Origin of the sequence: Geothrix fermentans DSM 14018, from assembly GCF_000428885.1 — a bacterium.
Lineage (GTDB): Bacteria > Acidobacteriota > Holophagae > Holophagales > Holophagaceae > Geothrix > Geothrix fermentans.
Genome location: NZ_KE386811.1, coordinates 67,413 through 113,036, shown reverse-complemented (window position 1 = coordinate 113,036; position 45,624 = coordinate 67,413). Strand labels below are relative to the sequence as shown.

The 45,624-nt window shown below is 70.5% G+C and carries 40 protein-coding genes, 1 tRNA gene and 1 pseudogene; 23 read left to right on the top strand and 19 right to left on the bottom strand.

Annotated elements, in window-relative coordinates:
- Positions 1-402 precede the first annotated feature (402 nt).
- Entirely contained in the window at positions 403-1,353 is a 951-nt protein-coding gene (locus tag G398_RS0114650; protein WP_026854153.1) for an aldo/keto reductase, read from the top strand.
- A gap of 16 nt (positions 1,354-1,369) precedes the next feature.
- On the opposite strand, the gene G398_RS20015 is transcribed toward G398_RS0114650, so the two are convergent.
- Complete coding sequence (locus G398_RS20015) at positions 1,370-2,002, bottom strand: DUF5655 domain-containing protein (RefSeq protein WP_052572069.1); 633 nt, start codon at positions 2,000-2,002, stop codon at positions 1,370-1,372.
- 123 nt (positions 2,003-2,125) lie between these two features.
- On the opposite strand from G398_RS20015, the gene acs reads away from it, so the two are divergent.
- From acs to G398_RS18825, 5 genes are all read left to right on the top strand, one after another.
- Entirely contained in the window at positions 2,126-4,057 is a 1,932-nt protein-coding gene (gene acs / locus G398_RS0114640) for an acetate--CoA ligase (protein WP_026854152.1), read from the top strand.
- Between the two features lie 68 nt (positions 4,058-4,125).
- Complete coding sequence (locus G398_RS0114635; RefSeq protein ID WP_026854151.1) at positions 4,126-5,055, top strand: chromate resistance protein ChrB domain-containing protein; 930 nt, start codon at positions 4,126-4,128, stop codon at positions 5,053-5,055.
- Positions 5,052-6,188: a chromate transporter gene (locus G398_RS0114630; protein WP_026854150.1), complete on the top strand. Its 1,137-nt coding sequence runs from the start codon at positions 5,052-5,054 to the stop codon at positions 6,186-6,188. The genes G398_RS0114635 and G398_RS0114630 overlap by 4 nt, the downstream gene beginning before the upstream one ends.
- Entirely contained in the window at positions 6,181-8,340 is a 2,160-nt protein-coding gene (locus tag G398_RS0114625; protein WP_026854149.1) for a carbohydrate binding family 9 domain-containing protein, read from the top strand. The genes G398_RS0114630 and G398_RS0114625 overlap by 8 nt, the downstream gene beginning before the upstream one ends.
- A gap of 23 nt (positions 8,341-8,363) precedes the next feature.
- Positions 8,364-9,398 carry a YncE family protein gene (locus G398_RS18825; protein WP_043485522.1) on the top strand — a complete coding sequence of 345 codons (1,035 nt, stop codon included), beginning with the start codon at positions 8,364-8,366 and terminating at the stop codon, positions 9,396-9,398.
- Here the strand turns inward: G398_RS18825 and G398_RS0114615 are convergent.
- Both G398_RS0114615 and G398_RS20010 read right to left on the bottom strand, forming a co-directional pair.
- A complete protein-coding gene (locus G398_RS0114615; RefSeq protein ID WP_026854148.1) occupies positions 9,395-10,198 on the bottom strand; it encodes a DUF5777 family beta-barrel protein in 804 nt (267 codons plus the stop codon). The two genes, G398_RS18825 and G398_RS0114615, sit on opposite strands and share 4 nt — an antisense overlap.
- Before the next feature lie 13 nt (positions 10,199-10,211).
- Entirely contained in the window at positions 10,212-10,808 is a 597-nt protein-coding gene (locus tag G398_RS20010; RefSeq protein WP_026854147.1) for a QcrA and Rieske domain-containing protein, read from the bottom strand.
- Between the two features lie 166 nt (positions 10,809-10,974).
- Here G398_RS20010 and G398_RS20005 point away from each other — a divergent pair, with 166 nt between their 5' ends.
- Entirely contained in the window at positions 10,975-11,448 is a 474-nt protein-coding gene (locus tag G398_RS20005) for a DUF2231 domain-containing protein (RefSeq protein WP_026854146.1), read from the top strand.
- A gap of 23 nt (positions 11,449-11,471) precedes the next feature.
- Positions 11,472-12,686 (top strand): AmpG family muropeptide MFS transporter, encoded by a 1,215-nt coding sequence (locus tag G398_RS0114600; protein WP_026854145.1) that lies wholly within the window; start codon positions 11,472-11,474, stop codon positions 12,684-12,686.
- On the opposite strand, the gene G398_RS20000 is transcribed toward G398_RS0114600, so the two are convergent.
- From G398_RS20000 to G398_RS18810, 3 genes are read right to left on the bottom strand one after another with little or no spacing between them, the layout of a single operon-like run.
- On the bottom strand, positions 12,687-13,151 hold the full coding sequence (locus G398_RS20000; protein WP_052572068.1) for a rhodanese-like domain-containing protein: 465 nt from the start codon (positions 13,149-13,151) through the stop codon (positions 12,687-12,689).
- A 33-nt stretch (positions 13,152-13,184) separates the two neighbouring features.
- Positions 13,185-14,168 carry an RluA family pseudouridine synthase gene (locus G398_RS0114590; protein WP_026854144.1) on the bottom strand — a complete coding sequence of 328 codons (984 nt, stop codon included), beginning with the start codon at positions 14,166-14,168 and terminating at the stop codon, positions 13,185-13,187.
- Positions 14,165-14,977: a prolipoprotein diacylglyceryl transferase gene (locus G398_RS18810; RefSeq protein WP_043485520.1), complete on the bottom strand. Its 813-nt coding sequence runs from the start codon at positions 14,975-14,977 to the stop codon at positions 14,165-14,167. The genes G398_RS0114590 and G398_RS18810 overlap by 4 nt, the downstream gene beginning before the upstream one ends.
- Positions 14,978-15,049: 72 nt before the next feature.
- On the opposite strand from G398_RS18810, the gene lpxD reads away from it, so the two are divergent.
- On the top strand, positions 15,050-16,039 hold the full coding sequence (gene lpxD / locus G398_RS0114580; RefSeq protein ID WP_026854143.1) for a UDP-3-O-(3-hydroxymyristoyl)glucosamine N-acyltransferase: 990 nt from the start codon (positions 15,050-15,052) through the stop codon (positions 16,037-16,039).
- A 244-nt stretch (positions 16,040-16,283) separates the two neighbouring features.
- Here lpxD and G398_RS0114575 read toward each other — a convergent pair whose 3' ends face one another.
- On the bottom strand, positions 16,284-16,652 hold the full coding sequence (locus G398_RS0114575; RefSeq protein WP_026854142.1) for a holo-ACP synthase: 369 nt from the start codon (positions 16,650-16,652) through the stop codon (positions 16,284-16,286).
- A gap of 103 nt (positions 16,653-16,755) precedes the next feature.
- Positions 16,756-17,241, bottom strand: a complete 486-nt coding sequence (locus G398_RS0114570) for a GNAT family N-acetyltransferase (protein WP_043485518.1) — start codon at positions 17,239-17,241, stop codon at positions 16,756-16,758.
- 68 nt (positions 17,242-17,309) lie between these two features.
- Here G398_RS0114570 and G398_RS0114565 point away from each other — a divergent pair, with 68 nt between their 5' ends.
- Complete coding sequence (locus G398_RS0114565; protein WP_026854140.1) at positions 17,310-17,978, top strand: HpcH/HpaI aldolase family protein; 669 nt, start codon at positions 17,310-17,312, stop codon at positions 17,976-17,978.
- A 3-nt stretch (positions 17,979-17,981) separates the two neighbouring features.
- Here G398_RS0114565 and hrpB read toward each other — a convergent pair whose 3' ends face one another.
- On the bottom strand, positions 17,982-20,450 hold the full coding sequence (hrpB, locus tag G398_RS18805) for an ATP-dependent helicase HrpB (RefSeq protein WP_043485515.1): 2,469 nt from the start codon (positions 20,448-20,450) through the stop codon (positions 17,982-17,984).
- Positions 20,451-20,558: 108 nt separating this feature from the next.
- On the opposite strand from hrpB, the gene G398_RS0114555 reads away from it, so the two are divergent.
- Positions 20,559-21,551 carry a transketolase family protein gene (locus tag G398_RS0114555; RefSeq protein ID WP_211229102.1) on the top strand — a complete coding sequence of 331 codons (993 nt, stop codon included), beginning with the start codon at positions 20,559-20,561 and terminating at the stop codon, positions 21,549-21,551.
- Entirely contained in the window at positions 21,548-21,853 is a 306-nt protein-coding gene (locus G398_RS0114550) for a PH domain-containing protein (RefSeq protein ID WP_026854138.1), read from the top strand. Before G398_RS0114555 ends, G398_RS0114550 begins: the two co-directional genes overlap by 4 nt.
- 126 nt (positions 21,854-21,979) lie before the next feature.
- On the opposite strand, the gene G398_RS0114545 is transcribed toward G398_RS0114550, so the two are convergent.
- Together G398_RS0114545 and G398_RS18800 are read right to left on the bottom strand one after the other, a co-directional pair.
- On the bottom strand, positions 21,980-22,768 hold the full coding sequence (locus tag G398_RS0114545) for an enoyl-CoA hydratase/isomerase family protein (RefSeq protein WP_043485513.1): 789 nt from the start codon (positions 22,766-22,768) through the stop codon (positions 21,980-21,982).
- A 480-nt stretch (positions 22,769-23,248) separates the two neighbouring features.
- On the bottom strand, positions 23,249-23,995 hold the full coding sequence (locus G398_RS18800) for a gamma-glutamyl-gamma-aminobutyrate hydrolase family protein (protein WP_052572067.1): 747 nt from the start codon (positions 23,993-23,995) through the stop codon (positions 23,249-23,251).
- 98 nt (positions 23,996-24,093) lie between these two features.
- Here G398_RS18800 and G398_RS0114535 point away from each other — a divergent pair, with 98 nt between their 5' ends.
- The 4 genes from G398_RS0114535 (at position 24,094) to G398_RS0114520 (ending at position 28,468) form a co-directional block, all read left to right on the top strand.
- Positions 24,094-24,549 (top strand): single-stranded DNA-binding protein, encoded by a 456-nt coding sequence (locus tag G398_RS0114535; protein ID WP_026854136.1) that lies wholly within the window; start codon positions 24,094-24,096, stop codon positions 24,547-24,549.
- 138 nt (positions 24,550-24,687) lie between these two features.
- Entirely contained in the window at positions 24,688-25,077 is a 390-nt protein-coding gene (locus tag G398_RS0114530) for a BlaI/MecI/CopY family transcriptional regulator (RefSeq protein ID WP_026854135.1), read from the top strand.
- Positions 25,074-26,777 carry a M56 family metallopeptidase gene (locus tag G398_RS19995; protein ID WP_052572066.1) on the top strand — a complete coding sequence of 568 codons (1,704 nt, stop codon included), beginning with the start codon at positions 25,074-25,076 and terminating at the stop codon, positions 26,775-26,777. Before G398_RS0114530 ends, G398_RS19995 begins: the two co-directional genes overlap by 4 nt.
- 65 nt (positions 26,778-26,842) lie before the next feature.
- Complete coding sequence (locus G398_RS0114520; RefSeq protein ID WP_026854134.1) at positions 26,843-28,468, top strand: ATP-binding cassette domain-containing protein; 1,626 nt, start codon at positions 26,843-26,845, stop codon at positions 28,466-28,468.
- A gap of 13 nt (positions 28,469-28,481) precedes the next feature.
- Here the strand turns inward: G398_RS0114520 and G398_RS0114515 are convergent, their stop codons facing one another.
- Entirely contained in the window at positions 28,482-29,360 is an 879-nt protein-coding gene (locus G398_RS0114515) for a DUF817 domain-containing protein (protein ID WP_084512791.1), read from the bottom strand.
- Between the two features lie 188 nt (positions 29,361-29,548).
- On the opposite strand from G398_RS0114515, the gene G398_RS18790 reads away from it, so the two are divergent.
- Positions 29,549-31,165, top strand: a complete 1,617-nt coding sequence (locus tag G398_RS18790) for a hybrid sensor histidine kinase/response regulator (protein ID WP_052572065.1) — start codon at positions 29,549-29,551, stop codon at positions 31,163-31,165.
- Here the strand turns inward: G398_RS18790 and G398_RS0114505 are convergent.
- Both G398_RS0114505 and G398_RS19990 read right to left on the bottom strand, forming a co-directional pair.
- Entirely contained in the window at positions 31,156-31,890 is a 735-nt protein-coding gene (locus G398_RS0114505) for a tRNA threonylcarbamoyladenosine dehydratase (RefSeq protein ID WP_026854132.1), read from the bottom strand. The genes G398_RS18790 and G398_RS0114505 overlap by 10 nt on opposite strands.
- Positions 31,887-32,600 (bottom strand): TatD family hydrolase, encoded by a 714-nt coding sequence (locus tag G398_RS19990; protein ID WP_052572064.1) that lies wholly within the window; start codon positions 32,598-32,600, stop codon positions 31,887-31,889. The genes G398_RS0114505 and G398_RS19990 overlap by 4 nt, the downstream gene beginning before the upstream one ends.
- Before the next feature lie 209 nt (positions 32,601-32,809).
- On the opposite strand from G398_RS19990, the gene G398_RS0114495 reads away from it, so the two are divergent.
- Positions 32,810-32,886: transfer RNA gene (locus tag G398_RS0114495), tRNA-Arg, on the top strand.
- A 99-nt stretch (positions 32,887-32,985) separates the two neighbouring features.
- On the opposite strand, the gene G398_RS0114490 is transcribed toward G398_RS0114495, so the two are convergent.
- On the bottom strand, positions 32,986-34,071 hold the full coding sequence (locus G398_RS0114490) for a hypothetical protein (RefSeq protein ID WP_026854131.1): 1,086 nt from the start codon (positions 34,069-34,071) through the stop codon (positions 32,986-32,988).
- 168 nt (positions 34,072-34,239) lie between these two features.
- Between G398_RS0114490 and G398_RS0114485 the strand changes: the two genes are divergently transcribed.
- Genes G398_RS0114485 through G398_RS18780 form a run of 3 tightly spaced genes read left to right on the top strand, consistent with a single transcriptional unit; the run spans position 34,240 to position 38,061 of the window.
- Positions 34,240-34,671 (top strand): deoxycytidylate deaminase, encoded by a 432-nt coding sequence (locus G398_RS0114485; protein ID WP_026854130.1) that lies wholly within the window; start codon positions 34,240-34,242, stop codon positions 34,669-34,671.
- 56 nt (positions 34,672-34,727) lie between these two features.
- On the top strand, positions 34,728-37,400 hold the full coding sequence (gene fdhF / locus G398_RS0114480) for a formate dehydrogenase subunit alpha (protein WP_043485504.1): 2,673 nt from the start codon (positions 34,728-34,730) through the stop codon (positions 37,398-37,400).
- A gap of 10 nt (positions 37,401-37,410) precedes the next feature.
- Positions 37,411-38,061, top strand: a complete 651-nt coding sequence (locus tag G398_RS18780) for a DUF2238 domain-containing protein (RefSeq protein WP_052572063.1) — start codon at positions 37,411-37,413, stop codon at positions 38,059-38,061.
- 2 nt (positions 38,062-38,063) lie between these two features.
- Here the strand turns inward: G398_RS18780 and G398_RS0114470 are convergent, their stop codons facing one another.
- The 4 genes and pseudogenes from G398_RS0114470 to G398_RS0114455 all read right to left on the bottom strand — a co-directional run bounded on the left by G398_RS0114470 (position 38,064) and on the right by G398_RS0114455 (position 43,132).
- Positions 38,064-39,020, bottom strand: coding sequence for a hypothetical protein (locus G398_RS0114470; RefSeq protein ID WP_157492441.1), 957 nt, complete (start codon positions 39,018-39,020; stop codon positions 38,064-38,066).
- A gap of 77 nt (positions 39,021-39,097) precedes the next feature.
- Entirely contained in the window at positions 39,098-41,206 is a 2,109-nt protein-coding gene (locus tag G398_RS22070) for a SpoIID/LytB domain-containing protein (protein WP_052572062.1), read from the bottom strand.
- A 142-nt stretch (positions 41,207-41,348) separates the two neighbouring features.
- A pseudogene (locus tag G398_RS21730) lies at positions 41,349-42,128 on the bottom strand (serine hydrolase domain-containing protein); the annotation flags it as partial.
- Between the two features lie 38 nt (positions 42,129-42,166).
- On the bottom strand, positions 42,167-43,132 hold the full coding sequence (locus G398_RS0114455; protein ID WP_026854126.1) for a Gfo/Idh/MocA family protein: 966 nt from the start codon (positions 43,130-43,132) through the stop codon (positions 42,167-42,169).
- Between the two features lie 245 nt (positions 43,133-43,377).
- Here G398_RS0114455 and G398_RS0114445 point away from each other — a divergent pair, with 245 nt between their 5' ends.
- Both G398_RS0114445 and G398_RS0114440 read left to right on the top strand, forming a co-directional pair.
- Positions 43,378-43,848, top strand: a complete 471-nt coding sequence (locus G398_RS0114445) for a hypothetical protein (protein WP_026854124.1) — start codon at positions 43,378-43,380, stop codon at positions 43,846-43,848.
- Positions 43,849-43,851: 3 nt separating this feature from the next.
- Positions 43,852-45,501: a M14 family zinc carboxypeptidase gene (locus tag G398_RS0114440; RefSeq protein ID WP_026854123.1), complete on the top strand. Its 1,650-nt coding sequence runs from the start codon at positions 43,852-43,854 to the stop codon at positions 45,499-45,501.
- Positions 45,502-45,624: the final 123 nt, after the last annotated feature.

Here is a 45,624-nt window from a genome sequence, read left to right as displayed (position 1 = left end):
TGGAGGGCAGCCCTGGGGGCCGTGATGCGCAAGCTGCTTGTCCTCATGCGAGCTGTGCTCAAGGCCGAGCACGACTGGGTTCCCAAGATCCAGGCCGCGTGAAGGAGGAGCCCACCTTCTGCTTTTCCCTTCACAGCGGAGCCAACGGTCGCAGCCGGGAGGGGCGCAAAGCCTGCGGGCCGCGAAAGGCGTGCCAGAAGCCGTCCCTGGCGTCCCTTTCGCGGCCTTGCGCCTCTCTCGGCTGGACAGATCCTTGCCCGCCCGAAGGGAAAAGAATCCCGAGACCTTGACTGCCAACTGACAACCTTTGTGGCCATCTTCTCCGTTTTCCTTCGCGCGCTCTGCGGCCTCTGCGGTTAAAACGTAGTTCCGTTCTTCGCGGACCTCAGGGAGGACTTCACGATGCGACCCAAGCGCCCCCTCGGCCGGACCGGCCTCTCTATTTCCCCGCTGGTCTTCGGCGGCAACGTGTTCGGCTGGACCATCGACAGGAAGGCCTCCTTCGAGATCCTCGACCGCTTCGTGGACGCGGGCTTCGAGGCGGTGGACACTGCCGATGTGTACTCCATCTGGAAGCCCGGGAACCAGGGCGGGGAATCGGAGACGATCATCGGCGAGTGGATGAAGGCCCGGGGCAACCGCGACCGGATCGTCCTCATCACCAAGGTGGGCATGGAGATGGGGCCGGACCGGAAGGGTCTGTCGGCGGCCTGGATCGAACGCGCTGTGGAGGACTCCCTGCGGCGCCTCCAGACGGACCACATCGACGTCTACCTGTCCCACAAGTTAGACGCCGGCGCCTCCCACGAGGAGACCCTCGGCGCCTACCAGAAGCTCCTGGCCGCTGGGAAGGTGCGGGCCGTCGGCGCCTCGAACTTCGATGCGGGCCAGCTCCGCGCGGCCCTGGACGCCACCGCCAAGGGCCTGCCCCGCTACGAGGTGCTGCAGCCCGAGTACAACCTGTACGACCGCCAGAGCTACGATGGCGCCCTGCGGGACCTGGCCATGGCCGAGGGCCTGGGCGTCATCACCTACTTCAGCCTGGCCAAGGGTTTCCTCAGCGGGAAGTACCGCAGCGAGGCGGACCTCGGGAAGAGCCCCCGGGGCAAGGGCGTGAAGGGCTACCTGGAGGCGCGCGGCTTCCGGATCCTGGCCGCCCTGGACGCCGTGGCTGCGCGGCACGGGGCCGAGCCCGCCGAGGTGGCCCTGGCCTGGCTCATGGCCCGCCCCGGTGTCACCGCGCCCATCGCCAGCGCCACGACGCCTGCCCAGCTCGACAGCCTCGTCAAGGCGGCCTCGCTGTCCCTGGCCGCCGAGAACCTGGCCGCCCTGGAGGAGGCCAGCCGGTACTGAGCCACGGACCCGTCCCTCAGGCCTTCGAGTCCCGCTCGTAGGCGCGTCGGAGCCAGGGCAGGGCGGCCTCCAGGTCCGCTTCTGCGGCCAGTTCCAGCTTGTGCGTGATCCGGTCCTTCTTCGCGAAGCCGCCGGTGTCCTGGAGGCGGCCGGAGGGATCCGCCACGGCGGCGGGATCGCCCAGGGCCAGGCCCAGGTCCAGGCGCGACGCGAAGGGCTTCACCTCGGCGAAGACGTGGTTCCGGTAGAGGGGGACGATGGTCTCGCAGGGGCAGACCTTCACATCGGGGCCGAGGCTCCGGGCCAGCGCCGTGATCGCCTCGAAGAGCGGCCGCAGAGCGGCCTTCTTCCCTCCGTACTGGCCCTCCACGTAGCGCGGGGCCGCGGCCAGGTAGCCCTCCGGCGTGTCGTCGAAGGCATGGCCCGGCCCGGCGCCCGCGCGCTGGGCCACGAGGCCCGCCTGGGTGGCGCCCAGGCCCCGGGCCTTCAGCCAGGCCACCTTGGCCTTGGACTCGGCGGGACCCTCGGCGTCCAGCAGGGCGATCCAGGCCTCCAGGCTGCGGCCGGTGCGGGCCCCGAGGTTGGCGAGGATGCCCTGGACGTAGGCCACGCTGGGATGCAGGTCATAGGGAACGGGGGACTTGGGCATGGGAGGCTCCGGGGCGCGGGACTGTGATCCCCATCATCCTGTCTCCTCCCCCGGTCTCGTGCTACCTTGCCTCCCAACCATCCCAACCCATCCTTCCACCTCACCCCGTTCTCGGAGTCTTCCATGAGCGACGTGGAAATCAGCATCACCCAGCAGAAGACCATCCAGGCGCTGCAGAAGGGAGAGGCCCCCATCCCCATGCGCGGGTGGCTGGCCAAGCAGGCGGCCATCGACTACGAGGTGGAGCGGACCCTGGCGGAGACCGATCCCGCCGCGTTCTGGGCCGACAAGGCCCACGGCCTGGACTGGGCCGAACCGTGGACGAAGGTGTTCGAGTTCAGCGCCCCCAACCACGCCTGGTTCCTGGGCGGCAAGCTCAACGCCACCGTGAACTGCATCGACCGCCATGTGCACAGCGACCGGCGCAACAAGGCGGCCCTCCTGTGGGTGGGGGAGGATGGCGACGAGCGGTCCTACACCTACAACCGCCTCTACCGCGAGATGAACCGCTTCGCCAACACCCTCAAGCGCCTGGGCGTGAAGAAGGGCGACCGCGTGATCCTCTACATGCCCCTCACGCCCGAGGGCATCATCTCCATGCTGGCCTGCGCCCGCATCGGCGCCATCCACAGCGTGGTCTACGCGGGCATGGGCGTGCAGGCCCTCAAGGCCCGCATCGAGGACGCCGGGGCCAAGGTGGTGGTGTGCTCCGACTTCACCTACCGGCGCGGGAAGGCCACGGCCCTCAAGCCCATCGTGGACGAGGCCGTGCGCGACCTGGCCTTCGTGGACCACGTCATCGTCCACCGCCGCGGCTCGCGTCCCGGCGACGCGCCCTTCAAGTTCGAGAGCGAGCGGGAGAAAGACTTCTACGACATCCAGCAGGGCCGCGAGATCCACTGCGAGCCCGAGATGGTGGACGCCGAGCACCCGCTGTTCATCCTCTACACCAGCGGCACCACGGGGCGGCCCAAGGGCGTGGTCCATGCCACCGGCGGCTACCTGGTGGGCGTCAACTACCTGGCCCGGGCTTTCTTCCAGATCCAGGAGCGGGACATCTACTGGAGCACCTCGGACATCGGCTGGATCGTGGGCCACAGCTTCATCGTCTACGGGCCCCTCAGCATCGGCGCCACGGTGCTCTGCCGCGAGGGCGCGCCGGACTACCCGAGCCCCGACGTAACCTGGGAGATCTGCGAGCGCTTCGGCGTGAACGTGATGTTCACGGCCCCCACGGCGGTCCGCATGTGGATGAGCCATGGGTCCGAGGCTCCGGCCAAGTTCGACCTGAGCCGTCTGCGCCTCCTGGCCTGCGCGGGCGAGCCCCTGAACCCCGAGGCCCACCGCTGGGCCCAGCAGCACCTGGTCGGGCAGGGCAACGGCATGGTGGTGGACAACTGGTGGCAGACCGAGATCGCGGGCCCCGTCATCGGCACGCTGCCCACCTTCGAGGCGCGGCCCGGCAAGGCCGGCAAGCCCATGCCCGGCGCCCAGATGGCCGTGGTGAACCGCGACGGGAGCCCCGTGCCCGACGGCCAGGGCGGCCTGCTGGTCATCAAGTTCCCGCTGCCCTACATGCTGCGCACCGTCTGGAACGATCCCAATCGCTACGAGGACTACTGGCGCGACATCCCGGGCTGCTACAGCGCCGGCGACGTGGCGGTGAAGGACGCGGACGGCTACATCGCCGTGCTGGGCCGCGCCGACGATGTGCTGAACGTGGCCGGCCACCGCATCGGCACGGCCGACGTGGAGGGCTCGCTCATCCGCCACCCGGCGGTGGCGGAAAGCGCCGTGGTGGGCATTCCCGATCCCATCAAGGGCGAGAGCATCAAGGCCTTCGTGGTGGTGAAGGCGGGCGTCGCGGTGGGCCCCGGCCTCATCGCCAGCCTCAAGGACCACGTGCGGGAGGACCTGGGCGGCATCGCCACGCCCGCCGACATCGAGATCCGCGCCAGCCTGCCCAAGACCCGCTCCGGCAAGATCGTGCGCCGGGCCCTCAAGGCCTGGGCCCTGGGGCAGGACCCGGGGGATCTGAGTACGCTGGCGGATTGAAAAATTTGGTTCATGTGAATCTTGAAATTGATTCACGTGAATCCATTTTTGGGGGGGAGGGAGATCCCATGCCCGAACCCCTGCGGTGGATGCTCCTCTTCCACCAGCTCCCGGCCCGGCCTGCCTACCTGCGGGTGAAGGTCCGGCGCCAGCTCCAGTCGCTCGGCGCGGTGGCCCTGAAACACTCGGTCTATGCGCTTCCGGCCTCCGAGGAGGCCACTGAGGACTTCCAGTGGATGGTGCGCCAGATCGAGGGGGCCGGGGGAGAGGCCACGGTGGTCGAGGCCGGCCTGGTGGAGGGGCTGTCCGACGAGGAGGTCAGGGCCAGGTTCCGCGCGGAGCGGGACGAGGACTACGGGACGCTTGCGGGGGAGGTGCGCGCGGCCCTCGCCTCACCCCAGGAAGAGGGGTCGGCCAGGCTGGCCCGGTTCCGCAGCCGCTTGGAGGAAATCCAAAGCCTGGACTTCTTCAGAGCACCGGGCCGGGCCATGGTGGAAGACCTCCTGGCCACCCTCGAAGCCCGGCTGCTGCCCATCCAGGAGGCTGGACCCCTGGGGTCCCTGGAAGCCTTCCGGGCACGCACCTGGGTCACCCGCCAGGGCATCCACGTGGACCGGATCGCCTGCGCCTGGCTCATCCGCCGGTTCGTCGATCCGGAGGCTCGTCTCCGGTTCGTGGATCCCAAGACCTACCGGCACCGGCGCGGCGAGCAGCGCTTCGACATGACCGAGGGCGAATTCACCCATGAAGGCGGCCGCTGCAGCTTCGAGACCTTCCTCCATCGCCTGGGTCTTGCTGCGCCGGGGCTTCGACCCCTGGCGGAGCTGATCCACGATGTCGACCTGAAGGACCGGCGCTTCCAACGCCCCGAGACGGAAGGTTTCGCGAGGGTCATCCAGGGGGTGGCCCTTCGCCATACCTCGGACGAGGACCGATTGACAGCCGGATCCGTGGTGTTGGACGCCTTTCTGGAGGCTCTGGCCCGGAGCCAGACATGACCCAGACCACGCTTCCTCCGCTCCGGGCCTTCGTCCTCTATTTCCTGAAGCTCGGCGCTTTCGGCTTTGGTGGTCCCATCGCCCTGGCCGGGGCGATGCAGCGGGATCTGGTGGAAGCCCGGGGATGGATCAGCGAAGCGGACTACCAAGAGGCGCTGACCCTGGCCCAACTGGCCCCGGGGCCTCTGGCGGCCCAGCTGGCGATCTACCTGGGCTATGTGCGGGCCGGGGTGCTGGGGGCCACGCTTGTCGGCGTCGCGTTCATCCTCCCCTCGTTCCTGATGGTGATGGGGCTTTCCTGGCTGTACCTGACCTTCGGAGGCCTCCGATGGATGCAGGCGGTCTTCTACGGCGTGGGGGCCGCGGTCATCGGCATCATCGCCCGCTCCGCCTTCAAGCTGGGCAAGGCCACCCTGAAGCGGGACCCACTCTCCTGGGGGATCTTCCTGGCCGTGGCCGTCACCACCGCCCTCACGGGCCGGGAGTGGATCTCCCTGGTCCTGCTCGGGGGTCTGCTGGCCTGGGCCCTGAAGGCGCGCCCCTGGCGGCGGACCTCCGCGGCCGGCCTGGCGCCCTGGCTGCTCACGGGGATCAAGGGGGCCGTTCCGGCCGCCACGGCCGGATCGCTGCTGTGGTTCTTCGCCAAGGCGGGCCTGTTCGTCTTTGGCTCGGGCCTGGCCATCGTGCCCTTCCTCCACGGCGGCGTGGTCAACGAGTGGCACTGGCTCACCGAGCGCCAGTTCCTGGATGCTGTGGCCGTGGCCATGATCACGCCCGGTCCCGTGGTGATCACCGTGGCGTTCATCGGCTACCTGGTCGCTGGCCCGCTCGGGGCCTGCGCTGCGGCGGCGGGCGTCTTCCTCCCGGTCTACCTGATGGTGGTGCTCGCGGCACCCTTCTTCCGCCGGCACGGGAAACACCCGGGCCTGAAGGCCCTGGTGGCGGGCGTGACGGCGGGGGCCACGGGCGCCATCGCCGGCGCGGTGATCGTGCTGGGCCGGGGGGCCCTCCGCGACCTGCCCACGGCCCTCATCGGGCTCGCCGCCCTCGTGCTCATCTGGAAGACCAAGGTCCCTGAGCCCCTGGTGGTGCTCGCGGCCGGGCTGCTGGGGCTTGGAATCTATCATGGCTAGCCGGACGGTGCTGGCCGTCCTAGTCGGCCTGGGTGTCCCTGCGCGGGCCGGGGCCCCGCCTGTGGCGAGAGCTTGTCTGACGACCGCTCCGATCCACCTGGACGGGCGCCTGGATGAGCCCATCTGGCGGGAGGCCCCCGAGATCATCCTGACGCAGCAGGCTCCCGTCCCGGGCGCCGCCACACCCTTCCTCACGGTGGTGAAGGTCCTCGTGGCCCCCGAAGGCCTCTACGTGGGGGTCCGGTGCGGGGATCCAGATCCTTCGATGATCGCGGCCCACACCCTCCGGCGGGACGGGGACTTCAGCGGCGACGACGCCGTCACCCTGGTGCTGGACACCCTGGGGGACGGACACACGGCATACCAGTTCCAGGTGAACGCCTCCGGGGCCCGCGCCGACGGCCTGATCTCGGGCCCTGAAGCCGTGTCCCTCGACTGGGATGGCATCTGGGAGGCCGCCACGGCCAGGGATGGTTCCGGCTGGAGCCTGGAAGTGTTCATCCCCAGCCGCACCCTGCGCTTCGATCCTGCGCGGAACCGGTGGGGGTTCAACCTGGAGCGCCGGGTGGCCCGGGCGCAATTGACCCTGCGCTGGGCCTCCCCCATCCTCGATGCCAAACTCCCGGACATGGCCCGGGCCGGCATCCTGGAGGGAGTGGCCGGCCTGAAACGGGGCGGCGGCCTTTCCGTAACGCCCTTCCTGCTGGCCCAGAAGAGCGAGGACTTCCGCAGCAGAACCCGCTCCGTCCGGGGAAGGGCGGGACTCGATGTCGAAGCCACGCTCACGGACCAGCTCACCGGCGTGCTCACCTACCACCCCGACTTCGCGGAGACGGAGGTCGATGCCCGCCAGATCAATCTGACGCGTTTTCCGCTCTACTTCCCCGAGAAGCGGGCCTTCTTCCTGGAGGGCTCGAACCAGTTCCAGTTCGGCCTCGGGTTGGACACCGACTTCATCCCCTTCTTCTCCCGCACCCTGGGCCTGGTGGATGGCGTGCCGGTCCCGCTCAGCGGCGGCGGGAAGGTGCTCGGGCGCGCGGGACCGGTGTCGATCGGCGCCCTGAGCATCCGGCAGGAGCCCTCCGCCGCCCGGAGCGGCACGGACCTTTCCGCCGCGCGCGTGAGCTGGGACGTCGACGAGCATCTGCGGATCGGCGCCCTGGGGACCGACGGGAATCCTGAGGGGCCAGGAACCAATCGCCTGGCGGCTCTGGACGCGGTGTGGCAGACCTCCAGGCTCTTCGGCGACAAGCTCTTCGAGGTGGGGCTGTGGACGGCCCGCAGCCGCGGAACTGCGATCCCGTCCGGCGATCCGGGCGGCTGGGGCTTCAAGATCGACTACCCGAACGACCTCTGGGACCTCAACGTCAGGATGAACCGCTTCGGAGATGCCCTCGATCCTGGGCTGGGCTTCCTCCCCCGGCCGGGCACGAAGCAGATGTCGGCGGGCTTCGCCTACCAGCCGCGCCCGGCTGGGCCCTCCCTCCAGTGGATCCGCCAGGCCTTCTTCGAACTGAGCGCGCTCCGCATCGAGGACCTTCAGGGGAACCTTCAGAGCTGGGAGCTCTTCACAGCCCCGTTCAACGTGGTGACCGCCGCGGGGGACCACTTCGAGGCCAACTGGCAGCCGCAGGTGGAGAGGCTGGTCCAGCCCTTCGAGATCAGCCCGGGAGTGGTCATTCCGGCGGGCGAGTACCGCTTCGACCGCTGGCGGATGCAGGCGGAGAGCGCCGCGGCACGCCCGTGGCAGGCGGCCACCACCGTCTGGTTCGGCGAGTTCTATGGGGGCCGCCTCGTCCAGTGGATCCAATCCGTGGGCGGCAACGCGCGGGACGGGCACATCCGCTGGACGGCCAGCGCCGAGAACGACTTCGCCCGCCTGCCATGGGGCCGCTTCACCCAGCGGCTCTTCCAGCTCCGGGGCGAGTACGGATGGAACCCGGGCCTGATCCTCACGGGCCTCCTGCAATACGACACCGCCTCCCGGAGCCTGGCATCGAACCTCCGCCTCCGGTGGCAGGTCCGTCCGCAGGCCGAGGCCTTCCTGGTCTGGAACCGCGGCTGGGAGCGACCGGACCTGAACGGACCCCTGCGCTTCCTCCCCCGCCAGGATGTCCTCAGCGCCAAGCTCCGCTGGACCTTCCGGCCTTGAACCAAGGTTGCCTTGGAGGCCTCATGAAAAGCCGATCCCATGCCCTTTCCGCGCGATCCAACGGGCTGTGCGCCCAGATCCGGACCCTCGTCCTGCTCCTGGCTCCACTCGCCTGCCAGTCCAAGCCCAAGGCCCCGGCGCTGCTCCTGCCGGTGGTCGATGTGCCTCTACCAGGCGATGCCTCCAGGTTCGACTACGCCAGCCTCGACCCTGCGGCGCACCGGCTCTACCTCAACCACATGGGCGCGGGGGAGGTGGTGGTATTCGACACCGCCGCGCGCAAGGTCGAGACGGTCCTGCAGGGTTATCCGAGCTGCACGGGCATCCTCGCGGTCCCGTCCCGGAATGAGCTGTATGTCAGCGTGGCCGGAGAAGGGAGGGTCGCCGTGCTGGACACCCGCACCCTCCGCGAGCTCGCCCGGGTGCCAGCGGGTCGTTTCCCCGATGGCCTCGCCTTCGATCCGGAGAACGGGCGGGTGTTCGTCTCCGACGAGCGGGGCGGCCAGGTGGTGGTGATCGAAACCGGGACTCACCGGGTCGTCGGGCAGGTCCCCTTGGGCGGCGAGGCCGGCAACACCCAGTACGACCCCATCTCACGGCGCATCTACACCAATGTCCAGACCCAGAACCAATTGGTGGCGATCGATCCGAATACCCTCATGGTGGTGGCCCGCATGGATCTGCCCGGCGCCAAGGGGAACCATGGCCTGGCCCTCGATCCCGACCGCCGTCTGGCCTTCGTCGCCTGTGAGGGGAACGCGGTTCTCCTCGTGGTGGACCTGGTCCGGGGTCGGGTCGCGGCCTCCTTTGCCGTGGGCCGGGATCCGGATGTGCTGGCCTTCGACCCGGGGACCGGGCGGCTGGTGGTGGCTTCCGAATCGGGACCGGCGTCGGTCTTCAGCGAAGAGGGTGGCGCCCTCCGCCGGGAGGGCGACCAGGAGGTTGGCCCCAACGCCCACGTCGTGGCCATCGATCCCGGCACGCACCTTCTCTATTTCCCCCTGAAGCGGCTGGGTGCCGGTCCCGGGCTCCGGATCCTGGCGCCGGCTCCGCGCTAGAAGATCCGCACCAGGTTGAACCCCAGGGCCCACCTTCCCGGTGGCCTGGGGCCACCGGCATAGTCGCCGCCCAGGACCTGGTGGGCGGTGGTGCCCTGGACATTGGTGGCCAGGAGTGTGAAGCGGTGGCCCTTGGTCTGGAAGCGGTAGCCCACGGCGTAGCCCTGCTCGTAGGAGGCGCCATCCAGGCGGGAGGGGCGGGGGTAGTACTCGGCCAGGACCGACTGGCTTTCGAGGAAGCGCCATCGGAGGCCGGCCCCAGCGGTGAAGAGGGCCTTGTCCCGGGTGGTGGTGCGGGAGAGCCAGGTGGGCACGAGGCTGAAGGTGAAGGATCCGGCCACGAACTCCGCGGGGAGCTGCACGGCCGCGCCGCTGATGCCCACGGTCCCGAAGGCGTAGGTGGCGCGCTGGAGGGTCTCGTCGAAGCGCTCCACCCGCGCCGCCAGCCTGACATGCGCGCCGTCCAGGAGCTGCTCCTGGAGGGCCAGGACCACGGTCTTGTCGTCGGCGGTGCGGTAGATCTGGGCGTTGAGGCCCGGCACCACCGCGATGCCGATGTCCAGGCCCAGGCCCGCGAAGTTGCCGCCGTCCAGGCCGTAGAAGTCCTTCGAGTTGCCCTTGGCCGGCTCCGTGAACCGGTGGGTGAACCGGATGGCGGGGTGCCAGCCCGGGAGGTGGTCCGCCGTGGGCAGGTTGAGGCCCAGGGGGAGTTCGGAAGGCTGCTCGGCATCCTGGGCCTGCATGGGCGCGGCCAGGAGCAGGAGCGGGAGGAGAGCGGGGAGGGTGGGCCGTCGGGGCATGGTCCCGGCCGCCTCAGGTGAGCCGCGCGGAGGCGGAGACGGGCTTGGAGGGGTCGATCACCAGCGGGCCGCCGGGCGAGGACTCGCTCACCTGGTAGTGCTGGAGGACGGCGCCCACGGGGGCTGGGCCCACGGTCACGGTGCCGTTGAGGTCGTACTGGCTGCCGTGGCAGGGGCAGCCGAAGCCCGTCTGCGTGGGGTTGAGGCGCCCGCCCTGGTGCAGGCAGCTGGCGTTGAAGGCGTAGATGCCGGCGCTGTCGCGCACCAGGTAGTAGCCCTGGGCGGCCCCCAGGATCAGGGGGCAGGCGCCGGAGGCCGTGGTGGTGTAGTCCTTCACCGTTCCCGAGGGCTGGCCCAGCAGGCTGACCTTCGTTTCCGAGGTGGTGACGGGGCTGGGCGGGGGCGGTGGCGGAGGAGGCGGCGCCGGGGCGGAGTAGCCTCCCCCGCCGCCCCCGCCACAGGAGACGGCTGCGGCCGCGGCGGCCACCGCGAGGGCGCAGGCGCAGAACTCCCGCCGGTCGAGGCCGGAGGCGGGGTTGGCGGAGCCGGAGGCGGGGCTGGCGGAGCCGGAGGCGGGGCTGGTCGTTGGGGCAGGTTCGGGCTGGGACATGGGACCTCCCTGGGCGGGCCGCGGTGTGCGGAGTGGCTTGGGAGCGAAGATGCGGCCCCGCCCCGAGGGCCCAAAGATCCGGATGGCAGAAAGCGGCCCCTCCGGTCTGGCGCCGTCCCCGGTCCCGGGCGCATCCTCGTGGAGACCACCCGCCCCGGAGCCCGCCGTGCCGCCGTTCAACCACCTCCACCCGGCCGTCGTCCACATCCCCATCGCCCTGCTGGCCGTGGCCCCGCTGCTCTTCCTCATCGGCGCCCTGTGGCCGGCCCAGCGCCGGGGCATCCACGCCGTGGCCCTGCTCCTGCTGGCCCTGGGCCTCCTGGGGGGGCTGCTGGCCCTGGCCACGGGAGATGCGGCGGAGACCTTCGCCCACCGCACCCCGGAATTGAGGGCCGCCGTGAAGGACCACGAGCGGGCGGCCCAGTGGACCGTCTCGCTCTTCGGGTTCCTGACCGCCGCCTGGCTCGGCCAGATGGGCCTGGCCCGGCTCCGCCGCCGCGAGCTGGCGCCCGGCCCGGCCCGGACCCTCTTCATCCTGTGGCTGGCGGTCAGCGCCCTGGGCGTGGCGGCGCTGCTCCGCACGGGCCACCTGGGGGGCCGCATGGTCCACGAGCTGCACACCCACGGGGGCGAGCCCTGAGGGAGTCCGGTTAGGCTGGTGGGATGAAGCCCCGCCAGACCCTCGTCCTCCTGCTCCTGGGCTTCGCCTCCGGGCTTCCCCTCTTCCTGACCGGCTCCACGCTCAAGGCCTGGATGACGGACGAGGGCCTGAGCCTGGCCACCATCGGCCTCTTCAGCTTCGTGACCCTGCCCTACAGCCTGAAGGTGTTCTGGGCGCCCTTCCTGGACCGCTTCGCGCTGCCGGGCCTGGGCCGCCGCCGGGGCTGGATGGCCCTCATGCAGCTGGGCATGGCCCTGGCCCTGGCCCTGCTGGCCTTCACCCAGCCGCACCTCAACCTGCCGCGGGTGGCCCTCCTGGCCCTGGCCGTGGCCGTCACCAGCGCCACCTTCGACATCGCCGTCGATGCCTGGCGGGCCGAGGCCCTCGACCAGAAGCACCTGGGCCTGGGCAACAGCATCCACATCGCCGCCTACCGCGTGGCCATGCTCGTGAGCGGCGGCCTGGCGCTCATCCTGGCCCAGGCCCTCGGCTGGCGGGCCACCTACCTGGCCATGGCCGGGCTCACCCTGGCGGGCTTCGCCGGGACCTGGCTCGCCTTGAACACCGACACCGTGGCCCGGGCCCCGCGCACCCTGCAGGAGGCCATTGCAGGGCCGCTGAAGGATCTCCTCCAGCGCAAGGGCATCGGCTACCTCCTGGCCTTCGCCGTGTTCTACAAGCTGGGGGACTGGCTGGCGGAATCCATGACCATCCCCTTCCTCCTGCGGGGCATGGGCTTCAGCAAGATGGAGATCGGCACGGTCCAGAAGACCACCGCCATGGTGGCCATCATCCTGGGGGGGCTCCTGGGCGGCTGGATGCTCACGCGCATGAGCCTGCGCAAGGCCCTCTGGATCTGCGGCTTCGTGCAGGCGGGCAGCATCCTGGGCTTCTGGGCCATCTCCATGCTGGGGCGGCACCTGCCCCTGCTGGTGGCCGCCAATACCCTGGAGAACCTGGCCTATGGCATGGGCGGCAGCGCCTTCGCGGCCCTGCTCATGGGGGCCTGCAACCGGGCCTACACGGGCACCCAGTACGCCCTCTTCAGCGCCCTCATGGCCCTGCCGCGCACGCTCTTCGCGGGCCTCACGGGCTTCATGGCCGACTGGTACGGCTGGAAGCTCTACTTCCCCGTCTGCGCCGCGGCGGCCATCCCGGGCCTGCTGCTCCTGCTGCTCTGGGACCGCTGGGGACTGGCGGAGGCGGACGGCAGCTGACTACTTCACCACGGGGCGGCTTTCGGCGCGCCAGGCCCGCATGCCGCCCTTGAGGACGTAGACCCACTCGAAGCCCCGGGCGGTGAGCTGGCGCAGGGCGCGGTGGGAGAGGGCGTCGGTCTCATCCACGAGGACGAGGGCCCGCTTGGCCTGGGGATCCGGCGAGGCGAGGCGCCGGGTGAGCTCCGCGAAGGGCACGTGGAGGCAGCCCCGGATGTGGCCGCGCCGGAAGGCGTCGTCCTCCCGCAGATCCACCAGCAGCACGCCGGGCCCCTGCAGGAGCTCCTCCACCTGGAGGGGGTCCAGCACGGGCCGCCCCTGTCCGCGGCGCCAGGAGCGGAGCCGCGGCAGGGCCACGCCGAAGAGCAGGAGCAGGCAGAGGGCCGAGAAGACCAGGCCCGGCAGGAAGGGATAGGCCTCCATCCAGCCTCTCAGCGTCGTCAGGGCCTGTGCGATGGCGGCCATGGCTCCCCCCGGTACGGGGATGATGCCCCCGCCTCAGAGCTCCGGCAAGCCCAGGGCCGCCGCCAGGGTGCGGAAGGCCTCGGGGATGGGGGCCACGGCGTCGATGCGGGCACCGGTCAGGGGATGGTCCACGGACAGCTTCCAGGCGTGAAGGGCCGGGTGGGGCAGCACCAGGGCCTCGCCGGCCGCATCCTTCCAGCGGCCGGGTCCGCCGTAGAGGGGATCGCCCAGGAGGGGCGCCCGCAGGTGGGCCAGGTGGACGCGGATCTGGTGCGTGCGGCCCGTGAGCAGCTCGCATTCCACCAGGGCCACGCTCGTGGTGCGGGCCAGCACGCGGATGCGGGTCTGGGCCGGGCGGCCGCCCGCGGCCACCACCATGCGCAGCCGATCCTGCTTGTGGCGCGCGATGGGCTCGTCGACGAGCAGGGTGCCGAGCTGGGGCAGGCGCGGGGAGTGGCGCACCAGGGCCAGGTAGCGCTTCTCCACGCTGCGGGCCTTGAACTGGGCCTGGATGGCCCGCTGGGCTTCCGCGGTCTTCGCCAGGCAGAGGCAGCCCGTGGTGTAGCGGTCCAGCCGGTGCACCAGCCCCGGCCAGCCGGTGGAAAGCTCCTCCGACTCCTCCTCGCCTTCTTCTTCTCCTACTCCAGACGCCAACGGCGTCTGGAGCCGATGCAGCAGCGCGTTCACCACCGTGCCGCCCGCATGACCCGGGCCCGGATGCACCACCATGCCCGCGGGCTTGTCCACGATCCAGAGCTGGCTGTCCTCGAACAGCGTGGGCAGGTCGATGGCCTCGGCCTCCAGGTGCGCGGCCGGGGCGGGGATGACGGGCAGCTCGGTCTCCACCTGGTCGCCGGGACGGAGCTTCGTCCCGCCCTTGGATACGGATTGCCCATTCACACGGACCGCGCCCGTGCGCACATGGGCATCCCAGCGGGCGCGGGGGACGTCGGGAAAGCGGTCCGCCAGGAAGCGGTCCAGGCGGGGCGCGCCGTCCTCCGCGAGGATCTGGATCACTTGGCCTCCTGGTGGCGGTTCCAGAACAGCCAGAGGCCCAGGCCCAGCATCATGAAGGCGATCCCCGTGAGACGGCCCGTGCTGAGCCAGGCCCAGCCCAGCCAGCCCATGCCGCGGTCCACATCGCCCCGCCAGGTCTCGGTGATGACGCGGCCCAGACCCTCCACCAGGAAGTAGAGGGCGAAGATCTGGCCATGGAACTGCCGCTTGCCGCGGACCACCAGGAGGATGGCCATCACGGTCAGGTTGGCGAGGGTGTTGTAGAGCTGCACCGGATGGAGCGGAATGCCCAGGGGGGTGCCGCTGAAGGCCTGGGCCAGGGGGTTGGTGAAGGTGGCGGCCCAGGGCAGGTGGGTCTCCGTGCCGTAGCAACAGCCGGCGGAGAAGCAGCCCAGGCGGCCGATGGCCTGGCCCAGGGCCACGCCGGGCACCAGCGCGTCGCCCGTGAGGCGCAGGGGCAGTCCCTGGCCCTTGCGGAGCTTCCAGAAGAAGGTCGCCGTGGCGGCGATGATGCCCCCGTGGATGGCCCCCCCGGCCCGCAGGGTCGAGAGGGTGAAGACCTCCCGGAGGGTCATGGCGCCTTCCTGGCCGGCGGGCGTGAAGAGGCCCACCAGGATCATCAGGAGCTTCGATCCGACGATGGCGGCGATGAGCATGGCGATGGCCAGGTCCGTGATGGCGGCGGGGTTCAGGCCGTCCAGCTTCGCCTGCCGCTTGGCCAGGGCCGTGCCCGCGAAGAAGGCGATGGCCAGCAGCAGCCCATAGGTGCCCAGGGGAAAGGAGCCGATGTCGAAAAGCACTGGATGCATGTTGGATTCCGCACGGATGACTGGAAACTGAAGACTGAAGACTGAAGACTGAAGACTGATCAGGAGGATGCGATGCCGACCCTCACAGCGCAGGACCTGGCGGACCGTCTGGGCGGCAGCCTCGAGCATTGTCCCCCGGATCGTCTGATTTCCGAAGTGAAGCCCCTGGAAGAGGCGGGCGCGGGCTCTGCGTCCTTCCTGGCCAATCCCAAATATGCCGCGAAGGCCCGGGAAAGTGCCGCGGGCCTGATCTTCGTGGACGCGGCGGCGGACATGGGCGGGCACCCCGTGCTGCGAGTGAAGCATCCCTACTGGGCCTTCGCCCAGGCCATCGGCTGGCTGCACCCGGAGCCGGCCCCCGACTGGAACGACCGCCCCGTGCACCCCACGGCGGTGATCGGCGACGGCTGCCGCATCGCCCCCGGCGCCACCGTGGGCGCCCGCACCGTGCTGGGGAAGGGCTGCGTCATTCATCCTGGTGTCCACGTCGGCGATGACTGCGTGCTGGGCGAGGGCTGCGAACTGTTCTCCGGCGCGGTGCTCTACCGCCGCACGCGGCTGGGCAACCGGGTGGCCATCCACGCCAACTCCGTGGTGGGCAGTGACGGCTACGGCTACGTGCTGGTGGAGGGCCGCCACGCCAAGATCCCCCAGGTGGGCTGGGTGGAGGTGGGCGACGACGTGGAGGTCGGCGCCTGCGTGTGCATCGACCGCGGCGTGCTGGGGCCCACCCGCATCGGCCTGGGCACCAAGATCGACAACCAGGTGCAGGTGGGCCACAACGTCCAGGTGGGGAACCACTGCCTGCTGGTGAGCCAGACGGGCATCAGCGGCTCCACGAAGCTGGGCGACTACGTCACGCTGGCCGGCAAGGTGGGCGTGGTGGGCCATATCGAGATCGGCAGCCGCAGCGTGGTGGGCGGCAACAGCGTGGTGGCCAAGAGCCTGCCCGAGGGCAGCTTCGTCACCGGCTTCCCCGCCCGCCCCCACAAGGAGTGGACCGAGGCCCAGGCCGCCCTGAACCGCCTGCCGAGGCTCATGAAGCAGCTGCGGAAGGGCTGAACCTCCGATCAGGCAGCGTTCAAAAGATCAAGATTCACCACGGAGACACCGAGGCCACCGAGAAGCCGCGGAGGGCTCCGTGGCCCTCCGTCACGGGCAGGCCGGAGGCCGCTTCCGGCCTTGCCGGAAGCCACGGGAGGCGCCGGGCCCGGATCCTTTTGGAGACATCCGGGCCCGGCGCCTCCCGTGTGCCCATGCTCCGTGCCTCCGTGGTGGATCTCTTACCATGGAAGACGAGCCGATATCAGCCCTCGAGGATGACCACGGCCACGGCCAGGTCCCCATCGTGGCTCACGCTGCCGTGGAGCTTGCGGATGCCCCGGGCCGCCAGCAGGTCCGCCAGGGCGCCCACGGCCCACAGGCGCCCGTTCACGAAGCGCAGCTCCTTCCAGGACCAGCCGTCCAGCCCCGTGCCCAGGGCCTTGCCGAAGGCCTCCCGCAAGGCCCAGCGCCCCGCCAGCCGCTCCGGCAGCCGCTCCCGGTTGCCCCCCAGCAGGTAGTCCGCCTCCTCCGGATGGAGGATGCGCCGCGCGCCCTTCTCGGCCCCGAAGCGGTCGATGAGGTGCCGCCAGCGGCTCGGCGGACAGAGGTCGGTACCCAGCCCGAGGATCATGGGGCCTCCTGGCTGTCGGCTGTCAGCTGTCGGCTGTCAGCCGGGAAGAAGCGACCAGGCCCCGTTCCGCCCCTGAAGACTGAAGGCTGAAGACTGAAGACCGTCACGCCAGGCTCCGCGCGTACCAGCGGTCGCAGCCGCCGTGGCCGGTGCGGCCCAGGGGGGCGCAGAGGGGCTGGAAGCCCACCTTGCCGTAGAGCTTCATGGCCTGGTCCATGCCCGTGAGGGTCTCCAGGTAGCAGGTGCGGTAGCCCAGCTCCTTCGCCGCCGCCAGACAGTGGCGCAGGAGGGTCTCGCCCATGCCCTGGCCCCGGGCCTCGGGCAGGAAGTACATCTTGCGCAGCTCGCAGACGTCCGGCTCGCCGCCCTCCAGGGCCGCGACGCCGCCGCCGCCCACCACCTTCCCGGCCTCGTCCACCACCACGAAGTAGACGGCGCCTGGGGCGGAATAGGCCCGGCTCATGAAGTCCACCTCGGGATCGTGGAGGGCGAAGCCCGGGCCATCCGCCCCGAACTCCGGCATCACCGCACGGATCACGGCCGCCATGGCGGCGTCGTCCTGGGGTTCGATGGGGCGGAAGGTCAGCATGGGCTCCAGGTTACCAAACCGGTCCCGCGCGGTTCCGATCCGGTCCACCCTGGAGGAAGGAGGTCGTCATGTCCCCGAGCCCTTTCCCCGACCGTCTCCGCGCCGGTGAGCGCCTGCTGGGCACGCTGGTCCAGATCCCCCGGCCGGAGGTGGCCGTGGCCCTGGCCCGGACCGGCTTCGACTGGCTGTTCCTCGACGGGGAGCACGGCGGGTTCGGACCGGCGGAGACCTCCCGCACCCTGGCCGCGCTGAAGGGCGCCGTTCCCTGCCTGCTGCGGGTGCCCGTCCTGGATCCGGAGGTGCTCGCCGATGCGGCCGCCATCGGCGCCGAGGGCCTCATCGTGCCCCATGTGGACCGTGCGGCCCAGGCAGAAGCCGCCGTGAAGGCCGTCCGCGGCCGGGGCCTGGTGGTGGTCCAGGCCGAATCCCGGGAGGCCCTGGCCGACATCGAGGCCATCGCCCGGGTGCCTGGCGTGGCCGCGGTCTTCGTGGGCCCCTACGACCTGAGCGCCAGCCTGGGGATCTCCGAGCAGTTCGGCCACCCCGCCTTCCTGGAGGCGGTGGACCGCATCGCCCGCGCCTGCCGCGAAGCCGCCATGCCCCTCGGCATCTTCCGCATGACCGCCCCGGAGATGCGGACCCACGAGGCCGCGGGCTTCACGCTCCTGGCCACGGGCCTGGACAGCACGCTCCTGGAGGCCGGGGCCCGGGCGCTGCTGGCGGAACTCCGCCAGTAGGGTTCACTCCGGCCAGTGGTGCTTGGGATACCGCCGCGACAGACCCGGACGCAGCTCCTGGTAGGCCCGCTGCCAGAAGCCGGCGAGGTCGGTGGTGACCTGGACGGCGCGCATGTTGGGGGCCAGGAGGTGCAGCACCAGGGGCACGGCGCCGCCGGCCACGGTGGGTGTCTTCTTCAGGCCCCAGAAGTCCTGGAGGCGCGAGGCGATCCAGGGCGGGTCGTCCTCGTAGTGGACTCTGGTCGGTCGGCCCTTGGGCAGCTGGATGGCCTCGGGGGCCCAGGCGTCCAGCAGGCGCAAGGTCTCAGCAGGAAAGGCCTGGCGCAGGGCTGCGGGCCAGTCCACGTCCTGCACCTCGCGCAGGGTGCTGCGGCCCGCGCAGGCCCCGGCCAGCAGCGGGCCCAGCAGGTCCTCCGGCAGGTCGAGGTCCGGCCGGTGCTTCCGCAGGAACGCGAGCCGCGCCAGGAACCGCGTGGGCACCTCGCCCAGCGGCCGATCGCGCAATGCATCCGCCAGCAGTTCTCTTACCTGCGGATCCGCAGGATCCGCAGGCCCCCGGCTGGCGTCGATCACCAGCCCGTCGAAGCGGATCTCCGACCGCCGCTCCACGCGTCCGGCCGAGGCATTGAAGCACACCTCGTCCACATCCTCCAGGCGCTCCGGGAAGGCGTCCAGCAGCCAGTCCGCCTCGCAGCGGGAGGCCAGGCGGATGAGCGTCTGCCCGCCCGTGCCCTGCTTCTGGGCCTCGGCCTCCAGGGCGAGGATGAGGCCCGGCCGCCGCACGCGGCTGGATGGATCCAGCTTCGCGCCGCCGCCCCCCGCGAAGGCGCAGGTGCCGTTGGCGGAGAGCTGGCCCACGCGATCCGGGTAGGCCATCAGGAGGGCCTTCAGCAGGCGCGGCTCGGCGTCGGCGGGCTCAGGCGCCGAAGGCAGCAGGCGGGAGAGGGACTGCACGGCCCGCTTGGCGCGGTGGACGGCCGAGGCATCCAGCCCCGCCGCCCGGCAGGCCCCAGCGCCGAAGCCCGCGGCCTCGGCCTCCTCGAACTGGTCCAGGCGCAGCAGCAGGTCCGAGTCGGCGCCGTGGCCGGTCTTCGCGGGGGTGCGATCCAGGCCCTGGCGGGCCGCGAGGCTGCCGGTCTCCAGCAGGGCAGCCGCGTGGAGCGCCAGCTTCGGGATGCCGAGATCCTCTCCGGCCACGGCCAGCCGCGCCAGGCGCGGGTGCAGGGGCAGGTCCGCCATCCGCCGGCCCACGGGCGTGAGCGCGCCGTCCGCCAGGGCGCCCAGGCGCGCGAGCAGGCCTTCCGCCGCGGTCACGGCGGCCTCGGGGGGCGCCTCGAACCAATGGAGCTGAGAAGACCGGGGGAGGCCCATGCCATGGAGGGCCAGCAGGGGCTCCGCCAGGTCCGAGCGCTGCAGCTCCGGCATGTCGAAGGCGGGGCGGGCGTTGAAGTCGGCCTCCGTGAACAGGCGCAGGCAGCGGCCGGGCCCCGTGCGGCCCGCGCGGCCCGTGCGCTGGACGCAGCGGGCCTGGCTGATGCGCACCGTGCGCAGGCCCGAGAGGCCCGACCAGGGCGAGTGCGAGGCCTCGCGGCCCAGGCCCGTGTCCACCACGGCGCCGATGCCGTCCAGGGTCACGGAGCTTTCCGCCACGTTGGTGCTGAGGATGACCTTGGGCGTGCCGGTGGCCTCCAGAGCGTGGGCCTGGGCGTCCGGCGACAGCTCGCCGTGCAGGGGCCGCAGGCTCAGGCCTCGCTTTGCGGCCACGGCCTCGCAGCCCTTCAGGCAGGCGCGAATCTCCGCGGCGCCGGGCAGGAAGACCAGCGTGTGCTCCTTCAAACCCTCGCCATAGAGGCGGTCCAGCGCGTCGGCGACCTGAAGCTCGATGGGCCGGTCGTCGGGCCGGGGCAGGAAGCTGGTGTCCACGGGGAAGGCACGGCCCTCGCTCCGCAGCACCGGCGCGTCCAGGTAGGCTGCCACGGGCCCGGGATCCAGGGTGGCCGACATGACGAGCAATTTCAGATCCGGCCGCGTGGCGCGCTGGAGGCGCCGCAGCATCGTGATGCCCAGGTCCGTGTGCAGGTGCCGCTCGTGGAACTCGTCCAGCACCACGGCGGCGATGCCCTTCAGCTGCGGATCGCCGTGCAGGCGGCGCAGCAGCAGGCCCTCGGTGACGAAGCGCAGGCGCGTGGCCTTCGAGACCTTCTGCTCGAAGCGCACGGCGTAGCCCGCCCGCTGGCCCAGGACCTCGCCCAACTCGTCGGCCACCCGCGTGGCGGCGAGACGGGCGGCCAGGCGGCGGGGCTCCAGGATCCAGCACTCGCCGTCCCCGAGGAGTCCCGCCTCCAGCAGGGCCGGGGGCACCCGCGTGGTCTTGCCCGCGCCGGGGTCCGCCTGGAGCACGAGGTTCGGGTTCCCCCGCAGGCTGTCCGCGATCCGGGGCAGCAGCGGGTCGATGGGGAGAGGCGAACGCATCCATTCAGCCTATCGGATCTGTCAGATCGCCTCTGGCGATCTGACTTACGGCGCCGCAGGGCGGCGCCGCCCCTCCTTCGCGTAGAATGGATCCTTCAAGGAGAAGTCATGGCGGGCATGGAGACGGCGGGCGTGGGTGGCAAGGCAGGCGTGGTGATGGACAGCCTGCGGGACGCCTACGGGGACACCCTCGTGGAGCTGGGGAATGAGGGCGCCAACATCGTCGTCTTCGACGCGGACCTGGCCGGATCCACCCGCACCAGCAAGTTCGCCAAAGCCTTTCCGGACCGCTTCTTCAACATGGGCGCCGCGGAGCAGGGCATGGTGGCCGCCGCCGCCGGGGCCAGCACCACGGGCGTGGTGCCCTTCGTGAGCACCTTCGCCATGTTCGCCACGGGGCGGGCCTACGAGTTCGTGCGCCAGGCCTGCGGCGTGGGCCGCCAGAACGTGAAGATCGTGGCCACCCACGCCGGCCTCACCGTGGGCGAGGACGGCGGCACCCACCAGTGCCTGGAGGATCTGGCCCTCATGCGCATGATCCCCGGCATGACGGTGATCTCCCCTGCGGATGCCCTGGAGACGAAGCAGGCCATACGCGCTGCCTACGCCCACCAGGGGCCGGTCTACGTCCGCCTCACCCGCGACAAGTTCCCCCGCATCCACGCCGACGATTACCGCTTCCAGATCGGCAAGGCCGTGATGATGCGGCCAAGCGCGGAAGCGCCCAGCGCTGGCACGGACGTGCTGCTGGTGGGCTGCGGCCTGGGCACCTCCATCTGCCTCGCCGCGGCGGAGCAGCTGGCCGCCGAGGGCATCGAGGCCACGGTGCTCCACTGTCCCACCATCAAGCCCTTCGACCGGGAGACGCTGCTGACCCTGGCCAAGGCCCACAAGGCCGTGGTCACCTGCGAGGAGCACCAGGCCCATGGCGGCCTGGGCGGGGTGGTGGCGGAGATCCTGTCGGAAGCCCATCCCATGCCCCTGCGCCGCGTCGGCGTGAAGGACCAGTTCGGCCAGAGCGGCAAGCCCGAGAAGCTGCTGGAGGCCTACGGCATCACGCCCCAGGCCGTGGCCTCGGCGGCGAAGGAGGCCCTCCAGTGAGCGAGACCTTCCGAGCCAGCCGCTGGACCCAGGGCAACCACCTGTTCGTCACCGTGATCGAGGTGACGGACGCCGCCGTGATCCGCCGCAAGCGGTCCTGGTTCACCGTGAACGAGATCAGCATCCACCTGTCGAAGGTGGCCAGCGTCCGCATCGAGACGGGCCTGCTCTGGTCCGACATCACCGTCGAGAGCACCGGCGGCAGCGATCCCCTCGCGAGCCACGGCCACACGAAGGCCGACGCCCGCCGCATCAAGGAGCTCATCGAAGCCGCGCAGGGACGGGCGTTCCCGAAGGGATGAAAAAGTGGAGACAGGATTAACAGGATCCTGAAGGATTAACAGGATTCGAAAGATAAACACCAGCTCGTCTTTTCATCTTTAATCCTGTTAATCCAGCTTTTAAGCCTGTCAATCCTGTCCAGGCTTTTAAGCGAACTTCGGCGCCCGCTTCGCGAAGAACGCGGCCAGGCCCTCCTTGGCGTCGGGGTGGCGCATGGCGGCCTTCATCTGGGCGCCCTCGGCCTGGAGGCGGGCGCGCAGGGTCTCGGCATCGAGCCCCTGGTTGCGGAGCAGGGTGGCCTTGATGCGGCCGAAGGTCTCGGCGGGGCCGGCGGCGAGCCGCTGGGCCAGGGCCTCCACGGCAGCCTCCAGCTGGTCAGCGGGCACGATGCGGTTCACGAGGCCCAGGGCCTGGGCGCGAGGGGCGTCCAGGGTGTCGCCAGTCATCATCAGCTCCGCCGCCACGGCGGGGTTCACTAGCCGCGAGAGCATGACGCTGCCGCCCCAGTCCGGGTGGAGCCCGATCTTCACGAAGGCCATGCTGAAGATTGCTTCGGGCGTGGCCAGGCGCAGGTCCGCGCACAACGCCAGGCTCATGCCCGCGCCCGCAGCTGGACCCTGGACCACGGCCACCACGGGCTTGGGCAGCGTGGCCAGGCCGTGGGCCACGGCTGCGCCCAGGTCCAGCAGGGATTCCAGCTCCGTCCAGCGCCCTTCGGCCAGGGCCTGCGAGATCCAGCCGAGGTCGCCGCCCGCGCAGAAGGCCCGCCCCGCGCCCCGCAGGACCAGCGCCTTCACGCCAGGCTCCGCAGCCTTCGCCAGGGCCTCCTCGAAGCCCTCCTGCATCTCTGGCACCAGGGCGTTCAGCTTGTCCGGCCGGTCCAGCGTCAGCGTGGCGATGCGGTCGCGGATCTCGAAGCGGATGGGGGCGGGCACGGGAACTCCGATGGAAAGGCGATGACAGGATTAACAGGATTTAAAAGGATTAACAGGACCTGATTATCGGCCAAGCTCAGCCCCATGTTCGCAAGATGAAAGGCTGGAGCCGGAGATGACGGAGAAACGGCCTCGGGTCCACAGATTTGCACAGATTGAAAACGGGGCTGCGGCTGATTTGGGGGTGCAGCTTCGCAAGCGTGGGCTCCATGGGGGGCGACAGGGTCGCGCCCTTTTTGGGGTGCGCGGCCCTGGCGCCCCCCATGACCTCCGGCAACGCCGGAGGCCGCCTTCGGCGGGCCCACGCACGGGGGGGTGAGCCCCCTCCGCGCTCTCCGTGCGCCCGAAGGGCGGTCTCTGCGCCCTCTGCGTTCCGCTTTTCTGGCTGAGGCTCGCCGATAATCAGGTAACAGGATTCAAAGAACAAAAGCAGGCCTTGTTGTTTTGCCTTTAATCTTGTTAATCCAGCCTTTAATCCTGTTAATCCTGTCCCTGTTTTAGGGATTGGACGAACGCCGCGAACAGGTCGCGGGCGGCGTCTCCGGCGGGGCCCTTGAGGTTCACGAGGTTCTCGGGGTGCCACTGGACGCCGAAGACCCAGCGGGCGGGATCGGTGGCCTCCACGGCCTCGATGAGCGGGCCGGTGACGGGGTGGACCGTGTCCAGGTGCCAGCCCACGGCCGCCAGGCCCGGCGCCACGCGCTTCACGGCCTGGTGGTGGCGGCTGTTCACGAGGAAGACGTCCTCGCCCAGGAGGGCCCGCAGGCGCGAGCCGGGGGCCAGCTGGACGCGGTGCCGCATGTCGGGGATCTCGGGCGTGCCGTGCTGATGGCGGGTGGGCTCGCAGCCGTAGTGGTCGGGGATGTCCTGGACCATGCTGCCACCCAGGGCCACGTTGAGGATCTGCTCGCCGCGGCAGATACCGAGGATCGGAAGCTGGCGTTCCCAGGCCGCCCGGATGAGGGGGATCTCGAAGGCGTCGCGGCCGTCGTCTACGTCAGCCTTGGGGTGGATGGCCTCGGCCTCGTCCCAGTGCCGGGGGTGGATGTCGTCCCCGCCCGTGAGCAGGAGGCCGGCCACCTCAGCCAGGTCCGGGACGGGATCGCCCGGGGCCACCAGCAGGATGGGCCCCGTCCAGCCGGCAGCCTTCAGGGCCGGGACGTAATGCTTCTCGGCGCCGGACTTGTTTTTACAGCTCACCAGGAGATTTGAGTTGCCGCTTGACATGCCTGGGCCCCGGGGAAATCCTCTCACCCTACCACCCCCTCAGATGGTCTGAGTCGACGGTGAGGCGGAGAGCTCCGCCACGACATAAGGAGGACATCATGTCCGGTTCATTGAACAAAGTTCTGCTCATCGGCAACCTCGGGCGCGACCCCGAGCTGAAGTCCACGCCCTCGGGCCAGAGCGTGGCTCGCTTCTCCGTGGCGACCACCGAGACCTGGAAGAACCAGGCCGGCGAGAAGCAGAGCAAGACCGAGTGGCACAACATCGTGGTGTGGGGCAAGCAGGCGGAGATCGCCGAGAAGTACCTGCGCAAGGGCAAGCAGGTGATGATCGAGGGCCGCATCCAGTACCGCGAGTACACGGACCAGGCCGGCGTGAAGAAGACCGCCTGCGACATCCGCTGCGACAACTTCGTCATGCTGGGCCGCATGGAGGACGGTGGCGGCAGCCGCGAAGGCGGCTACAGCCGCGGTGGCACCCAGGACTTCGAGGACCACGGCGCCCCCAGCCCAGCGGCCGGCGGCAGCTTCCCGGACGATGACATTCCGTTCTGAACGGACCCGGCACGGTTTCAGCAAGGCGCCCGACCGGGCGCCTTTTTTCTTGGGGATCCTGACAGGCGGGAATCTACGGAAACTTCCGTTGACAATCTACGGAAGTCACCGTAGGTTGTTCCCAACCCTGGAGTCCCCATGCCCGAGCTGCCCCGACCGTCCGATTTCGAGCTGGCCATCCTGCGTGTGCTCTGGCGGCTGGGCGAAGGCACGGTCCGTCAAGTGTACGAGGCCCTGCAGCCGGAGCGCCAGCTGGGCTACACCACCGTGCTGAAGACCATGCAGATCATGGCGGAGAAGGGGCTGCTGCTCCGGGACGAACAGGCCAAGAGCCATGTGTATCGTCCCGCCGAACCCGCGCAGGAGACGCGCCAGGGCATGGTCCGTGACCTGGTGGACAAGGCTTTCGAGGGCTCGGCCATGCAGCTGCTGGCCCATGCGCTCCACGCGAAGCGGCCTAGCGCCTCGGAACTGGATGAACTCCAGGCCCTCATCGAGCAGGCCCGGAAGGGGCGGAGGCGGGCATGAGCTGGCTGGATTCCGCCCTGGTCCTGCGTCTGGGCTGGACCCTGGTGCACTTCCTCTGGCAGGGGGCGGCGCTGGCGGCGGTCCTCTGGCTGGCGCTGTGGCTGGCCAAGGGCCGCTCCCCGCGCCTCCGGTACGGGGTGGCCTGCCTGGTCCTAGCCCTGATGGCCGCCGCGCCCGCCCTGACCTGGGTCCGGCTGGGGCATCCCGCAGCCGTCCGTGATCTGGCGGCTTCCGCCGCGTCGGTCTCTGCCGTCTGGGGGACCTCGCCCGCCGCGTTGCCTTCGGTGGGCCTGGACGGAGTATTGGCGCGGGTGTCCCGTCCGTGGGTGCTCTCGCTCGTCGTGGGTGTCTGGCTGCTGGGCGTGGCCGTGATGAGCCTGCGCCTGGCGGGCAGTTGGGCCTGGCTCCAGTGGCTCCGCCGCCGGCCCGAGACGATCCCGGCGGAAGACGGCCTCCAGCTCCGGCTGCTGCGTCTCTGCCAGCGCATGAACCTGGCGAGCAACATCCGCATCCTCCTGTGCGAAAAGGTTCCGGGTCCAACTGTGATGGGCTGGCTGCGGCCGGTCGTCCTCCTGCCCCCCGCTGCGCTGCTGGGGCTTCCGCTGGAACAGCTGGAACTGATCCTGGCCCACGAAGTGGCCCACATCCTTCGCCACGATTTCGCCATCAACCTCATCCAGTCCTGCGTCGAAGTGCTGCTCTTCTACCACCCGGCCGTGTGGTGGGTCTCTGCGAAGATCCGTCAGGAGCGGGAGCTGTGCTGCGACGACCTGGCGGTACGCACGACGGGGGACGCCCTGGACTACGCCGCCGCGCTCACCCGGCTCGAGGCCCTGTGCCGACCGCCGGACTCCCCACGACAAGCGGCCCAGGCACTCGCCATGGGCGCCACCGGAGGTTCCTTCATGCTACGCATCCGCAGGCTTGTGTCACCTATCGCCCCCACACCGCTCGCGCCGAGGGCGGGACTGGTCCTCCTGCTGTTCCTGGGCGGCGTCCTGTCCCTTGGGGCCCGGGGCGCATCCGGCCGAGCTGCAGCCGGTCCCGCCGCCCAGGCCGTCGCCACGGAGCTGGATCCCCACTTCGTTGGCGGCCAGATGCCCCCTGCGGGCACGATGTGGCTCCGCCGCTACGACCGGGATTCCGCGGATGGATTCCGCCGCGCGGGCACCGTGTATGTCCACGTCAATGCCGTGACGGTCACGGCCCTGGCCCGGGCCCTCCGGGCACTCGCGCAGGCCCCCCCGGACCCCGCCCGGGGCTATGCGGACCTCGAGTCGAAGGCCGGCCCAGCCGACGAAGATGCTTACGGCCTGTGGTCCTACCTCTTCCTGGGCGTGGACCCGGCGCGGATCGAGCGCCTCATCCAGGCCCGAGCCACCTTCCCCGACCTCCGGCCCGGGGACAAGCAGGCGGGCGCCATCATCATCCAGCGGCGGGCCCGGTTCACGGCCCAGCTCGGCGTGCTGCCTGAGGGTTTGAATGTGGATGTCTGGGCGGGGAATGTTCCGGCCACGACGGTCCTGGGTGCGCTCCAGCAGCTGCTGGCCCGGCAGCCGGAAGCGGGGATCCCCCAAGAGGTCCGGGTGCAGGTGCCTCCTGGCGAACCGGGGACGCTCATCACCCTGGACCTCAAAGACAAGAACCCTTCTGCACTCTGGGATGAGCTGAACACCGTCATCAGGACTGGAAAGCCCTGATCCTTCGGGAATCCCCCTCGGAAAGCCGTGCGGGCTCCCGTACAATGAACGGTTCGGGAGATTCCATGCTTGCAGTCCAGAATGTCACCATGCGCTATGGCGCAAAGATCCTCTTCGAGGATGTCACCACCACCTTCAACCCGGGCCGGCGCTACGGCCTGACGGGGCCGAACGGGGCGGGGAAGTCGACCTTCATGAAGATCCTGTCGGGCGAGCTGGAGCAGCAGATGGGGAACGTCATCCGTCCCCGCAAGATGGGCATCCTGCGTCAGGACCAGTTCGCCTTCGATGCGTTCCGCGTGATCGATACGGTGATCATGGGCAACGCGGGGCTCTGGAAGGCGCTCCAGGAGCGGGATGCCATCTACGAGAAGGCCGAGATGACCGACGAGGACGGCATGCGCGTGGCCGAGCTGGAGGGCATCGTGGCCGACGAGGACGGCTACACGGCTGAGAGTGATGCAGCCGTCCTGCTGGATGGGTTGGGCATTCCAGAGGCGCTGCATGACCGGAAGATGGGCGAGCTGCAGGGCGGCCAGAAGGTGCGCGTGCTGCTGTCCCAGGCCCTCTTCGGCAACCCCGAGGCCCTGCTGCTGGACGAGCCCACCAACCACCTGGACCTGGACTCCATCCACTGGCTGGAGGAGTTCCTGGACCGCTACAAGGGCACGGTGGTGGTGATCTCCCACGACCGCCACTTCCTGAACAACGTCTGCACGCACATCGCCGACATCGACTACCAGACGATCATCCAGTACACCGGCGGCTACGACGACATGGTCATGGCCAAGATGCAGGTGCGCAGCCGCATCGAGTCCGAGAACGCCCAGCGCGAGAAGAAGATCGCCCAGCTCAACGAGTTCATCCAGCGCTTCGCGGCGGGCACCCGCAGCAGCCAGGTGAACAGCCGCCGCAAGGAGGTGGAGCGCCTCCAGCCCAGCGATCTGGCGCGCAGCAACATCCAGCGCCCCTTCATCAAGTTCAACATCGGCAAGCCCGGCGGCCGCTACGCCCTGGAGTTCGAGGGCGTGAAGAAGGGCTACGACACCGACAAGGATGGAACGGGGGGCCGCCACGAGGTCATCAAGGGCTTCACGGCCATGGTGCAGCGCGGCGAGAAGATCGCGGTCATGGGCCGCAACGGCATCGGCAAGACCACGCTGCTCAATGCCCTGCTGGCCAACGCGCCCCAGGTCACGGAACTGGGCCTGAAGCTCGACGGCGGCGAGGTGAAGTGGGGCCACGAGGCCAACGTGGGCTACTTCTCCCAGGACTTCGCCGAGAGCATCCCCAAGGGCTACGAACTGGTGACCTGGCTGCACCAGTTCGACCCCGACGCCACCAAGGAGCAGATCCGCGGCGTCATGGGCCAGATGCTCTTCCGCGGTGAAGAGGGCAACAAGATGACGGACGTGCTGAGCGGCGGAGAGTCCTGCCGCCTGCTCTTCTGCAAGCTCATGCTGCAGAAGCCCAACATCCTGGTGCTGGACGAGCCCACCAACCACCTGGACCTGGAAGCCGTGATCGCGCTGAACGACGCGCTGCAGCGCTACGAGGGCACCATCCTCTTCGTGACCCACGACGAGGACATCATCGACGAGGTGGCCACCCGCATCTGGCACCTCACCGATGACGGCATCGAGGATTTCCAGGGGACTTACCAGGAGTACCAGGCTCCGACAGGGCGATAGGGCGCCCCGGGTCTCATTCCGGGACGTGGATCCGTTCCTTGATGTGCTTGAGGTTCGCCACGATGGTGAAGGTCATGATGATGAGGAGCGACCAGGAGCTCCACTTGCCGACATGCACCCGGGACCAGGCCCCGAGCTGGTTCGGATAGGTCCAGATCCGGAAGAAAGTACTGAGGTTCTCGGCCAGCCAGATGAAGAATCCGATCAGCACGAAAGCCACCAGCAGGGGCATCCTGCGGTCCCGGTCCAAGGGGCGGAACACCACGGTGGACCGGGCGTAGAGGCCCAGGGCACAGGCGGCCAGGTACCAGCGGATGTCGCCGAGGAAGTGGTGGGTGAAGAAGTTGGCGTAGATCAGCGTGGCCAGCGTCCAGGCCATCCAGTAGGGGGGGTGGTGGATGACGCGGACGTGGAGGAGGCGCCAGGCCTGGATGAGGTAGCTGCCGATGGCGGCGTACATGAACCCCGAGAAGAGGGGCACGCCGAGGACCTTGGTGTACGCGAAGTCCTGGTAAGCCCAGGCGTGGATGCCCGGGGAGGTCTTGAAGGCCTCCAGCGCGAATCCGATGCCGTGGAAGAGCGTGATGGCCTTGAGCTCATCGAAGGTCTCGAGCCGGGACGCGACCATCCACCCCTGGATGGCCAGGGCCACCAGGAGCAGCAGGTCGTAGCGGGGCAGGCCCAGGATGCCCCCGCGGGGCATCGTGAAGACCGCGCAGAAGAAGAGCCCCGCGAAGAGGCAGGCCCGCGCCTCCTTCAGGCCGAAGTACCAGAACTCCGCAGCGGACCGCCGGAGGCCCGTCCACCCGGGCTGTCCAGCCAGGTGGATCAGGTGGTCATCCAGGGCCTGCAGGTTCGGGAGTCGGAGGCTGGCGAGAAAGGCGGGGAGCATGCGGGAATCGGTGGAGCTGGTGGATCCTGAACGATACCAGTTCCCCTGCGGACTGCCTGCGGGCCCCGGACCCCATCCCTGAGGCTGAGGCTCCTCTCGTGCTTTGGGCCTATCTTGCCTAGTGGATCAAAATGTCTATATTGAGTCTTGGTCTGAATGGCCCCCAACCAGCTTGAAGAGGACCCTTCGTGACGTTTCGGCAGGGAACCAGCCAAGGCCCGGAAGACGAGCCCACGGATCCCGGGGGGCTGGGCAGGCCAGGTTCGCGCCTCGCCCGGATCCTGCGGGAGCTGGAGGACTTCAAGCGGGCCCTGGACGAGCACGCCATCGTGGCGGTCACCGATGCCCGGGGCCGCATCACCTATGTGAACGAGAAGTTCTGCGCCATCTCCAAGTACGAGCGCGAGGAGCTGCTGGGTCAGGACCACCGCATCATCAACTCGGGCCACCACTCCAGGGCCTTCATGGCCCAGCTCTGGCGGACGATCCTGGCGGGGAAGGTCTGGAAGGGCGAGATCAAGAACCGCGCGAAGGATGGAAGCCACTACTGGGTGGACACCACCATCGTCCCCTTCCTGGGGGAGGATGGGCGGCCCGTGCAGTTCGTGGCCATCCGGGCCGACATCACCCAGCGCAAGGAGGCCGAGGATGCGCTGCGGCAATCCCAGAAGCTGGAGAGCCTCGGCGTCCTCTCCGGCGGCATCGCCCACGACTTCAACAACCTGCTCACCACCATCCTCGGCAACGCGAACCTGGGGGCCATGCACCTGCCCCCGGAGAGTCCGGCGCTGCCCTACCTGCGCCAGATCGAACAGGCCACGCTCAGGGCCGCGGACCTCACCCGGCAGCTGCTGGCCTACGCGGGCAAGGGCCGCCTGCAGGTCGTCGAGGTGGACCTGAACCGCCTGGTGGTGGAGATGACCCAGCTCCTCACCGTGTCCATCTCCAAGAAGGCGATGGTGCGCTATGACCTGGCCCACAGCCTGCCCACGATTTCCGCCGATCCCTCGCAGGTGCAGCAGCTCGTCATGAACCTGGTCACCAACGCCTCAGAGGCCATCGGGGAGGAGGCCAGTGGGCTCATCACCGTGCGGACCGGCGTGCAGAGCGTGGACGAGGCGACCAACGGCGGCCTCCTGCCGGCCCTGCCCCTGGCGGCGGGCACCTACGTGACGCTGGAGGTGAGCGACACGGGCTGCGGCATGGCGCCGGAAGTGCGGGACCGGATCTTCGACCCCTTCTTCACCACCAAGTTCACGGGCCGGGGCCTGGGCCTCTCCGCCATGCTGGGCATCCTGCGGAGCCACCATGGCAGCCTCAAGGTCTACAGCGAGGTGGGCCGGGGGTCCGTCTTCAAGCTCTACCTGCCCGCCCTGGTCCACGAGCACGAGGCCCAGCCACCCCGGCGCATCGGGGTGGACTGGCAGGGCCACGGGGTGCTGCTGATCGTGGACGATGAGCCCGCCGCCCGGGCCGTGGCCCGGGCCCTGGCCGAGGCCTCCGGCTTCCAGGTGCTGGAGGCCGCCGACGGCCAGGAGGCCGTGACGCTGTTCGAGCTGCGCCACACGGAGATCCGGGCCGTCCTCATGGACCTGACCATGCCCCACATGGACGGGCGGCAGGCCTTCCTCCGCATGCACGAGGTGGATCCGGAGGTGCCGGTGGTGCTCACCAGCGGCTACAGCGAGCAGGACGTGCTGGGGGACTTCCTGGGCCGGGGCCTGGCGGGCTTCCTGGCGAAGCCCTACCAGGGCGGCCAGTTCCAGGCGGTCCTGCGGCAGGCCCTGGAGGGCGGTCAGGCCTGATCCAGCAGCAGCCGCAGCGCCTCCTCGGCCACCTTCATCCCCACGATGGCGGGCATGTACGAGATGGTGCCCACGGGCCGGCGCTGGCGGCCGGGACCGCGGTGGGGCTCGATGTCGATGGGGTTGGCGGGGCGCTTGTTGTCGGCGGGCTCCAGGGAATACACGCAGCGGATGCCTGTGGTGATGCCCGCCTTGCGCAGCTCCTTGCGCACCCGCGCCGCCAGCGGGCACAGGCGCGTATCGCTGAGGTCGCCCACGCGGATCTGGCTGCTGTCGGTGCGGCCGCCGGCGCCCATGGCCGAGATGATCGGAAGGCCCTGCTCGTGCGCGGTGCGCATGAGGGCCACCTTGCAGGTCATGGAGTCGATGGCGTCGATCATCACGTCGGGCCGCGGCGTGAGCAGCTCCGGCAGGGTGTCCGTGTGGATGAAGGTGATGCGGGGCTCCACCTCGCAGTCGGGGTTGATGTCCCGCACCCGGGCGGCGGCCACCTCGGCCTTGGGCTGGCCGAGGGTGGAGCGCAGGGCGAAGAGCTGGCGGTTGAGGTTGCTGGGGCCGACGACGTCGTGGTCCACCAGGCGCAGGTGCCCCACGCCTGCCCGGACCAGGGCCTCCACGGCGAAGGAGCCCACGCCGCCCAGACCGAAGACCGCCACACGCGCGGCACGCAGCCGCTCCAGAGCCGCCTCGCCGAGCAGCAGCTCACTGCGGGAATACCACCTCATGCCATCAGCTCCCTGAAACACCGCCTCGCATTGTCCCAGGTCAGGAGCTCAAGATCGGTCACGGAGGTGCTGCGGAGGCTGGCCGCGGCCTCGATCACGCGCTCCAGGTCCGCCGTGCCATCCGTCTCCAGGAGGAGGTGGTCCGCCGCTGCGGCCTGCAGGGCGTCCCGCGCGCCCTGGCGCTCGGGTTTCAGGAGGTCGCCGGAAAAGGACAGGAAGACCCCCATGGCCTGGAGCTCCCGGGCCGTCTCCGGGCTGCCGGAAAAGGCGTGGACCAGGGCTCCGGCGGGCGGCACGCCCTCGCTTCGAAGCACCTCCAGAAGCGTCCCCCAGGCTTTCACCACGTGCATGGCCACGGGGCGGCGCAGCTCATGGGCCAGGCGCAGCTGCGCGCAGAAGACCGTCTCCTGCCCCGCCCGGTCCGCGTCCTTGCGCGCGAAGTCCAGGCCGCACTCTCCGACGCCCACGCGGTGGGCGCGGAGCAGGGCCCCCAGCCGCAGCTCCCAGCCCGGCGCCGCCTCCCGCGCGAACCAGGGGTGCAGGCCCAGCATGGGGAGGACGTGCTCCCGGCCGGCTGCGTGGGCGAGCACCGCCTCCCAGTCCGCCTCGCAGGTCCCGCAGACCACGCGGCGGTGGTCCCGCCCCGGCACGGCTTCCTCCTGGACGCCGACCCTCGGCAGGTGGCTGTGGGCATCGAAGCGGGGGGGCATGGACGTCTCGTGTGGAATCTGGGGAGGAGATCCCCCCCCATGATAGTCGGAAGGGGGACACATGGACGAAGCGGATGGGTTGCTATGATGCGATCAGACTGGATGTGGATGGGTAAAAAAAGATCATCAACCCAAGGGCCGGACCGCGGCAGCCGCCGGGCTCCTGGGGGCTGAGGCGCAGGGCCGAGTGTGAGAGACTGTGGATTCCGGGTCCCGTAGCTCAGCTGGATAGAGCAGCTCCCTCCTAAGGAGCAGGTCGTGCGTTCGAATCGCATCGGGGCCACCACTGGGCCGTTCCCCGCCCCTGCTTCTCATGTCCGATCAGAAGCTCCTGCGGAGCTTCTGATCGCATGCCGGGATGGCAGGAGGAACTTCGCCCCGCGGATCAGTGGATGGGCGCGTAGGCCAGGCCGCCACCCGGCGCCAGGAAGACCGCCTCGCGGTCGAGGAGGCCCACCAGACGGTGGCCTTCCGGGAGGGGCGTGGGAAGCCACTCCAGGGCGCCGTTGAGCAGATCGAAGCGGGCGAGCACCAGGCCCTTGGATTCCGGGGCGTTGCAGGACTTGAGCTGGCTCGGGGTGAAGACGCTGAAGAGCACGTCCTTGCCCGCCCAGGAGAGCATGGGCCCGCGGCCCACGGAGCCCAGCATGGCCCGGCCGGGGAGGGCGTCACGGCAGGTGAAGAAGGTCTGGCCGGGCTCCTTGGGGCCGCGCACAGGATCGAGCACCGTGAGGGCCAGGCTGGGACCCTCCGCCAGGTACACCGTCCCGTCGGCGCCGAGGGCCATGCGGTTCAGCGGCACCAGCAGGGGCTGGGCCGCGGCATCCCTCAGCTGGGTGCGGTCGCCGTAGGACCAGAGCACGGCGCCGGTCCTCAGGTCGCGCTTCTCCAGATAGGGCTTCGGCGTGCGGAAGAGGAGCAGGATGCCCTCGCGGCCCACGGCCATGTCCTCCACGGGGGCCGGGAGGGCCGAGGCGTGCTCGATCTGCCCGTCCTTGGTGAAGATGACCAGGCGGCCGTCGCAGACCATCCAGGTGCGGCTGTAGGAGTCGATCACCCAGCGCTCGGGCACCGCCTCGCAGGCGGGTTCGGGGGCCCGCGGGGCCGCGGGCCGGGGCGCCTCCGCCTTGGCCCGCTGGTGGCGAGGGATGCCATACAGGATCGCCCCGGCGGCGTCGTAGTCCGTGGCCGCGGGGCGCGCCTTGGCCGGGGCGGGACTGGGGTCGGGCGCGGCCTTCCGGACCTCGGGGAGGGCGATCGGGAGGGTGGACAGGAGGCCGCTTCCCTTCATCCAGGTCCGGAGGGAGCGGGTGCCCGGATCGAAGAAGACGAAGGAGCCGTCCACCTCCTGGAAGGCCCAGCGCCCCGCCGAGCGGGTGGGGTCCCAGGGCTGCGGCGAGGCCTGGGCGCGCAGGTGGGCGGGGGCGGAGAGGGCCAGGGCGGCAAGGAGGAGGAGAGGTCGGAGGTTCATTTATTACCTGCCTATATTTTATTATGCGCATGAGCGACTTCAGTTGAATCCCCGGGGCTGTGACGAAATGCACGATTTATTCCAAAGATGCCCGTATCCCCTGAGTGCGCAGAGAGCCGTCCGCTGGCCGTTATTTCTTGCGATGATGGAGTTTTCCCGAGGATTTCAGTGACGCGATCCCAGCTGAAGGACGAAGTCTTCATGAACATGGCGCTGGAACTGAGCCGCCTCGGGACCTGCTGCCGCCTCCAGGTGGGCGCCGTGCTCCTCCGGGGCGACGGCGGCATCGCCGCGGCGGGCTTCAACGGCGCGCTGCCGGGCATGCCGCACTGCACGCCGGAGACCTGCAGGCCGGGCCAGCGCTGCCTGCACACGAGCCACGCGGAGGAGAACGCCCTGGGCTTCTGCGACGGCCCAGTCGCCACGGCCTACGTGACCCACGAGCCCTGCCTCACCTGCTGCCGGGCCCTGGTGCGCCGCGGCGTGCGGCGCGTGGTGTTCCGCCACCCCTACACGAGCATCGCCGAGCAGGAGCGCATGGAGCGCCAACACATCCTGGACCACTTCAACGTGCGCTGGGAGCAGCACGGCCAGGCTTGAAGTCTCCGAGGCGGGGCGCATACTGCTGGGCGCCCCTTCCGTCAGGAGACAAGCTGGTGACTGGAACCCTCATCCACCTCCGGGTGAATGGCCGCGCCATTGCGGCGCCCGAGGGCGCCACGCTGCTGGAGGCCTGCCGGCGGAACGGCATCGAGATCCCCACCCTCTGCTCGGAGCCGCGCCTGAAGCCCGCTTCCAGCTGCCGGCTCTGCGAGGTGGAGGTGGCGGGCCGCGACCGCCCTCCCTGCGCCTGCGCCACGCCCGTGGAGGAGGGCATGGAGGTGGCGACCCACACGCTGGCCCTGGAGGACTTCCGCCGGGCCATGCTGGCGCGCCTGGCGGAGCGCGTCCCCGTGGAGGATCCCGCGCGGCTGGCGGGCAAGCCCTTCCGGAAGCTGCTGGACGCCTATGGCCTGGAGCCCTCGGGGGCCCGGCGGCCCGAGGCGCGGCTCCCGGCCCATCCCTACCTGGACGTGGACCTCTCCTGGTGCGTGGCCTGCGGCCGCTGCGTGCGCATCTGCAGCGAGGTGCAGGGGCAGGATGTCTGGACCTTCACCGGCCGCGGCGCGGAGGTGGCGCCCGGGCTGTCCCCCGGCCTGGGGGAGAGCGCCTGCGTGAGCTGCGGCGCCTGCGCGGACACCTGCCCCACGGGGGCCATCGAGGATGTGGCGCGGCTGGCGGCGGGGCCGCCGGAGCGCTGGATCCGCACCACCTGCGCCTATTGCGGCACGGGCTGCGAGCTGGAGGTGGGCGTGAAGGACGGCCGCATCCGCGAGGTGAGGCCCGCCCTCGACGCGCCCGTGAACCGGGGCCACCTCTGCGTGAAGGGCCGCTACGGCTGGGGTTTCAACGACGCCCCGGACCGGGTCACGCAGCCCATGATCCGCCGGAACGGCACCTGGGAACCGGCGACGTGGGACGAGGCCCTGGGCGCCGCGGCCTCGGCCCTGCGCAAGGCCCGCGCGTCTGGTCCCGGCGCCGTGGGCGTGCTGGCCTCCAGCCGCGCCACCAACGAGGAGAACTACCTGGCCCACAAGTTCGCGCGCCTGGCCCTGGGCACCAACAACGTGGACTGTTGCGCGCGCGTCTGCCATGCCCCCAGCGCCGCGGGCCTGGGCCAGGCCTTCGGCACCGGGGCGGCCACCAACAGCTACGCCGACATCGAGGAGGCCGGGCTGCTGATGGTGGTGGGCGCCAACCCCACGGAGAACCACCCCATCGTGGGCGCCCGCCTCCGCCAGCGGGCCCGGGCTGGCGTGCCGCTCATCGTCATCGACCCCCGGCGCACGGAACTGGCCGAGCTGGCCACGGTGCACCTGCCCCTGCGGCCCGGCACGAACCTGCCCCTCCTCCAGGCCATGGCCCACCTGATCCTGGCGGAGGGCCTCGCTGATACCGCCTTTCTCGAGGCCCGCACGGAGGGCCTGGAGGCCTACGCCGCCTCGCTTCGGGAGTGGAGTCCCGCCCGGGCTGACGCCATCTGCGGCCTCGACCCCGGGGCCATCCGGCGTGCGGCCCGGCTCTACGCCGCGACGAGGCCCGCCATGATCTTCCACGGCCTCGGCGTCACCGAGCACCGCCAGGGCACGGACGGCGTCGCGGCCCTGGCCCACCTGGCCCTGCTCACGGGGAACGTGGGCCTCCCCGGCGCGGGGGTGAACCCCCTGCGCGGCCAGAACAACGTCCAGGGCAGCGCGCAGATGGGCTGCGAGCCCTCCCGGCTCACGGGCTACCAGAAGCTGGCCCAGGCCCGGGATGTCCACGCGCGCGTCTGGGGGGCTGAACCGCCCGGGGAACCGGGCCTCAATGCCCTGGAGATGATCGACGCCGCGGGCGAGGGCCGCATGAAGGCCCTGCTGGTGATCGGCTACGATCCCCTGCTCAGCCACCCGGAGGCGCGGGTGACGGCGGAGAACCTGAACGGCCTGGACGACCTGGTGGTGGTGGACCTCTTCCTCACGGAGACGGCGAAAGCCTTCGGCACCGTCTTCCTGCCTGCCGCCAGCCCCTTCGAGAAGGAGGGCACCTTCATGAACGGCGAGCGCCGGGTCCAGCGGGTGCGCCAGGCGGTCCCCCCCAGGGGGCAGAGCCGCACGGACCTGGAGATCCTCGCCGCCCTGGCGGAGCGGCTGGAGGCCGGGCGCCACTTCCGGCATGCGGATGCCGCCGCCGTGTGGGACGAGGCGCGCCAGGTGTGGCCGGCCATCGCGGGCATCAGCCACGGCCGCCTGGACCGGGAGGGCGGTCTCCAGTGGCCCTGCCCCGCGGAGGACCACCCCGGCACCCCGGTGCTCCACATGGAGCACTTCGCCGGGGGCCGCGCCACCCTGCGTCCCCTGGCCTGGACCCCCAGCGCGGAGACGCCGGACGAGGCGTTCCCCTTCCTCCTGAACACCGGGCGCACCCTCTTCCACTTCAACGCGGCCACCATGACGGGACGGACCCGCAACCGCGAGCTGAGGGCGGACGACGAGCTGGAGCTCCACCCGGACGATGCCGCGGCGCTGGGGCTGCGCGCGGGAGACCCGGTCCAGGTGCGCAGCCGCCACGGGGCGTTCACCCTCCGCGTCCGGCCCACGGACCGAGTCCGGCGGGGCGAGCCCTTCGCCCCCTTCCATGCGGTGGCGGCCTACGTGAACCAGGCCACCGGGCCGGGCCGCGACGCGGTGACGGGGACGCCGGAGTACAAGGTCACGGCCGTGAGCCTCAGCGCCGCGGGACCTGGGTAACCTGGGGGGCATGCTCAGCCATGCCGCCCGTCCGAACCCGCGCCCCTTCCGCGAGAACCGCTTCCTCCAGGGGCTGTGCGCGGCCTACGCCCTGGTCTGGGCGCTGACCGCCATCCGGCCCCTGTACCCCGGCGACTGGGTCATGGAGAACCTGCTGGTGGTCCTCTCCGTGGGCGGCCTGGCCTGGACCTACCGCCGCTTTCCCCTGTCGGACCTGAGCTACCTGCTCATCGCCGCGTTCCTGGCCCTGCATGCGGTGGGGGCGCACTACACCTACTCCAACGTGCCCATCGGTTTCTGGATGAAGGCGCACTGGGGCCTGGCGCGGAACCCCTTCGACCGCATCGTCCACTTCAGCTTCGGCCTCCTGCTGGCCTATCCGGTGCGGGAGGTGTTCATGCGGGTGGCCCGCACCCGCGGCTTCTGGAACTACTACCTGCCCCTCGACGTGGTGCTGGCGGCCTCCGCCGTCTACGAGATCATCGAAAGCACCACGGCCCGCCTCAGCGCGCCCGAGCTGGGGGACGCCTTCCTCGGCACCCAGGGGGACATCTGGGACGCCCAGAAGGACATGACCGCCGCGGCCGTCGGAGCGGTCCTCACCATGCTCATCGTGGCCCTGGTGCGGCGCCTGAACCGCATGCCCGAACCGGCGGACTGAGCCTAGATCCCGCCGTGCTCCCAGGAGGGCAGGGGCGCGGTGTCCAGGGCCACCTCGGTGCCGTCGTCCAGCACGAGCATGGGGGGATTGCCCGGGCGTACGTCCACGATGGTGCGCCCCAGGAGCCGCTCCCGCGGGCCGTGGTGCCAGGGGATGCCCACGGGGTAGGTGCGCCGGTAGTCGTCCAGGGGGCCTTCCAGTCGGTAGCAGAGGCGGTGGAGGGCCGAGTCGAAGGCAGCCTCGAAGCCCTTGGGCGGCTCCGGATCCAGGCCCGCGGCCCGGAGGAAGGCCTCCACCGGCGCCATGTCGCCGGAACCCGCCGCCGCCACCCAGCGCCGCAGCCCCGGGCCGAAGGGCGTGGGACCGTCCAGGGCCACGGCCCGGTCCCGGTGGATGCCCAGCCAGAGGGAGACCCGTCCGCAGGAGCCGGCGCCCTCGAAGTCCAGAGGCAGCTGGGCGTCGTCATGGAAGACCACGGCGCGCAGCGGCAGCCACTCGAAGGTCTCGGCCACCTTGGCGCCCACGGGTCCCAGGCTGTCCTGGCGCAGGTCGGAGACAGCCTCCGCGAAGGTCTGCCGGAGGCTGGCCAGGCTCAGCACGCCCTCCGGGAGGCCGTGGGCGTTCAGGCTCAGGGGCGGCTCGTGCCAGTCCGCCGCCAGGGCCGGCAGCACCTGCTGGAAGAGGATCAGGGCCGGGTCCCAGTCCCAGTGGTGGACGGGCTCGTAGCCCAGCTCCCGGCAGAGGTCGAACCAGGCCCGGTCCGGGGCCGGGGCGCCGGGCAGGTAGATGGACCGGCCATCCAGGAAGATCTCGCAGCCGGGCTGCGCGGCGGCGGACTGGCGCCGGCTCAGGCCCAGCTCGTGCCGGCCCAGGGTGGCCAGGGTGGTCTCCCGGTATGGATGGTCCTCCTGCCGCAAGACCTTCAGCGGCGCGCCGAGGATCCAGGCGTCCAATGACATGGCTCCCCCCCAGGAAGGCAAACCTGAGGCGGCCGGCGGAGCCCGTCAATCCCTAATTGGGATTTGCTGGTTGAAAATCAATCGACCCGGCGGAGCTCAGTGCCCGGGTAGTAGTGCGAAAGGATCTGCTGGAAGGTGGCCCCCTCCAGGGCCATGCCGTAGGCGCCGGTCTGGCACATGCCCACGCCGTGGCCCCAGCCGCGGCCGTAGAACACCCAGCGGCGCTGGGCGCCCTGGCCCAGGGTGAGGAAACGGAAGACGTTGTCCTTGAGGCCCAGGAGGCCCCGGATGTGCATGCCCCGCACCCGGTGGACCGCCCCCTGGGTGTCCACCAGGGCCAGGTCCAGCACCCGGCCCTCCGCATTGTGGTCGGCCCTGATCTCCCGGATGCCGGGGACCTTCATGCGCCGGCGCACCAGGGCCAGCAGGTCGGCCTCGGTGTATTCCACGCGCCAGTGGGCCGTGGGGTTGTAGCGGTCCCAGGCCGCCCCATCGGGGTCGAGCCGGCGCACGAGCGCCAGGGCGGAGCCATCCTCCGCGGGGATCCACTTCAGGCGGTCGCCCACCTGGATGTCGGCCTTCGGTACCAGGCGCAGGCTCCCGTCCGGGGCCTCCTCCGCGAGGATCAGCCGGGGCGAGAGGACCAGGGGTTCGGGGCCGCCCCGCTTCCGGCGCACCTGCCGGTCCATGAGCAGGCTGCCCTCGCCGGGCGCCAGGGGATCCAGGTCCTGCCACATGCGTCCCAGGGCCACCAGGGCCTGGCGCAGGGTGAGGGGCTCCCGGGCGGCCCAGAGCGCCGCCGGGACGATGCCCCGCCGGGTCAGGAAGGCGGCCAGCAGGCGATCGCCCGCCGGGACCTCCGCGGGAAGGAAGTAGGCGGCGTCCTGGGGGCGCTCCTGGCCTTCCACCACCCTGTGGAAGCCCAGGGACCGGGCCAGGGCGAGCACCAGGGAGCCGCTCCGGTCCAGGTCCGTCCCCTCGAGACCGAGGCGCTGCTGGAGGACCCGGACCGGGGCGGCCAGTTCCTCGGCCGTGGCGGGACGCGCCAGGCGCTCGCCGTTGAGCCATTCCAGGGGGATGATGCCCGTCCCGAGCCTCAGCAGCTCCCAGCTCAGCCAGGGCTGGGCAGCCTCGGGGGGGAGGGCCACGCCGGCGGTGAAGGGCAGCGTGAGGGGCTTGGCGGGATAGCAGGTCGCGGCCCGCAGGTAGGGGGCGTCGCCGCCGAAGACATGGGCCACATCCACCGTGTGGCCGCCGCAGTTGGCCATGAACAGGGCCTGGATGGGCTTGCCGCCGTAGGTGGCGAAGAGTCCCTCGGTCTCCTGGATGGCCCGGTCGGTGAGAGACTGCTCGCCGTCCCGGCCGCCGTAGACCTGGTCCGCCACGGTGTCGCCCATGTCGAAGCCGTCCGCCGCGCGCTTGCCCCGGTTGGCCACGGCGTAGGTGCGGGCGGCCACGGCCTGGGCCTTGAGGGCCTCCAGCGAGGGGAATTCCCAGGCGCCCATCTCCTTGGGCACCACGCCGCGGAGGTAGGTCTCCAGGTCCAGCGTGTTCACCACCGTCAGGCGGCCCTGGGCATTGGGGAAGATCTCCACCTTGCCGCGGTAGCGGCCCTTGCCCTGGAGGGCGGTCAGCTCGCCCGCGGGCTTCAGCCACACGCCGCCGAGGGGCAGGGGCCTGCGCTCGTACCGCTCGGTGACGGCATAGAGGGCGCGGCCCTTGCGGGGCTGGGCGTCGCGGGGCTCCGTGGCCACCCACAGCTCCTCGAAGCCCAGGTCCTGGAGCTTCTGGAACAGGGGCTCGGCCTTGGCCGCCTCGGGGAAGTGCCCCACCAGCACGCGCCAGGTGTCCGCGTCGGGCACCTTCACGCGATCCGAGGGCTCCCCCAGCTTCCGGAGGCGGGCCATGAGGGCGGCGGTCTCGTCGGCGCCCATGGGGCGGCCCACCTGGATGCGGTACTCGCTGGTGGGATCCGAGGCGCCGCGGCTGTCCCACCAGATGCGCAGCTTCTCATCCGGGGCCAGCCTCATGAGGGGCTTCCCGGCCCGGTCGCAGACCTGGCCGCCACCTTCCAACGAGACGATCCATTCCGTGGCCTGGGTGTCGAGGCCGATCTTCAGCGGGGGCTGGGCTGCGGGTGCGAAGACGAGCGGCAGGACCAGGGCGGGGACGAGAAAGGGCTTCATCCGCCCCATTGTCCCACGAAACGGGAGAGGACCTGCCAGCGCCGGGCCCGCAGCGCCTCCATGTCGAGCATGGTCCCGCCCGGCCCGCCCCGGTGGAGCAGGAGCGCGATGCAGGCTCCGTCCGCGGGCCGTCCGCGGGCCGGTGGAAGAGGGCGGGGCCCGTGTAGCCCAGGTGGAACCACCAGCCCGAGGCCCCGCCTGGATCCGGATCCAGGGCCGGCGCCGGGGCGGGTGCCTCCGTCGTGGCGTCCTCGATGACATGGAGACCCAGGCCCGAGGGGAGGCTCGACAGCAACTGTCCGAATCGTCCTCCGCCGGAGGAGAGAGTCTGGAGCCCCAGACCCCAGCGGGCGCCGTGTTCTCCTTTTGCGGCCTCCACGGCCATGCGCGCCGGCCAGCCGGCGGCCGCCCAGCGGGCCAGGGCGGCCTCCAGCTGCGGGGCCGTGGTGCCGAAGCCCGCGTGGCCCGGCATGCCGGCCCGTGCATTGGCATCCTGGGGCAGGCGCGGGTCGCGGGCGGGCAGGGGCACGTCCGTGGCCAGGCGCCAGGCTTCGGCATCGGGGGCATCCGGCAGCTCGATGGGGGCCTCGCGCCAGGGCGCAGGACTGAGGCCCGAGGCCGCGCCGAGCTTCGCGAAGGGCAGGCGGGTCTCGGCCTCCACCAGCTCCGCCAGCAGGCGGTAGTTCAGGTCCGAGTAGGTGGCCAGGCCGGGCGTGGCGGGGCGTAGCAGGGGGTGGTCCGGCACGGGCCGGCACAGTTGTGCCGCCAGCGCCTCTCTGGTGTAGGGACGCCAGGGAGGCAGGCCGGAGCTGTGTGAGAGCAGCTGCCGAACGGTGAGCGGCGTGTCGCGGTCGTGGAACCCCAGGGCCCAGCGCCGGTCCGCATCCAGGTCCAGGAAGGCCAGCGCCAGCGGCGCCGTCACCAGGGGCTTGGCGAGGGAGGCGAGGTCGTAGAACCCGCTCACGCCTGCCGTATCTCCGCCAGGCTCTTCGCGACCGCCTTCTGCACCTGGTCGGCCACGCGCATGGCCTCCTGGCCCTCCTCCCAGGTGACGCCCTCCTGGCCCTTGTCCAGGCAGGCGGCGTGGAAGGCCTCGATCTCCAGGCGCAGGGGCTCACCCTCCTCGATGGTGGCGGTCTCGGGACGCACCTCGGGGCCCTCGGGGCCCATCACCAGGCGCAGCAGCTCCAGCTTCTGGGCCGCGAAGTCGAGGCTGGCGTACTCCTTGTCGCCGAAGGCGCGCAGGGTGCGCTCCTTCTTGCGGGCCACGCGGCTGGCGGTGACGGTGGCATAGGCGCCGCCCTCGAACTTCAGGCGGGCGTTCACCAGGTCCGCGTAGGGCGTCAGCACGGGCACGCCCACGGCCACCACGTCGGTCACGGGACGTCCCACGAGGGCCCGCAGCAGGTCCAGGTCGTGGATCATCACATCCATGATCACGTCCACCTCCAGGCTGCGGGCCGGGAAGGGGGAGACGCGCACGGCCTCGAGGAAGCGGGGCTTGAAACCGCGGTCGCGCAGGGCGGCCACGGCGGGGTTGAAGCGCTCCAGGTGCCCCACCTGGGCCACGAGGCCCGGCTTGGAGGCCCGGGCCGCCGCCAGGGCCTCCAGCAGGGCGGCGCCCTCCTCCAGGGAGGCGGCCAGGGGCTTCTCCATCAGCACGTGCTTCCCGGCCTTGAGGGCCTGGGTGCCGAGGGCATGGTGGAAGCCCGTGGGCGCGGCGATCTGGACCGCATCCACATCCGCGAGCACCTGGTCCAGCGAGGCGGCCCAGGGTGCGCCGAACTTCCCGGCGATCTCCGGCCCCCGGGCCGGATCGGGGTCCACCACGGCCGCCAGCACGGCGTCCGGGGCCGAGGAGGCGATCCTGGCGTGGTGCTGTCCGAGATGCCCAACCCCGACGACGGCGACTCTGAGCTTGTTCATGCGTTCTCCTTCGGACAGTCTCGGCTATCTCGGACAGGCCACGCCATCTGGCAGCCCGCGATCAGGCGCCCCATTCAGGGGCGCCTTCCCACTCCCCGCTGTGCGGGATCGTGGAGCGGGGCCCCCGGTGCTGGCCCAGGTGTCCAACCCCCACGACGGCGACGCGCAGCTTGGCCATGACTTCCTCCTGACCAATCGAGCCTAGCAGGGCTGCTACCCTGGGGGTCTTCTTCGCGAGGGCGATCATGAACCTGAAGCTCGAGGCCGTGAACCTTGTCCGCTGGCTGCACTTCGTGACCCTGGCCGTGGGTGGCGGAGCGGCCGTGGTGGCGCTGCTCCTCTCCGGATTCGAGGAGGGCCGCGAGGAGATCCGCGGCCTGGCCGCGACGGTCTGGGCGAAGGTGGTGGCCTGGTCCTTCCGGCTGGCGCTGGTCGCGGGCATCGGCCTCCTCATCCTGATGATCCAGGGCGGCCAGAACCCCCTGAAGCACGGCCACTACTTCCACATCAAGCTGCTGCTGGTGGTCGTCCTCCTGGGCCTGTCCGAGACGGCGCCCAAGGCCCTGGCGGCGGGGAAGCGCGGCTCCGCCCTGCTGGCCCTGGTGCTCTTCCTGGCCTCCAGCTTCACGGTCTACAACAAGGGGCTCTTCGGCGGCTCCACCGCCCCGGCCGCGGTGATCCCCTCCACGGCGGACACCACCTTCACGGCCCGCTGATCCATGCGGCGCCTGCTGTGGGCCCTGGCGGGGACGAGCCTCCTCGCCGGGTGGCCGGAGACCGTCCCTGAACGCACGCAGCTGAAGCGGACCTCCACGGTGGCGGAGGTGCGGACCTTCATGGAGGCCCTGCGCAGGCAGGCGCCGGGCCTGACGCCCTACCGGCCGAAGGGCGCGCCCCCTGCCACGGAGACCGGCAAGCCCCTGCTGGCCTGGCGGCTCAAGGGCGCCGGAAAGGACCCGCTCCGGGTCTACGTGAACGCCAACATCCACGCCGGCGAGGTGGAGGGCAAGGAAGCCATCCAGCAGGTGGTTCGTGAGCTGATGCAGGGAAAGCATCCCGGGCTGCGACGGAACCTGGACCTGGTGGTCATGCCCGCCTACAACGCCGACGGCACGGACGCCCTGGACCCCGCCATCCGGCCCTGGCAGCCCAACCCCACGGAGAGCGGGGTGGGCCGCCGCGAGAACGCCCTTGGCCTGGACCTCAACCGCGACTTCATGCGCGTGGCGGCGTCGAACACCCACTGGCTGCTGGCCATGCTGCAGGACTTCGACCCCGCCGTGGTGATGGACCTCCACACCACCAACGGCAGCACCCACGGCTTCCACCTCACCCACGGCCCCGCCTGCACCCTGGGCGCCGACGAGGGCCTGCTGGCCTTCAACCGCCGCATGCTGGTGGAGGTGCGCGAGCGGCTGAAGGCCGAGGGCATGCCCACCTACGACTACGGCAACTTCGTGCCCTACAAGCCCACGCCGGACAAGCCGCCCACGGCCTGGGAGACCTACGACGCCCACCCCCGGCTGCTCACCAACTACCCCGCCCTGCGGAACCGGCTGGCGGTGCTCTCCGAGAGCTACGTCTACCGCAGCTGGCCCGACCGCATCTCCGACACCCGCCGCTTCGTGCTGGCCTGCCTCACCTGGATGGTGGAGCACCGGGCCGAGATCCGGGCCCAGGTCGGCAGCGCCCAGGCGCGGTGGACCGAAGCCTGGCAGAAGGGACCGGTATCCCTTCCCCTTTCAGCGAAGCTGAAAGAGGTGGAACGGTACCCCTTCGACTGGGTGGACCCCATCCGCGACGAGAAGGGACGCCTCACCGGCGAGAAGTCCCGCACCCACCTGGAGCTGCCCAGCTTCGTGGGCTTCGAGGGGCAGGACTTCGTGACGGCTCCCGCGGGCTACCTGGTGGATCCCGCCTTCGCCCCCGCGGTGCGGCCCCTGCTGGAGGCCCACGGACTGAAGGTACTGGAGGGCCGCGCAAGGCCGCGGAATCTCCCCCTCCTCCGCTTCGGGGAGACGCGCCGCAAGCTGTCTCCGTCGGCCTATCAGGGCGTGTTCACTCTGGAACTGCAGGGCGCCTGGAAGGCGGAGGCGGCGTCGAAGCCCATGGAACTGCCCTGGACGCCCGCCGACCTGGATCGCGCCCTCTACATCCCCCTGGATCAGCCCCTGGGCCGCCTCGCCTTCTACCTGCTGGACCCCCGCAGCACCGACAGCCTGGTGTTCTGGGGCCTCTTCCACTCCGTCCTGCTGCGAGGCAACGGCATGTGGGGCGAGCCCCCCAGATTCCCCATCCTGGCCCTGGGCCAGGGGGATGCGGCTCCCGTCGCCCCCCAGCTCCCTCCTGCGCCCAAGGCGCAGGAGTAGTACTCGGGGCGCCAGAGGCGCCCCGAGTACTGAGCACTGAGGACTGAGGACTGAGGACTGAGGACTGAAGACTGAAGACTGAAGACTGAAGACTGAAGACTGAAGACTGAAGACTGAAGACTA

What these genes read in the sequence shown, in the direction of transcription:
- G398_RS0114650 (WP_026854153.1), top strand. Translation starts at nt 403, where the DNA reads ATGCGACCCAAGCGCCCCCTCGGCCGGACCGGCCTCTCTATTTCCCCG.
- G398_RS20015 (WP_052572069.1), bottom strand. Translation starts at nt 2,002, where the DNA reads ATGCCCAAGTCCCCCGTTCCCTATGACCTGCATCCCAGCGTGGCCTAC.
- acs (WP_026854152.1), top strand. Translation starts at nt 2,126, where the DNA reads ATGAGCGACGTGGAAATCAGCATCACCCAGCAGAAGACCATCCAGGCG.
- G398_RS0114635 (WP_026854151.1), top strand. Translation starts at nt 4,126, where the DNA reads ATGCCCGAACCCCTGCGGTGGATGCTCCTCTTCCACCAGCTCCCGGCC.
- G398_RS0114630 (WP_026854150.1), top strand. Translation starts at nt 5,052, where the DNA reads ATGACCCAGACCACGCTTCCTCCGCTCCGGGCCTTCGTCCTCTATTTC.
- G398_RS0114625 (WP_026854149.1), top strand. Translation starts at nt 6,181, where the DNA reads ATGGCTAGCCGGACGGTGCTGGCCGTCCTAGTCGGCCTGGGTGTCCCT.
- G398_RS18825 (WP_043485522.1), top strand. Translation starts at nt 8,364, where the DNA reads ATGAAAAGCCGATCCCATGCCCTTTCCGCGCGATCCAACGGGCTGTGC.
- G398_RS0114615 (WP_026854148.1), bottom strand. Translation starts at nt 10,198, where the DNA reads ATGCCCCGACGGCCCACCCTCCCCGCTCTCCTCCCGCTCCTGCTCCTG.
- G398_RS20010 (WP_026854147.1), bottom strand. Translation starts at nt 10,808, where the DNA reads ATGTCCCAGCCCGAACCTGCCCCAACGACCAGCCCCGCCTCCGGCTCC.
- G398_RS0114600 (WP_026854145.1), top strand. Translation starts at nt 11,472, where the DNA reads ATGAAGCCCCGCCAGACCCTCGTCCTCCTGCTCCTGGGCTTCGCCTCC.
- G398_RS20000 (WP_052572068.1), bottom strand. Translation starts at nt 13,151, where the DNA reads ATGGCCGCCATCGCACAGGCCCTGACGACGCTGAGAGGCTGGATGGAG.
- G398_RS18810 (WP_043485520.1), bottom strand. Translation starts at nt 14,977, where the DNA reads ATGCATCCAGTGCTTTTCGACATCGGCTCCTTTCCCCTGGGCACCTAT.
- lpxD (WP_026854143.1), top strand. Translation starts at nt 15,050, where the DNA reads ATGCCGACCCTCACAGCGCAGGACCTGGCGGACCGTCTGGGCGGCAGC.
- G398_RS0114575 (WP_026854142.1), bottom strand. Translation starts at nt 16,652, where the DNA reads ATGATCCTCGGGCTGGGTACCGACCTCTGTCCGCCGAGCCGCTGGCGG.
- G398_RS0114570 (WP_043485518.1), bottom strand. Translation starts at nt 17,241, where the DNA reads ATGCTGACCTTCCGCCCCATCGAACCCCAGGACGACGCCGCCATGGCG.
- G398_RS0114565 (WP_026854140.1), top strand. Translation starts at nt 17,310, where the DNA reads ATGTCCCCGAGCCCTTTCCCCGACCGTCTCCGCGCCGGTGAGCGCCTG.
- hrpB (WP_043485515.1), bottom strand. Translation starts at nt 20,450, where the DNA reads ATGCGTTCGCCTCTCCCCATCGACCCGCTGCTGCCCCGGATCGCGGAC.
- G398_RS0114555 (WP_211229102.1), top strand. Translation starts at nt 20,559, where the DNA reads ATGGCGGGCATGGAGACGGCGGGCGTGGGTGGCAAGGCAGGCGTGGTG.
- G398_RS18800 (WP_052572067.1), bottom strand. Translation starts at nt 23,995, where the DNA reads ATGTCAAGCGGCAACTCAAATCTCCTGGTGAGCTGTAAAAACAAGTCC.
- G398_RS0114535 (WP_026854136.1), top strand. Translation starts at nt 24,094, where the DNA reads ATGTCCGGTTCATTGAACAAAGTTCTGCTCATCGGCAACCTCGGGCGC.
- G398_RS0114530 (WP_026854135.1), top strand. Translation starts at nt 24,688, where the DNA reads ATGCCCGAGCTGCCCCGACCGTCCGATTTCGAGCTGGCCATCCTGCGT.
- G398_RS19995 (WP_052572066.1), top strand. Translation starts at nt 25,074, where the DNA reads ATGAGCTGGCTGGATTCCGCCCTGGTCCTGCGTCTGGGCTGGACCCTG.
- G398_RS0114520 (WP_026854134.1), top strand. Translation starts at nt 26,843, where the DNA reads ATGCTTGCAGTCCAGAATGTCACCATGCGCTATGGCGCAAAGATCCTC.
- G398_RS0114515 (WP_084512791.1), bottom strand. Translation starts at nt 29,360, where the DNA reads ATGCTCCCCGCCTTTCTCGCCAGCCTCCGACTCCCGAACCTGCAGGCC.
- G398_RS0114505 (WP_026854132.1), bottom strand. Translation starts at nt 31,890, where the DNA reads ATGAGGTGGTATTCCCGCAGTGAGCTGCTGCTCGGCGAGGCGGCTCTG.
- G398_RS19990 (WP_052572064.1), bottom strand. Translation starts at nt 32,600, where the DNA reads ATGCCCCCCCGCTTCGATGCCCACAGCCACCTGCCGAGGGTCGGCGTC.
- G398_RS0114490 (WP_026854131.1), bottom strand. Translation starts at nt 34,071, where the DNA reads ATGAACCTCCGACCTCTCCTCCTCCTTGCCGCCCTGGCCCTCTCCGCC.
- G398_RS18780 (WP_052572063.1), top strand. Translation starts at nt 37,411, where the DNA reads ATGCTCAGCCATGCCGCCCGTCCGAACCCGCGCCCCTTCCGCGAGAAC.
- G398_RS0114470 (WP_157492441.1), bottom strand. Translation starts at nt 39,020, where the DNA reads ATGTCATTGGACGCCTGGATCCTCGGCGCGCCGCTGAAGGTCTTGCGG.
- G398_RS22070 (WP_052572062.1), bottom strand. Translation starts at nt 41,206, where the DNA reads ATGAAGCCCTTTCTCGTCCCCGCCCTGGTCCTGCCGCTCGTCTTCGCA.
- G398_RS0114455 (WP_026854126.1), bottom strand. Translation starts at nt 43,132, where the DNA reads ATGAACAAGCTCAGAGTCGCCGTCGTCGGGGTTGGGCATCTCGGACAG.
- G398_RS0114445 (WP_026854124.1), top strand. Translation starts at nt 43,378, where the DNA reads ATGAACCTGAAGCTCGAGGCCGTGAACCTTGTCCGCTGGCTGCACTTC.
- G398_RS0114440 (WP_026854123.1), top strand. Translation starts at nt 43,852, where the DNA reads ATGCGGCGCCTGCTGTGGGCCCTGGCGGGGACGAGCCTCCTCGCCGGG.